The organism is Lachnoclostridium sp. An131 (assembly GCF_002160825.1).
GTDB lineage: Bacteria > Bacillota > Clostridia > Lachnospirales > Lachnospiraceae > Laedolimicola.
Genome location: NZ_NFLI01000011.1, coordinates 1 through 57,671, shown reverse-complemented (window position 1 = coordinate 57,671; position 57,671 = coordinate 1). Strand labels below are relative to the sequence as shown.

50 protein-coding genes are annotated in these 57,671 nt (G+C 46.2%); 45 read left to right on the top strand and 5 right to left on the bottom strand.

The window, feature by feature from the left end; translation table 11 throughout:
* Positions 1 to 7 precede the first annotated feature (7 nt).
* The 11 genes from B5E77_RS10310 to B5E77_RS10260 all read left to right on the top strand — a co-directional run bounded on the left by B5E77_RS10310 (position 8) and on the right by B5E77_RS10260 (position 8,948).
* A complete protein-coding gene (locus B5E77_RS10310; protein ID WP_087165300.1) occupies positions 8 to 1,669 on the top strand; it encodes a putative polysaccharide biosynthesis protein in 1,662 nt (553 codons plus the stop codon).
* A 55-nt stretch (positions 1,670 to 1,724) separates the two neighbouring features.
* Positions 1,725 to 2,804: a DUF6531 domain-containing protein gene (locus B5E77_RS10305; protein ID WP_087165299.1), complete on the top strand. Its 1,080-nt coding sequence runs from the start codon at positions 1,725 to 1,727 to the stop codon at positions 2,802 to 2,804.
* A gap of 93 nt (positions 2,805 to 2,897) precedes the next feature.
* Complete coding sequence (locus B5E77_RS10300) at positions 2,898 to 3,332, top strand: hypothetical protein (protein WP_143468615.1); 435 nt, start codon at positions 2,898 to 2,900, stop codon at positions 3,330 to 3,332.
* A 76-nt stretch (positions 3,333 to 3,408) separates the two neighbouring features.
* Positions 3,409 to 4,278 carry a glutamate 5-kinase gene (proB, locus tag B5E77_RS10295; RefSeq protein ID WP_087165298.1) on the top strand — a complete coding sequence of 290 codons (870 nt, stop codon included), beginning with the start codon at positions 3,409 to 3,411 and terminating at the stop codon, positions 4,276 to 4,278.
* The gene (locus B5E77_RS10290; RefSeq protein ID WP_087165297.1) at positions 4,271 to 5,146 is read left to right on the top strand and encodes a patatin-like phospholipase family protein; all 876 of its coding nucleotides are present in this window, start codon (positions 4,271 to 4,273) and stop codon (positions 5,144 to 5,146) included. The genes proB and B5E77_RS10290 overlap by 8 nt, the downstream gene beginning before the upstream one ends.
* Positions 5,147 to 5,148: 2 nt before the next feature.
* The gene (locus B5E77_RS10285) at positions 5,149 to 5,379 is read left to right on the top strand and encodes a DUF896 domain-containing protein (protein WP_087165368.1); all 231 of its coding nucleotides are present in this window, start codon (positions 5,149 to 5,151) and stop codon (positions 5,377 to 5,379) included.
* Positions 5,348 to 5,965 (top strand): 5-formyltetrahydrofolate cyclo-ligase, encoded by a 618-nt coding sequence (locus B5E77_RS10280; RefSeq protein ID WP_242963695.1) that lies wholly within the window; start codon positions 5,348 to 5,350, stop codon positions 5,963 to 5,965. Before B5E77_RS10285 ends, B5E77_RS10280 begins: the two co-directional genes overlap by 32 nt.
* Before the next feature lie 24 nt (positions 5,966 to 5,989).
* On the top strand, positions 5,990 to 7,258 hold the full coding sequence (locus B5E77_RS10275; protein WP_275532760.1) for a glutamate-5-semialdehyde dehydrogenase: 1,269 nt from the start codon (positions 5,990 to 5,992) through the stop codon (positions 7,256 to 7,258).
* A 3-nt stretch (positions 7,259 to 7,261) separates the two neighbouring features.
* On the top strand, positions 7,262 to 7,828 hold the full coding sequence (rsmD, locus tag B5E77_RS10270) for a 16S rRNA (guanine(966)-N(2))-methyltransferase RsmD (protein WP_087165295.1): 567 nt from the start codon (positions 7,262 to 7,264) through the stop codon (positions 7,826 to 7,828).
* Positions 7,821 to 8,312 carry a pantetheine-phosphate adenylyltransferase gene (gene coaD / locus B5E77_RS10265; protein ID WP_087165294.1) on the top strand — a complete coding sequence of 164 codons (492 nt, stop codon included), beginning with the start codon at positions 7,821 to 7,823 and terminating at the stop codon, positions 8,310 to 8,312. The genes rsmD and coaD overlap by 8 nt, the downstream gene beginning before the upstream one ends.
* Positions 8,313 to 8,372: 60 nt before the next feature.
* Complete coding sequence (locus tag B5E77_RS10260; RefSeq protein WP_087165293.1) at positions 8,373 to 8,948, top strand: ATPase; 576 nt, start codon at positions 8,373 to 8,375, stop codon at positions 8,946 to 8,948.
* A gap of 25 nt (positions 8,949 to 8,973) precedes the next feature.
* On the opposite strand, the gene B5E77_RS10255 is transcribed toward B5E77_RS10260, so the two are convergent.
* Positions 8,974 to 9,897: a transporter gene (locus B5E77_RS10255; RefSeq protein WP_143468614.1), complete on the bottom strand. Its 924-nt coding sequence runs from the start codon at positions 9,895 to 9,897 to the stop codon at positions 8,974 to 8,976.
* A gap of 53 nt (positions 9,898 to 9,950) precedes the next feature.
* Between B5E77_RS10255 and B5E77_RS10250 the strand changes: the two genes are divergently transcribed.
* From B5E77_RS10250 to B5E77_RS10170, 17 genes are all read left to right on the top strand, one after another.
* On the top strand, positions 9,951 to 11,405 hold the full coding sequence (locus B5E77_RS10250) for an aminoacyl-histidine dipeptidase (protein WP_087165291.1): 1,455 nt from the start codon (positions 9,951 to 9,953) through the stop codon (positions 11,403 to 11,405).
* Between the two features lie 69 nt (positions 11,406 to 11,474).
* A complete protein-coding gene (locus B5E77_RS10245; protein ID WP_087165367.1) occupies positions 11,475 to 12,137 on the top strand; it encodes a M23 family metallopeptidase in 663 nt (220 codons plus the stop codon).
* Positions 12,138 to 12,178: 41 nt separating this feature from the next.
* Entirely contained in the window at positions 12,179 to 12,991 is an 813-nt protein-coding gene (locus B5E77_RS10240) for a GTP pyrophosphokinase (RefSeq protein ID WP_087165290.1), read from the top strand.
* Positions 12,991 to 14,595 carry an RsmF rRNA methyltransferase first C-terminal domain-containing protein gene (locus B5E77_RS10235; protein WP_087165289.1) on the top strand — a complete coding sequence of 535 codons (1,605 nt, stop codon included), beginning with the start codon at positions 12,991 to 12,993 and terminating at the stop codon, positions 14,593 to 14,595. Before B5E77_RS10240 ends, B5E77_RS10235 begins: the two co-directional genes overlap by 1 nt.
* Before the next feature lies 1 nt (position 14,596).
* Positions 14,597 to 15,352 carry a pseudouridine synthase gene (locus B5E77_RS10230; protein ID WP_087165288.1) on the top strand — a complete coding sequence of 252 codons (756 nt, stop codon included), beginning with the start codon at positions 14,597 to 14,599 and terminating at the stop codon, positions 15,350 to 15,352.
* Positions 15,346 to 16,014 (top strand): HAD family hydrolase, encoded by a 669-nt coding sequence (locus B5E77_RS10225; RefSeq protein ID WP_087165287.1) that lies wholly within the window; start codon positions 15,346 to 15,348, stop codon positions 16,012 to 16,014. Before B5E77_RS10230 ends, B5E77_RS10225 begins: the two co-directional genes overlap by 7 nt.
* Positions 16,015 to 16,032: 18 nt before the next feature.
* Positions 16,033 to 17,928, top strand: a complete 1,896-nt coding sequence (locus B5E77_RS10220; protein WP_087165286.1) for a YgiQ family radical SAM protein — start codon at positions 16,033 to 16,035, stop codon at positions 17,926 to 17,928.
* Between the two features lie 19 nt (positions 17,929 to 17,947).
* A complete protein-coding gene (locus B5E77_RS10215) occupies positions 17,948 to 18,772 on the top strand; it encodes a Cof-type HAD-IIB family hydrolase (RefSeq protein ID WP_087165366.1) in 825 nt (274 codons plus the stop codon).
* Positions 18,773 to 18,812: 40 nt separating this feature from the next.
* A complete protein-coding gene (locus tag B5E77_RS10210) occupies positions 18,813 to 19,601 on the top strand; it encodes an SDR family NAD(P)-dependent oxidoreductase (RefSeq protein WP_087165285.1) in 789 nt (262 codons plus the stop codon).
* Between the two features lie 156 nt (positions 19,602 to 19,757).
* The gene (locus B5E77_RS10205) at positions 19,758 to 20,297 is read left to right on the top strand and encodes a putative ABC transporter permease (protein ID WP_162609679.1); all 540 of its coding nucleotides are present in this window, start codon (positions 19,758 to 19,760) and stop codon (positions 20,295 to 20,297) included.
* Positions 20,298 to 20,446: 149 nt separating this feature from the next.
* Complete coding sequence (locus B5E77_RS10200; RefSeq protein ID WP_087165365.1) at positions 20,447 to 20,956, top strand: NUDIX hydrolase; 510 nt, start codon at positions 20,447 to 20,449, stop codon at positions 20,954 to 20,956.
* A gap of 176 nt (positions 20,957 to 21,132) precedes the next feature.
* Positions 21,133 to 21,825 carry a SatD family protein gene (locus B5E77_RS10195; protein ID WP_087165283.1) on the top strand — a complete coding sequence of 231 codons (693 nt, stop codon included), beginning with the start codon at positions 21,133 to 21,135 and terminating at the stop codon, positions 21,823 to 21,825.
* A 106-nt stretch (positions 21,826 to 21,931) separates the two neighbouring features.
* A complete protein-coding gene (locus B5E77_RS10190) occupies positions 21,932 to 22,552 on the top strand; it encodes a GNAT family N-acetyltransferase (protein WP_087165282.1) in 621 nt (206 codons plus the stop codon).
* Complete coding sequence (locus tag B5E77_RS10185) at positions 22,521 to 23,597, top strand: toll/interleukin-1 receptor domain-containing protein (protein ID WP_087165281.1); 1,077 nt, start codon at positions 22,521 to 22,523, stop codon at positions 23,595 to 23,597. Before B5E77_RS10190 ends, B5E77_RS10185 begins: the two co-directional genes overlap by 32 nt.
* Before the next feature lie 59 nt (positions 23,598 to 23,656).
* Positions 23,657 to 24,367, top strand: a complete 711-nt coding sequence (locus B5E77_RS10180) for a LytR/AlgR family response regulator transcription factor (protein WP_087165280.1) — start codon at positions 23,657 to 23,659, stop codon at positions 24,365 to 24,367.
* Between the two features lie 9 nt (positions 24,368 to 24,376).
* Positions 24,377 to 25,219, top strand: coding sequence for a hypothetical protein (locus tag B5E77_RS10175; RefSeq protein ID WP_087165279.1), 843 nt, complete (start codon positions 24,377 to 24,379; stop codon positions 25,217 to 25,219).
* On the top strand, positions 25,216 to 26,034 hold the full coding sequence (locus B5E77_RS10170) for an ATP-binding protein (RefSeq protein WP_087165278.1): 819 nt from the start codon (positions 25,216 to 25,218) through the stop codon (positions 26,032 to 26,034). The genes B5E77_RS10175 and B5E77_RS10170 overlap by 4 nt, the downstream gene beginning before the upstream one ends.
* Here B5E77_RS10170 and B5E77_RS10165 read toward each other — a convergent pair.
* From B5E77_RS10165 to B5E77_RS10155, 3 genes are read right to left on the bottom strand one after another with little or no spacing between them, the layout of a single operon-like run.
* Positions 26,012 to 27,115, bottom strand: coding sequence for a prenyltransferase/squalene oxidase repeat-containing protein (locus tag B5E77_RS10165; RefSeq protein WP_087165277.1), 1,104 nt, complete (start codon positions 27,113 to 27,115; stop codon positions 26,012 to 26,014). The two genes, B5E77_RS10170 and B5E77_RS10165, sit on opposite strands and share 23 nt — an antisense overlap.
* A gap of 13 nt (positions 27,116 to 27,128) precedes the next feature.
* Complete coding sequence (locus B5E77_RS10160) at positions 27,129 to 28,262, bottom strand: toll/interleukin-1 receptor domain-containing protein (protein ID WP_087165276.1); 1,134 nt, start codon at positions 28,260 to 28,262, stop codon at positions 27,129 to 27,131.
* 5 nt (positions 28,263 to 28,267) lie between these two features.
* On the bottom strand, positions 28,268 to 29,020 hold the full coding sequence (locus tag B5E77_RS10155) for a class I SAM-dependent methyltransferase (protein ID WP_087165275.1): 753 nt from the start codon (positions 29,018 to 29,020) through the stop codon (positions 28,268 to 28,270).
* 268 nt (positions 29,021 to 29,288) lie between these two features.
* Between B5E77_RS10155 and B5E77_RS10150 the strand changes: the two genes are divergently transcribed.
* From B5E77_RS10150 to B5E77_RS10075, 17 genes are all read left to right on the top strand, one after another.
* The gene (locus B5E77_RS10150) at positions 29,289 to 31,418 is read left to right on the top strand and encodes a hypothetical protein (protein ID WP_087165274.1); all 2,130 of its coding nucleotides are present in this window, start codon (positions 29,289 to 29,291) and stop codon (positions 31,416 to 31,418) included.
* A gap of 43 nt (positions 31,419 to 31,461) precedes the next feature.
* Positions 31,462 to 34,917, top strand: coding sequence for a tubulin-like doman-containing protein (locus tag B5E77_RS10145; RefSeq protein ID WP_087165273.1), 3,456 nt, complete (start codon positions 31,462 to 31,464; stop codon positions 34,915 to 34,917).
* 378 nt (positions 34,918 to 35,295) lie between these two features.
* Positions 35,296 to 36,897, top strand: a complete 1,602-nt coding sequence (locus B5E77_RS10140) for a hypothetical protein (protein ID WP_143468613.1) — start codon at positions 35,296 to 35,298, stop codon at positions 36,895 to 36,897.
* On the top strand, positions 36,881 to 41,170 hold the full coding sequence (locus B5E77_RS10135) for a hypothetical protein (protein WP_087165271.1): 4,290 nt from the start codon (positions 36,881 to 36,883) through the stop codon (positions 41,168 to 41,170). The genes B5E77_RS10140 and B5E77_RS10135 overlap by 17 nt, the downstream gene beginning before the upstream one ends.
* A 19-nt stretch (positions 41,171 to 41,189) precedes the next feature.
* Positions 41,190 to 44,708: an FtsK/SpoIIIE domain-containing protein gene (locus tag B5E77_RS10130; RefSeq protein WP_087165270.1), complete on the top strand. Its 3,519-nt coding sequence runs from the start codon at positions 41,190 to 41,192 to the stop codon at positions 44,706 to 44,708.
* Between the two features lie 28 nt (positions 44,709 to 44,736).
* Positions 44,737 to 45,018 (top strand): hypothetical protein, encoded by a 282-nt coding sequence (locus tag B5E77_RS10125; RefSeq protein WP_087165269.1) that lies wholly within the window; start codon positions 44,737 to 44,739, stop codon positions 45,016 to 45,018.
* A gap of 14 nt (positions 45,019 to 45,032) precedes the next feature.
* Positions 45,033 to 45,332, top strand: coding sequence for a type VII secretion target (locus tag B5E77_RS10120; RefSeq protein WP_087165268.1), 300 nt, complete (start codon positions 45,033 to 45,035; stop codon positions 45,330 to 45,332).
* A gap of 104 nt (positions 45,333 to 45,436) precedes the next feature.
* Complete coding sequence (locus B5E77_RS10115) at positions 45,437 to 46,072, top strand: hypothetical protein (protein WP_143468612.1); 636 nt, start codon at positions 45,437 to 45,439, stop codon at positions 46,070 to 46,072.
* 5 nt (positions 46,073 to 46,077) lie between these two features.
* The gene (locus tag B5E77_RS17010; protein ID WP_162609678.1) at positions 46,078 to 46,239 is read left to right on the top strand and encodes a hypothetical protein; all 162 of its coding nucleotides are present in this window, start codon (positions 46,078 to 46,080) and stop codon (positions 46,237 to 46,239) included.
* A gap of 38 nt (positions 46,240 to 46,277) precedes the next feature.
* The gene (locus tag B5E77_RS10110) at positions 46,278 to 47,180 is read left to right on the top strand and encodes a hypothetical protein (protein WP_143468611.1); all 903 of its coding nucleotides are present in this window, start codon (positions 46,278 to 46,280) and stop codon (positions 47,178 to 47,180) included.
* An 81-nt stretch (positions 47,181 to 47,261) separates the two neighbouring features.
* Positions 47,262 to 48,353, top strand: a complete 1,092-nt coding sequence (locus tag B5E77_RS10105; RefSeq protein WP_087165265.1) for a toll/interleukin-1 receptor domain-containing protein — start codon at positions 47,262 to 47,264, stop codon at positions 48,351 to 48,353.
* Positions 48,354 to 48,475: 122 nt separating this feature from the next.
* Positions 48,476 to 49,207 (top strand): glycerophosphodiester phosphodiesterase family protein, encoded by a 732-nt coding sequence (locus B5E77_RS10100; protein WP_087165264.1) that lies wholly within the window; start codon positions 48,476 to 48,478, stop codon positions 49,205 to 49,207.
* 62 nt (positions 49,208 to 49,269) lie between these two features.
* Positions 49,270 to 52,212, top strand: a complete 2,943-nt coding sequence (locus tag B5E77_RS10095) for a TIR domain-containing protein (RefSeq protein ID WP_087165263.1) — start codon at positions 49,270 to 49,272, stop codon at positions 52,210 to 52,212.
* Between the two features lie 14 nt (positions 52,213 to 52,226).
* Positions 52,227 to 54,281 carry a hypothetical protein gene (locus tag B5E77_RS10090; protein ID WP_087165262.1) on the top strand — a complete coding sequence of 685 codons (2,055 nt, stop codon included), beginning with the start codon at positions 52,227 to 52,229 and terminating at the stop codon, positions 54,279 to 54,281.
* Between the two features lie 36 nt (positions 54,282 to 54,317).
* Positions 54,318 to 55,604, top strand: a complete 1,287-nt coding sequence (locus tag B5E77_RS10085; protein WP_087165261.1) for a toll/interleukin-1 receptor domain-containing protein — start codon at positions 54,318 to 54,320, stop codon at positions 55,602 to 55,604.
* Positions 55,591 to 56,406: a hypothetical protein gene (locus B5E77_RS10080; protein ID WP_087165260.1), complete on the top strand. Its 816-nt coding sequence runs from the start codon at positions 55,591 to 55,593 to the stop codon at positions 56,404 to 56,406. Before B5E77_RS10085 ends, B5E77_RS10080 begins: the two co-directional genes overlap by 14 nt.
* 137 nt (positions 56,407 to 56,543) lie before the next feature.
* Positions 56,544 to 57,407 (top strand): DUF134 domain-containing protein, encoded by an 864-nt coding sequence (locus tag B5E77_RS10075; RefSeq protein ID WP_087165259.1) that lies wholly within the window; start codon positions 56,544 to 56,546, stop codon positions 57,405 to 57,407.
* A 27-nt stretch (positions 57,408 to 57,434) separates the two neighbouring features.
* Here B5E77_RS10075 and B5E77_RS17095 read toward each other — a convergent pair.
* Positions 57,435 to 57,671 (bottom strand): hypothetical protein (locus B5E77_RS17095; RefSeq protein ID WP_204248044.1); only part of this gene is annotated, 237 nt, incomplete at its 5' end.

The following is a 57,671-nucleotide window of genomic DNA, read 5'->3' as shown; positions in this document are numbered from 1 at the left end:
AAAAAGAATGGGAAATAAAAAAGGTTCAAAGGGCTCTAATTTTATCATGCAGGGAGGCATTCTGGCTGCGGCGTCTATCATCAGCCGTATTATCGGAATGCTCTACCGGCTTCCGGTCACGAATATCATCGGGGATCAGGGCAACAACTATTATTCTGCGGCCTACGAGGTTTACAATATTATTCTGTTGATTTCCTCCTACAGCCTTCCCCTGGCCGTGTCAAAGGTGGTATCGGCAAAGGCAGCCATGGGAGAACACAGGGACGCCTGGCGTTCGTTCAAGGCTGCTTTATGCATGTCCCTGGTAGTAGGGCTTCTGGCCTCTGCGTTTACCTTTTTCGGTGCGGGCTTCCTGACAGGGACTGTGCTGAACACGCCGGAGAGCGAGCTCTGCCTGAAGGTGCTGGCCCTGGCGATCTTTGTGATGGCGGTTATGGGTGTGCTCCGGGGATTTTTCCAGGGAATGGGAACGATGATGCCGACGGCTGTTTCCCAGGTCATAGAGCAGCTTGTAAATGCGGTAGTCAGCATTGCGGCAGCCAGCATGCTGTTTTCCTATGGGACCTCCCTTGACCAGGCAAAGGGAATCACAGACGGCACGGGCGGCGCAGTCTACGGAGCCGCGGGAAGCACCCTTGGCACGAGCCTTGGCGCTGTGGCCGGCCTTCTTTTCCTTGTGATTGTCATGCTGATGTACAACCGGGTTCTGCAGAAGAATCTCCGGAAGGATCATGCAAGCGAAAATCAGAGCTACGCCAGCATCATCCGGATTCTGGTGCTGACGATCGTGCCTGTGATTCTGAGCACTGCCGTCTACAATATCAGCGGCTTTGTCGATCAGGGCGTCTTTAAATTCCTGATGCTTGACGTCCAGAATATGGACAGAGAAACGGTGGAGGTCTACTGGGGCATTTATGTAGGAAAGTACAAGCTTCTGACGAATGTGCCTATCGCGGTAGCCTCTGCCCTGTCTGCTTCTGTGATTCCGGCGCTCACGAGAGCCCGCATGGCAGGAGACCGGGGGGCGATGCGCCGGAAGACAGAGGGAGCTATCCGTATGGTGATGCTGATCTGTATCCCAAGTGCATTCGGACTGACTGCTCTGGGCGGACCGATTCTCGATCTCCTGAACTGGAATACAGACCCTTCGGCTCCCATGATGTTTCTGATTGGTTCTGCGGCTGTGATTTTCTACGGACTGTCCACTCTGACGAACGGAATCCTGCAGGGAATCGATCATATGCAGATTCCGGTGCGCAATGCGGTGATTGCGCTGGTGTCTCATCTGGCTCTGCTGATTGTGCTTGTTCAGTTTGCGGGGATTCATATTTATGGCGTGGTGATTGCCTATATGTTCTTTGCCCTCCTGATGTGCATCCTGAATGGAATGGCGATCCGGAAATATCTGCATTACCGGCAGGAGATCCGGCGGACCTTTCTGATTCCGGGCGTATCGTCGCTGATTATGGCTCTTTCAGTCTGGCTTCTCCATACGCCTCTTGAGAATCTGATGGGAAATAAACCCTCGACCGTGCTCTGCCTGGTGCTGGCAGTGCTGATCTATGGATTCTTCGTCCTGTTTCTGCGGGGAATTACAGAGGAAGAGCTGCGGGCGTTCCCCAAAGGGGGAATGCTGGTGCGTGTATTAAAGAAAATCAGGCTGATGTAGGACGGAGGAAAAGCAGAGCCGTTTTGGCAGGGTCAGATTTTGGGGAGGTGTGGCCGTGAAGCCCAAAAACAGGATACGGAAAAAAAGAGCTTTTATGGTGTGCCTTTTGTCGGCTGTCTTATGCCTATCCTCCGGGCTCCCTTCCCGGGCGGAGGCAGAAAGACAGCAGAAGGATGAAATCAGCGAGTATGGCACCTACAGGGTCGGAGAGAGGGAGACCGGGCAGGTGGATCTGCTGACGGGACGGCTCTGCCTGGAGCAGACAGATCTTCCGGGCGGGAAGGAAAGCCCGGTGGAGTTTGTGCGCTATTATGTTTCGGGAAGTACATACAGTGAGGACGAGGACAATCCTGCCGGAGCAGGGATGTATTGGACCCATAATTATTGTTATTCTGCGTCTGTATATGAGGGGGATATTGTCATTCAGCTTCCGGGAGAGCTTAGCCAGAACTGGCAGAAGGTGTATGCAGAAGGGTGGATTTCGACAAATGCTCCTTCCTATACCCTGGAGGAGCAGGGGGATGGCTACCTTCTGACGGGGCCGGACGGGGAAACGGTCTTTTTTCACAGGAGCGGGCTGGCGACTGAGCTTACCGGGGCGGATGGAGAGACGGTAAAGCTTTCCTATGAGGACGGAAAGCTCTCAAGAGCCGACCTGGAGGACGGATATCTGGAGTTTGAGTTCTCCGGCGACGCTCTTACTGCTGTGACAGACAGCGCCGGGAACCGAATTCTTTACTCTCATAATGAGGATGAGAACCTCATTTCGGCATTTGTGGAGGATGGCTGGTCCCTTCAATATTTTTACGATGACAGTGTCACGGATGGGGAAAGACTGGTATCGGTAACCAATGAAGAGGGCAGGGAGATTTTGAGCGCAGAATATGAACTGATTTCAGACATGTCTGTGTCCTATGGCCAGTCTGTGGTTTATCTGGAGACAGAGACGCAGCCGGCCTGTACCTTCTCCTATGAGCATTACAATGGAATTCATACCTGTACCTATGCAGACGGGAGCACGCTGGCTGTCACCTTTGATCAGAATACGACTCAGCCTGAATATTATCTGTGGAGCTGGTACGACTCTCAGGGAGCAGTGATGCGCCGGATGCAGACCTCTGCACAGAAATATTGAGCCCAGGCTGGAGTGGCCCTGATTCCCCGGGCCGAGCCTGATTATAAACTCCTCCTTTTTTGTCCATACTAGACATAAAAAGGAGGGTTTTTTATGGCGAAGAAAATTCTGGCCGGCTGTCTGGCCGCAGTGATTCTGATCGGCCTTGCCTGGTATGCCGGTTTTCTTCACTCTGATAAGCAGGCAAAAAGGGAACAGTCCGAGCTCTGGCAGGAGCTTCGCAGTCTGGCCGGACGCATTGAGGCGCAGGAGGAGCAGCAGGCAGAGGCCAGGCAGCTTCAGGAGGAAAGGACGGAGGCCTCTGTGGATCCTGACGGGGTCGTGAATGAGCAGGACAGCCATGAATATTATCTGGTGGAGGAGGACGGGCGTGTCACGATCTACCGGATTGACAGGGAAACGCTCTTTGAATACACAGGAATTACGACGGAGTCGCTCCCGGAGCAGCTTCAGGAGGAGATTTCCCACGGAAAACGGATCAGCGGAGAGAAGGAATTGTATGATTTCTTGGAGAATTACTCCAGTTAAACTTGCTATTCTTTGAAGAATAGTGTAAAGTTAGGAAAGAAATGCAAAAAAGACTAAAGGACAGGGACAAAAGAGTATGGAAGACAAGATACTGGACGCGCAGTACAGAGCGGAGCTTAAAAATAAAAGGCGGATTGTAGTAAAAATAGGCACCTCATCTCTGATCCACCCGGAGACAGGCGGGCTGGACCTGATTAAGGTGGAGCATCTGGTCCGGGAATTGACAGATCTGAGAAATAAGGGAAAGGATGTCATTCTCGTGACGTCCGGCGCCATCGGAGTAGGAAGCAAGGCGGCCGGTTTCCAGGAAAAGCCGGAACGTATTTCTCTGAAGCAGGCATGCGCAGCCATTGGCCAGGCACGCCTGATGATGATTTATCAAAAGTTTTTTGCTGAGTATAACCAGGTGGCGGCCCAGGTTCTGATGACCCGGAACACCATGCTGAATGCCAATAACCGCAAAAACGCTCAAAACACCTTTGAAGAGCTGCTGGCGCTGGGAGCAGTTCCCATTGTGAATTCCAATGACAGCATCTCTACCTTTGAGATTCTGCACGGGGATAACGATACGCTGTCGGCAGTCGTGGTTTCTCTGGTGGGAGCGGATCTTCTGATTCTGCTTTCAGACATCAACGGACTTTATACGGACAATCCGAGCACGAATCCCGATGCAAAATTTGTTCCCTTTGTGGATACGGTGGACGACGAGCTGATGGGAATGGGAAAAGGCTCAGTGAGCGGCGTGGGAACGGGAGGTATGGCGACCAAGCTGATCGCGGCAGAGCTGGCTACTTCCGCAGGCGCAGATATGGTAATTGCAAATGGAAGAGACATGAATGTAATTCATAAGATTATAGACGGTCAGCCCTATGGAACCTTTTTCTGTTCCAATGAGGACGAGGCATTTGAACTTAAGCGGTTTCTGAAGGAGCATTTTTATGAGTAAAGCCGGAATGATTCTGGAAGGCGGCGGCACCAGGGGCGTGTTTACAGCCGGAGTACTGGATTACTTTATGGAGCAGGGATTGTATCTGCCCTACGTCATCGGGGTGTCGGCAGGAGCCTGCAACGCGGTAGACTATGTGTCCCGGCAGCCGGGCCGGATGAAGGTCTGCACCATCGATTTTCTGGAGGCAGGCAGCTATATCGGGCTGAAATCCCTGATCCGGACCCACAGCCTGTTTAATATGGATCTGATTTTTGACGTGTTTCCGAATAAGCTGATTCCTTTTGATTACGATACCTATTTTTCATCGGGAACCACCTGCATCCTGACGGCGACCAACTGTCTGACAGGAAAGGCAGCATATCTGACGGAGAATTCTGACCGGCAGAGGCTGATGGCAATCTGCAGGGCTTCCTCCAGCCTTCCCATTGTGTCCCGGATGGTGGACGTAGATGGGGTTCCGATGCTGGACGGGGGACTGGCGGATTCTGTCCCGATTCGGAAGGCGCTTCATGACGGCGTGAAGAAAAATATAGTAATTCTGACCAGACAGGAGGGGTACCGAAAGGCTCCTGCAAAGAAAACCCTGAAAATGGCCCGGATTATGTATTCCAAGTACCCGAACCTGATCAAGGCCATTAAGTACAGGGCCTATTTCTATAATAAAACCATGGAGCTTCTGGAGGATCTGGAGAGCAGAGGACATGTGTTTGTGATCCGGCCGCAGATTCCGGTGATTAAAAATACCGAAGACCGGGTGGAGGTGCTGACGAACTTCTATAACCATGGATATGAGTACGCGAAGGATATCTTCGAGCAGGCGGCAGCCTACCTGCACTGGGATGGAAAGGACAAGGAGAGAGCATGAGCATAGATGAAAAAAAGATTGCCCGTATCAACGATCTTTACCGCCGTTCCAAGGCGGAGGGGCTGACGGACGCTGAGAAGCAGGAGCAGAAGCTTCTGCGCCTGGAGTATATACAGGCGATCCGCGCCAACCTGAAAAGCCAGCTGAATAACATTGACATTCAGGAGAAGGACGGCAGCGTTTACAATCTGGGAGAGAAATATGACATTGATAAGAAATACAGCGGGAACTGAAGCATATTCCGCGGACGATGAGATGAAGCAGAAAAAAAAGGCGCTCCGCAGAGAGATTCGCGCGCTCCGGGCGGCCCATTCCGACGAAGAGATTCACGCGATGAGCCTGAAGGTGCTGGAGCAGGTGAAGGCCCTTCCGGAATACCAGGAGGCGGAGACGCTCTTTGTCTATGTGGACTGCAAGCATGAGACGGAGACCTCGGATTTGATCCGGCAGGCCTGGGCGGACGGGAAAAAGACAGCCGTGCCGAAGGTCATTGGCGAAACTATGAAATTTTTCTATATTACTTCCCTGGAGAACGATCTGGAGGAAGGCTATTTCGGCATCCGGGAGCCCTATGAAAAAAATCCGGCAGATGAAGCGGCAGACAGGGAAGGAAGCCTGATGCTCATGCCGGGCGTGGCGTTCGACGAAGCGCGCCACCGGATCGGGTATGGAGGAGGCTTCTATGACCGGTATCTGGAGGCTCATCCGGGACTGCGCACGGCGGCTCTGGCCTTTGAATTTCAGGTGAAGGCAGAGGTTCCCTTTGAAAAATTCGACATTCTTCCGGGAAGGATCGTGACGGAGAAGCGGGTAATATAAAAATACAGCGCGCAGCTTTTCATTTTGCGCGGGAACAGGAGGACACAGATGACGCTGGAACAGATAGGCCAAAGGGCAAAAGAGGCGGAGCCATCACTCCGTGTGATGAACCAAGAGCAGAAGGATCAGGTGCTGCTGCGCTGCGCAGAGTATCTGGTACGGGATACAGATTTTATTCTCAATGCCAATGAAGCCGATATGGAAAATGGGAAAAAACGCGGCATGAAGGAAGGACTTCTGGACCGGCTGAAGCTGACACCGGAGCGGATAGAGGGCATGGCTGAGGGACTGCGCCAGATTGCAGAGCTTCCGGATCCGATTGGTGAGGTGATCTCAGAATGGACCCCGGAAAACGGCCTGGACATCCGAAGGGTACGTGTGCCTCTTGGCGTAATCGGAATCATCTACGAGGCCAGGCCCAATGTGACGGCGGACGCCTTTGGCCTCTGCTTCAAGACAGGCAATCCTGTGGTGCTGCGCGGAGGCAGCGATGCAGTCCATTCCAACAAGGCCATTGTAGAGGTGATTCAAAAGGCCCTGGCAGACTGCGGTTCCCTGCCCTTTGCAATTCAGCTTCTGGAGGATACCAGCAGAGAGACGGCTGCGGCTTTTATGAAGCTGAACCGGTACATAGACGTGCTGATCCCGAGAGGAAGCGCAGGGCTGATCGCCACGGTAGTCAACAACAGCACGATTCCTGTCATTGAGACGGGCTCCGGGAACTGCCATGTCTATGTGGATGATGCTGCCGACCTTCAGATGGCGGCAGATATTGTATACAATGCGAAGACCCAGCGGATCGGCGTCTGCAACGCCTGTGAATCCCTGGTAGTGCACCGGAAGATCAAGGATGCCTTTCTGCCTATGCTGGCGGAAAAGCTTTCTGCAAAGCAGGTGGAGCTTCGGGGAGACGAGGCGGCCAGGGAGGCGGTTCCTTCCATGATCGAGGCCACGGCGGAAGACTGGGGCACAGAGTACCTGGACTATATCCTCTCTGTAAAGACTGTGGACAGCGTGGAGGAGGCTATCGCCCATATCAACCGGTACAATACAGGCCATTCCGAGGCTATTATCACGGAAAATAAGGAGCATGCGGAAAGGTTCTTAAGAGAGGTGGACGCTGCGGCGGTCTATGTCAACGCTTCCACCAGATTTACAGATGGCTTTGAGTTTGGCTTTGGCGCGGAGATCGGCATCAGCACCCAGAAGCTTCACGCCAGAGGGCCCATGGGGCTGGAGGCCCTTACCTCCTACAAATATGAGATATATGGCCACGGCCAGGTAAGGGGGTAGCGCATGAGAGTCATAGCAGGAACAGCCCGCAGCATGCCGCTTCGATGCATTGAGGGCCTGGACACCCGCCCGACGACGGATCGGATCAAGGAGACGCTATTCAATATGCTGCAGCGGGAGATCCCGGGCTGCCGGTTTCTCGACCTGTTCGGCGGCAGCGGAGCCATCGGGATTGAGGCCTTAAGCCGGGGCGCAGATTTTGCCGCCTTTGCCGAGAACAATAAGAAGGCCTATGAGTGTATTCTCGACAATCTGGCCTTTACAAGGCTTGCAGACCGCTCCAGGGTATTTTTCATGGATGCGCTTGGAGCCCTGCGGGTGATGGAGGGAGACGGGCCCTTTGACCTGATCTTTCTGGATCCGCCCTATGGCAGAGGGATGGAGCGGGAGGTGCTGGCCTATCTGGAGCATTCCGGTCTGGCAGACGAGGATACGACGATTATCCTTGAGACAGATCTGAAGGAGGATACCAGCTGGATATCCGGCTTTGGATTTACGATAAGCAAAGAGAAACGATATAAGACAAACAGGCATCTTTTTATAGAGCGTATGAGGGGAACGAATGATTAGAGCGATATATGCGGGAAGCTTCGATCCGGTCACCAACGGACACCTGGATGTGATCATCCGTGCGTCCAGAATTGTGGATGAGCTGGTGGTTGGGGTTTTGCACAATCGGGCAAAATCTCCGTTGTTTTCTGTGGAAGAACGTGTTAATATGTTAGAGGAAGTGACGAAGGAATATCCAAATATTAAAATCCATTCCTTCACGGGACTTCTTGTAGAATTTGCAAAAGAGTGCGAGGCTCATATTATTGTGAGAGGCCTCCGGGCGATCACAGATTTCGACTACGAGCTTCAGATGGCGCAGACCAACCGGATCATGAGTCCGGATCTGGACACGCTGTTTCTGACGACGAGTCTGGAATACGCATACCTGAGCTCCACGACCGTCAAGGAAGTGGCAGCCTTCGGCGGCGATATCTCCGCCTTCGTGCCGCCGTACGTGGAAGAAAAAATCCGGGAAAGGATGCATGAGCTTTACGGAGTATAGAGCCCGGGAACGGAAACGTTTCACCGGAGAACGGGCATGAGCAGGGAAAGGAGAACGGGCATGAGCAGCAAAATTGAACAGATCATCGAGGAGATCGAGGAGTATATCGACGGCTGCAAGCCGCAGGCATTATCAAAGACAAACATTATCGTAAATAAAGAGGAGATCGAAGAGTTGCTTCGGGAGCTTCGGATGAAGACGCCCGAGGAGATCAAGAGGTACCAGAAGGTGCTTGCGAACCGCGACGCGATTCTTGCGGACGCGCAGGCAAAGGCAGATGCGATTATCAAGGAGGCCAATATACATACGACCGAATTGATAAACGAGCATGAGATCATGCAGCAGGCCTATGTGCAGGCAAACGAAATCATGGCTGCGGCTGAGGCTGAGGCGCAGAAGCGCCTGGACGCGGCGACCCTGGAGGCAAACAATTTCCGGGCGGAGGCCATGAAATATACAGACGATATGCTGGGAAATCTCCAGAACCTGATCCGTCAGACCATGGAAGGACATGCCGCCCGCTATGAGTCCATGATGAGCTCCCTGAATAATTTCAGCGATATTCTTGCGAGCAACCGGGCAGAGCTGGAGCCGGCGCTCCGTGAGGGCGGTTCCGGGGAGGAGCCGGAGGAGTAAGGAGTGACAGGACGCCGTAATTGCCCTACAGGATAAAACGGGCCGTAAAAAAGGCGGACGCCGTGACGAGGACAGCTGTCAGAGACTTTGCCCTGAGATAGGAGGCAGAGGACAGGCCGCTGTTCTGGATCATGCTCTGCGTCTGAGCCAGCCCGGAGAGGCCGCCAAAGGCTGCGATCCCTAAGGTCAGGCTGAAGGAAAGCCGGGCGGGAAGCGCGGAGGCGGCGGTCAGGGAGATTCCATTCGTGATCTCCAGAATTCCTACAAGAGCACAGGTCAGGGCGGGATAAGGACAGGGAACGCCCCGAAGAAGCCTCGCCAGCATGGAAAAGAGGATCATATAGCAGCCGAGCTTCAGAATACTTTCCAGTCCGTTCATGATACAGGCATCTGCGATTTTGAAGCTGATTTGAGATCCGGATGTCTTTTTTTCTGCAGCCATGGAGGGAAAAGAGCGCCCGCGTCGTGTCAGAAGCCCTGTCAGAATGGGAGCCCCAAAGGATAAAAGAAGGGCCGGGAGCGTCAGATCCGGGCGTCCAAGGCTTTTTGTCATGCAGAAGCCGATCAGAAAGGCCGGGCTTACGTTGTTGCAGAAGCCCAGGAGATAATTTCCTTCCTCGACTGTGATATGCCGGGCTCTCACCAGCTCGCCTGCGATTCTGGCCCCAGTGGGAAAACCGCACAGGAAGCCTGCGGCAAGGCAGAAGCAGCCGTCCCGGGAGCAGCCGAAGATTCTGTGGAGGACCGGATAGAGAAAGCGCATAAGGTAAGCGACCCCGTCCAGAGCGATCAGCAGAGAGGACAGGATAAAAAAGGGCAGCAGAACGGGAACCAGGGTGTTCCACCAGAGCAGAAGCCCGTCTGCCGAGGCCTCAGAAGCTTGGACAGGATCGGTCAGGAGGAAGAACAGCAGCAGCGCGGTCACAAGGATGGCCAGTATTTTTTTCACGATAATTTTTTTGTCCGTCATACAGATACTATATGAGAAAGAGGAGACAGATTATGAGAAAACTGGAGGGACTGAAGCCGGAAAAGGTGTTCCGGTATTTTGAGGATATCAGCGCGATTCCCAGAGGCTCCGGCAATGAGGAGGCCGTCAGCCAGTATTGCCTGGATTTTGCCAGGGATCATGGCCTTGCGGCATACAGGGACGAAAACAACAATGTGGTAATTACAAAGGAAGCAGCGAAGGGGTATGAAAATGTGCCGGGCATGATTCTTCAGGGCCATCTGGATATGGTCTGCGAGAAGGATGAGGACTGCACGATAGATTTTACCCGGGACGGGATCGATCTGGTGGTGGATGGCGATCTGATTCGCGCGAATGGCACGACGCTGGGAGGCGACGACGGAGTGGCTGTGGCAATCATGCTGGCGATTCTGGACGACGATACGATAGAGCATCCCCATCTGGAATGTGTGTTTACGACAGAAGAGGAAACAGGACTTTACGGAGCGGAGGCTCTTGACTGCTCGCGCCTGAAGGGAAGACGGATGATCAATATTGATTCCCGGAGGGAAGGCGTCTTTACGGTGAGCTGCGCCGGAGGCGTAGGCTGCGGCTGTATCCTTCCGCTTGAGTGGGAGGAGACGGAAGGAAGCTGCTATACGGTCTGGGTGGATGGCCTGAAGGGCGGTCATTCGGGCTCTGATATCGACAAGGAGCTGGGAAATTCCAACATTCTGATGGGACGCCTCCTGTGCGTGCTGGACGAGACCGTGGAGCTCCAGCTGGGAGAGACAGAAGGCGGCATGGCAGACAATGCGATTCCCCACAGCACCCATGCGGTGCTTTATGTGCCGGAGGGAGAGGAAGAGAGGCTTGAGGAAGAGCTTCGAAGGATGGACGCTGTCTATAAGAAGGAGTTTGCGGCAAGCGATCCGGGTGTCACAGTTCACTGCGAAAAGCATGGAAGACAGGCAGGAAAGGTGCTGACTCCGAGAAGCAAGGCGCTGTTTTTGTTCCTGCTTCATCATGTGCCGAACGGAGTGATCCGAAACAGCATGGATATCCGGGGGTTGGTTCAGACCTCCCTGAATCTTGGAATCCTGAAAATGGATGAGAAGGAGGCTGTGCTGGTATTTGGCGTCCGCAGCTCTCTGGAGTCGGAAAAGGAAGAGCTGGGAAAAAGGCTCCGTCATCTGACGGAATTTCTGGGTGGAACCTGCGTCCTGGAGGGAGATTATCCCGGCTGGGAGTATCTGCAGGAATCTCCGCTTCGGGAATCCATGGTGTCCATATACGAGAGGATGTACGGGCAGAAGCCCCAGGTGCTTGCGATACATGCAGGACTGGAATGCGGCTTTTTCTGCGGAAAGATAGAGGGACTGGACTGTGTTTCCATCGGTCCGAATCAGTATGATCTGCATACGCCGAGAGAATGCCTGAGCATTTCTTCCACAAAAAGAGTGTACGATTTTATTCTGGAGGTTCTAAAAGAGCAGAAGGAAGCATAGAATTACAGTCAGAGAACAGTGTCGGCTTTCCGGGATTTCCGGAAAGCGCAGACGTCGGCAGAGGTGTCCATGCGGCTTTCGATTGCTTCTTACGGGTTACTGCTGATATGCGCCGGCCTTTTCATCCACCTGGAGCTGTCCTGGCTTTCTGACCACAGCGTGGAACAGACAGAGGGAAATCCGGCTTCGGAGCAGGCGCGGGAGTACTATGAGCTGTACGAGAATATCTGGAAGGATCTGGAGTACTTTCCGGTGCCGGAATCGACGGAGGATGAGAAAGCGGCTGTCTCCTTTGAAAACAGCTGGATGTTTGAGCGTACCTATGGGGGCTCTTACGGACACGAGGGTACGGATCTGATGCCTTCTGTGGATAAGAGCGGCTACTATCCTGTCGTCAGTATGACAGACGGCGTCATAGAGAATATCGGCTGGCTGGAAAAGGGAGGCTGGAGAATCGGAATCCGGAGCGTCCATGATGTGTATTTTTATTATGCGCATTTGTCCTCCTATGCGGAGGAGTTTGAAAGGGGAGACGTCGTCGAGGCGGGACAGCTTCTGGGCTGGATGGGCGATACCGGATACGGGAAGGAAGAGGGTACCACAGGGCAGTTTCCTGTACACCTGCATGTGGGAATCTATGTGAGAAACGAAGAGATTCCGGAGCTGGCGGTCAATCCCTACTGGTTCTTGAAATACCTGGAGCAGTATAAGCTGAAATATTCGTTTTCCTGAAGAAGGGTTCGGCTTTTGCGAAGGCAAAAAGGAGAGGTTTTATGGAGATACAATTGTGGCGGGAGATTTTGAATCCTTATGAGCTTGCCGTCAAAGAGATCATGACAAAGTTCAATCACCTGATCAAGGAGCACCGGGACCGGGGGCTTTATTCTCCCATCGAGCAGGTGGAGGGGCGCGTCAAGACGATTTCCAGTATTCTGGAAAAATGCCAGAAGAAGAAAATCGATCTGGAGGACATCGAAGAGCGGATCTATGATCTGGCGGGAGTCCGGATTATCTGCCAGTTTGTGGAGGATATCGACAAGGTCGTGGAGATCATCCGGAACCGGAAGGATATGGAGATCAGGCAGGAGAGAGACTATATCCGTCAGATGAAGACCAGCGGCTACCGGAGCTATCACATGATTATCTATTATACGGTGGACACGCTGGACGGACCGAAGAGGCTTCAGGTGGAGATTCAGATCCGGACTATGGCCATGAATTTCTGGGCCACTGTAGAGCATTCCCTTCAGTACAAATACAAACGGAATATTCCGGATCATATCAGGGAGAGGCTTTTGAACGCAGCCGACGCGATCATTGTCCTGGACAATGAGATGTCCAGTGTGCGCAGTGAGATTATGGACGCGCAGATTTCCTTCCAGATACAGGCCAATATTGTCGCGGATATTCTGAACAATATACAGAACCTTTACAAGGTGGCAAATAAGCGCGAGATTCTGAAGATTCAGGACGAGTTCTACCGGATCTACGCGATGAATGACATTGACCAGCTGGAGCGCTTTGACAAGCAGCTCGACATGATAGCTGAGGGCTACCGGGCGCAGACGCTGGCTACGGAGGAATAATGGAGTTACCCGGGAAATTTACAGAAGAAATGAAGGAGCTTCTGGGCGGAGAATTTTCCGCCTGGCTGAAAAGCTTTGAGAGGGAGGAAGGCAGCAGCCCGTCTTCCGGGCAGGCTGCGGCGTCAGGCTCGAGAGAGAGCCTGCGCGGGCTTCGGGTAAATACCCTGAAGACAGAGCCGGAAGCGTTCCGGAAGCGCTTTTCTTCCCTTTTGCGTCCCGTTCCGTGGACAAAAAACGGCTTTTACATAGAAGGGGACCAAAAGGCTTCGAAGCATCCCTATTATGCAGCAGGCCTCTATTATCTGCAGGAGCCCAGCGCCATGACGCCTGCGGCCGCCCTTCCCATCGAGGAGGGAGACCGGGTGCTCGATCTCTGTGCGGCTCCCGGCGGCAAATCCACAGAGCTGGCAGCCAGGCTTTTGGGAACCGGCCTTCTCGTGGCGAATGATATCAGCAATTCCAGGGCAAAGGCTCTTCTTAAGAATCTGGAGCTTTTTGGCGCGGAAAATATTCTGGTGACCAGCGAAAGCCCGGACAGGCTCTGTTCGTATTTTGAGGGCTTCTTCGATAAGATTTTGATAGACGCTCCCTGCTCCGGCGAAGGTATGTTCCGGAAGGAGCCTTCGATGGTACGGGACTGGAAGGAGAAGGGGCCGGATTATTACGCGCAGCTTCAGAAGGAAATCGTATCACAGGCGGCCAGGCTTCTGCGCCCGGGCGGCCTTCTTTTGTATTCCACCTGCACCTTTTCCGTAAAGGAAAACGAGGAGACGGTTCTGACGCTTCTGCGGTCGGAGCCAGGCTTCCGGGTTCTGCCGCTGGCGCTGCCTCGTCCGGCGGAAGAGTACGGCTTTGCGCCCGGGCGGCCGGATCTGGTCTCTGGCGGGAGCCCGCCCTCGGCAGAGGAAGCAGCTCAGCTGCGCCTGGCGGCCCGGCTGTATCCCCATCGGATTGACGGCGAGGGGCATTTTGCAGCTCTGCTTCAGAAGCAGGGCGCGGCAGCCAGAGGCAGGAACACAGAGTGCAGGGCGGCGGAGTGCGGAACCGCAGGGCGCAAGGCAGCAGAGTACAGAGCGGAAGAACGCGGGGAAAGCGGGCTTCCAGAGGAATGGAGGGAATTCTCCAGGCTTCTGCGCCGTCCCTTCGACGAGCGCAGGATCCGTCTTTATGACGGACGGCTCTATCTGCTTCCGGAGGAGCTTCTTGCACGAAATATCCGGGGGCTTCGGTTTCTGCGGACAGGCCTTTTGCTCGGCGAGATGAAGGGAAAGCATTTCGAGCCAAGCCAGGCGCTGGCGATGTCGCTTCGCAGGGAGGAGTTCGCGGCGCCGCTTGATTTTTCCCTGGAGGACGAGAGAGTGCTCCGCTATCTGAAGGGGGAAACCCTGGATGTGGAGGAGAAAGAGGCTTCGGAACGGGCGGAGGACGCATCGGAAGAGCTCTCTGACAGCCAGATAAAAAAGAAAAAATCCGGGCAGAAAAAGAAGGAAAAGGACAAGGCCGGAAGCTGGCGCCTGGTCTGTGTGGACGGTTTTCCGCTGGGCTGGGGAAAGCTGTCGAATGGCATGCTGAAAAACAAGTATTACCCTGGCTGGAGGTGGTGACATGCGGCTTGATAAATATTTGTGCGAGGCCGGACTGGGGACGCGGTCCCAGGTGAAGAAGCTTCTGAAAAGCGGCGCGGTCACAGTAAACGGCCAGACGGCTGTAAGGCCGGAACAGAAGATAAAAGAGAATGACAGGGTGGCGGTGTCAGGCCGTGAGCTTTCCGTTTCGAAAATGGAATACTGGATGCTCAATAAGCCGGCCGGCTGTGTGTCAGCCACAGAGGACAGCCGGTTTCAGACGGTGCTTGATTTTCTTCCGGAGGGAGCAAGGCGGGATCTGTTTCCGGCAGGGCGGCTTGACCGGGATACAGAAGGCCTGCTTCTTTTGACCAACGACGGAAAGCTGGCCCATTTTCTGCTTTCTCCGAAGCGTCATGTAGATAAAGTATATTACGCGAGGATCCGGGGCAGGGTGACGGAGGAGCATGTGCGGCTTTTCGAGGAAGGCCTTGATATTGGAGATGAGAAAAGGACGCTGCCGGCCAGGCTTGTGATTCTGAAGAGCACGGCGACGGATGCTTCCAGGGAGGACGCGGAAGAAGCGGAGGACAGGACGAGCGAGATCCAGGTTACGCTCCGGGAGGGCCGTTATCATCAGGTAAAGCGGATGTTTGAGGCGGTCGGCTGCGAGGTGGCGTATCTGAAACGCCTGTCTATGGGAAGCCTGAAGCTGGATGAGAGTTTAAGCCCCGGCGAATGCAGGCTGCTGACAGAGGAGGAGCTTGCGCGTCTGAAGGAGGAGACGGGATGCTGAAGAATGTAAAGGCTGTACTTTTTGATTTGGATGGGACTCTGGTGGATTCCATGTGGATGTGGACGGATATTGATGTGGAATATCTGGGAAAATACGGGTACGAGCTTCCTCCTGAGCTTCAGAAGGAGATCGAGGGCATGAGCTTTTCGGAAACGGCGGTCTATTTCAAAAAGCGGTTTAGTCTGCCTCAGAGCCTGGATGAGATCAAGGCAGAATGGATCGAGATGGCAAAATATAAATATGCCCATGAGGTTCCCATGAAGCCGGGAGCCCTTTCCTTTCTCCGTTACTTAAAGGAACAGGGGATTCGTGCCGGTATCGCGACCAGCAACAGCCGGGAGCTTTTGGACGCAGTCATGGGCTCTCTTGGACTTGACCAGTATATCGACTGCAATATGACCTCCTGCGAAGCCGGCGCCGGGAAGCCGGCGCCGGATATTTACCTGAAGGTGGCAGAGCGGCTTGGCGTGTTTCCAGAGGAATGCCTGGTCTTTGAGGATACGCCTGCAGGCATCCAGGCAGGACATAATGCAGGAATCCGTGTCTGCGCCATGGAGGACAGCCATGTGGCGGATCAGAAATCGGAGGTCTGCCGTATGGCGGATTACTATATTCATGATTTCGGGCAGGTATTGGATGGAAGCTTTGTGACGCTGAAATAGGCCAAAAGGAGAAACGAGATGCCGAATACAGGATTTTTGCCCGCCACCCGGGAGGAGCTGCGGGAGAGAGGAATCACAGAGCCGGATTTTGTCTACGTGATTGGAGACGCCTACGTAGATCACCCTTCCTTTGGCCCGGCTGTCATCGGGCGGGTGCTGGAGAGCCACGGCTATACAGTGGCGATGCTTTCCCAGCCGGACTGGAGAAGGCCGGAAAGCATTCAGGTATATGGAGAGCCACGGCTTGCCTTTCTGGTTTCATCCGGAAATATGGATTCCATGGTAAACCATTATTCTGTCTCCAAAAAGCGCAGGAGGACAGACGCTTACACGCCGGGCGGCGTAATGGGAAAGCGCCCGGACAGGGCAGACATTGTGTACAGCAATCTGATTCGCAGTGTTTACAGGCATACGCCTATCATACTTGGAGGCATTGAGGCCAGCCTCAGGAGGCTGGCCCATTATGATTACTGGTCCGACAGCTTTAAGCGCTCCCTGCTTCTGGACAGCGGAGCCGATCTGATATCCTATGGGATGGGAGAGCGCTCCATCGTGGAGATCGCGGACGCCCTGGCGTCCGGGATTGCCGTGCAGGATCTGACCTTTGTAGATGGAACCGTGTACAAAAGCTCACGGAAGGAGGATATTTATGACGCCATCTTTCTGCCGGATTATGAGAGCATGCGCGCGGAGAAGCGTCTTTACGCGGAGAGCTTTGCCATACAGCAGAAAAACGCAGATCCGATCCGGGGAAAACGGCTGGCGGAGGCCTATTCCGATCATACCTTCATTGTTCAGAATCCTCCTGCAAAGCCTCTGACGCAGGAGGAGATGGATGAGGTCTATGACCTGCCCTATAAAAGGGCCGTGCACCCGGCCTGCCTGGCCCGGGGTGAGGTTCCTGCCTTTTCCGAGATCATATTCAGCCTCACCAGCTGCCGGGGCTGCTTTGGAGCCTGCTCCTTCTGTGCCCTGACCTTCCATCAGGGGCGGATTATCCAGGCCCGCAGCCAGGAATCGCTCATCCGGGAGGCAGAAGCAATGGTTCAGGATCCGGATTTCAAGGGGTATATCCATGATGTGGGCGGTCCGACTGCAGATTTCCGCCATCCGGCCTGTGAGAAGCAGGAAAAGCACGGCGCCTGTCCGGAGCGGCAGTGCCTGTTTCCAAAGCCCTGTCCGAATCTGAAGGCAGATCACGGGGAATATATCAGTCTTCTTCGAAAGCTGCGCGCCCTTCCGGGAGTGAAAAAGGTCTTTATCCGTTCCGGAATCCGTTTTGATTATGTGCTGGCGGATCCGAAGGCTGACGTGTTTTTAAGGGAGCTGTGCGAGCATCATGTGAGCGGCCAGCTGAAGGTCGCGCCGGAGCATGTGTCAGACAGGGTGCTTTCCCATATGGGAAAACCTTCCCGGGGCGTGTACGAGGCCTTCTGCCGGAAATATAAAAAAATGAATGAGAGGCTTGGGAAAAAGCAGTACCTGGTTCCGTATCTGATGTCCTCCCATCCGGGCTCTACCCTGAAGGAGGCGGTAGAGCTGGCGGAATACTGCCGGGATCTGGGATATATGCCGGAGCAGGTGCAGGACTTCTACCCGACGCCATCCACCCTTTCTACCTGCATGTATTACACCGGCCTTGATCCACGTACTATGCAGCCGGTCTATGTGCCGAAGAACCCTCATGAAAAGGCTATGCAGCGTGCCCTGATTCAGTACCGGGATCCGAAAAACCGGGATCTGGTACGGGAAGCGCTGGAGAAAAGCGGACGGACCGATCTGATAGGCTTTGGGCCGAAATGCCTGATACGCCCGGAGAGAGGACAGGAAGGTCCAAAGAGCCAGAAGAGTTTTTCCGGGGCATCAGGAAGAAAGAAGAAAACGATTCGGAATGTTCATAAGAAAAAATCGTAAAACGGAGGACAGTGACATCATGAGCCAGTATGAACTGATTGCCCTTGATATGGACGGCACGCTTCTGAATTCCAGGAAGGAAATCACGCCGGTTACGCTGGAGGCGTTAAAAAGGGCTGTGAGGGCCGGAAAAAGCATCGCCCTTTCCACCGGGCGCTGCCGCCCGGAGCTGACTGCCTACACCAGCCAGGTGCCGGGCATCCGTTACCTGATCTGCACCAGCGGAGCGCTCGTCTATGATATATGGGAGCAGAAGGAGATTTATATGAGGACGCTGGAACCTTCTCTGGTGAAAGAGCTTCTGGAGCTTTCCAAAAAGGAAGGGGCCATGATGCATCTGCTGGACAGGGAATCGATTGTCCAGACAGACCAGTTTGAGCATATGGAGCGCTACGGTATGGGCGTCTATAAGCCTATGTATGAGCGTGTGGTGACAGCCTGGGATGACTTGTATGAAGCCTACTGCGCCGCGCCGTTTCCGGTGGAAAAGGTAAATTTCTACCACACGGATCTGGAATCCCGGGAGCGAACCAAGGAGCGGATTCGAAGGGCAGGCCTTCCGGTGGTCATGGTAAATGCGGAGAGCTCCTCTCTGGAGATTTCGGCGTCAGGCGTGGACAAGGGCGAGGGACTGCGCAAGCTCTGCGAATACCTGAAGCTTCCGCTTGAACGGACGATTGCCGTAGGCGACGCAGACAATGATATCACGATCCTGAAGACGGCAGGGCTGTCCGCTGCCATGGGAAACGCACTGCCGGGCATCAAAGCGCTGGCGGATGTGGTGGCTGCGGACTGCGAGCATGATGGATGCGCTGAAATTATCGAGAACTATCTGCTGGCGTAAGGAATACCGCCGGTGAGAGAGAAGCGGGAGGCGGGATTTGATGAAAAAGTACAGAAAACAGATTGCGCTGGTGACGGGAGCCTCTTCCGGTATGGGGCGCTGCTTTGTGCAGCAGATTGCGGAACAGTATCCATATCTCCACGAGATATGGGTGATCGCGAGGCGGAGGGAGGCTCTGGAAAGGCTTTGGGAGGAGCTGCCTGAGACGGAAATACAGATCCTGGCGCTTGATCTTTCTGACAAGAGCTCTTTTTCTGTTCTTTCTGAAAGACTGAAGCGGGAACGTCCCTGCGTCCGGCTTCTGGTAAACGCTGCAGGGCTGGGCCATAACGGCCCGGTAGATAGCCAGGCTCTGGACGGGATCTGCGATACGATTGACGTCAACTGCCGGGCTCTGATGGCTGTGACCCGTCTTTGCCTGCCTTATCTGAAGCCGGGAAGCAGGGTGATTCAGCTGGCCTCCGGCTCTGCCTTTCTTCCGCAGCCGGGATTTGCAGTATACGCGGCGTCCAAGGCCTGCGTCCTCTCCTTTTGCCGTTCCCTGCAGGAGGAATTGCGGCCGAAAGGCATTGCCGTCACAGCGGTTTGCCCGGGCCCGGTGAGGACAGAATTTTTTCAGGCCGGCGGCATTTCGCTAAGCCCCCTTAAAAGGCTTTTCCTGGCAGAACCGGAACGGGTAGTTCGGAAGGCTCTTGCGGATGCTGCAAAGGGAAAAGCAGTGTCTGTCTACGGCTTTTCCATAAAGCTGGTGCGGATTGCGGCGAAGCTGCTTCCGCAGGGGGCGCTGGTACGGCTGAGCTCCCGGGTGCTGGCTGCACGCCATGATTAAGGCTTAGGATAATATTATAAAAAAGGTACCCTTGGAAAGGAAGGGAAATGTTAAAAAAATAACATTTTTCTGTTGACAGACGCTCCTTTCTATCATACACTGAACGAAACGCATTTAACATACAGAGGTTCATTACAACATATGAGAGGGGAACAAATGAAAAGGGTACAGGATTATTTTTTATATTTTGTGTTTTATTCGATCATTGGCTGGATTTATGAGGTGTTTCTGGAGGTGGTCGTGTACCGCTGGGGCTTTTCCAACCGGGGCGCGCTGTTTGGGCCATACTGTATTGTCTATGGATTCGGGGCTGTGATTCTGCTTCTTACGCTGTCAGGGCTTATGAAAAAGAAAATCAAGCTGGGGCCTGTAAATATCACGCCGCTTCTGGTCTTTGTGGGAATCATTGTGATCACAACAGTGATCGAGCTTATCGCCAGCTACATCATGGAATTCACCCTGGGCGGATGGCAGTGGGACTACACCCGCTTTTCCTTCAATTTCCAGGGAAGAATTGCCTTAAATCCCAGTGTCCGTTTTGGAATAGGCGGCATGGTGATTTTGTATCTGCTGCACCCGCTGGTGCGAAGGTTTACGGAAAGAACCAGCGAAAGAATGCAGAGGGTGACTGCGCTTGTCTGCCTTGCCGTGCTGGCGGCAGACTGTGTCCATTTTGTTTTGAAAAACTGGCTCTGACAGTTGTCGGAGCTTTTTTCTATATGCTATATAGCCTTTCATGGGACATTAGGAGAAGTAAAAAAGTGAAAAAAGGGATCCGGAAGGAGCCTGCAAGGGCAGGCTGTGTTCGATTCCGGGAGGATATCATTCTAAGGAGGAAGCTGCAGATGGAACATGATATTGGAACCTTGACGACGCTCTGTTATCTGGAGCAGGATGACAGGCTGCTTATGCTTCACAGAATAAAAAAGAAAAATGACGTCAATCAGGACAAGTGGATCGGTGTAGGAGGACACGCTCTTTCCTATGAGAGCCCGGAGGACTGTCTCCTGCGCGAGGTGTATGAAGAGACAGGACTGACCCTGACGGATTACCGCTTCCGTGGAATCGTGACCTTTGCCCTGAAGGGCGTGGAGACCCAGTATATGTGCCTGTATACAGCCACGGGCTGGGAGGGAGAGATTGACTACAACTGCCCGGAGGGCGTGCTGGAGTGGGTGCCGAAGGAGAGAATAGGCAGCCTGGAGCTGTGGCCGGGGGACAGGGTGTTTTTTAAGCTGCTCGCGCAGGAGCATCCGTTTTTTTCGCTGAAGCTGTCCTATGATGGGAATGTGCTGGAGGAGTGTGTGCTGGATGGGAAGAGGATGGAGTGGAAGGAGTTTTTGAGGGAAGCGTAGTGTCAGTACAGTAAGGATGCATGGTCTTTTGCACATCGACGCTCAACGGCTATCAGTGAAAAATATTGATCTCATAAAAATCAAATAAATTTCGTTGATTTTATAAAAATCAAATAAATTTCGTTGATTTTTATATTTGGAAGAGTTAGAATATCCTCAGAAGGAGGAGGAAAGCTGTGTATTTTGCGGTGATAGGAGATATGATTGGTTCCAGAACACTTTCTGACCGCCAAAGCGCCCAGAACTCTCTGCAGGAGGCTCTGGAGGAAGTGAACCGGTTTTATACCGACAGCTTGGCATCTTTGTTTACTATAACGTTAGGAGACGAGTTCCAGGGGCTTCTGAATGATGCGGATGAACTGATGGAGATAGTGGACAGGATCCGCTTTAGCGTATACCCGTTGAAGCTGCGCTTTGGAATCGGAGTCGGCAGTATGAGTACGGAAATTCTTCATGACGTAAGTATAGGGAGCGATGGACCGGCATACTGGGCTGCCCGGGAGGCAACAAAATATATTCAAGAAAACAATGATTATGGTTATTCTGAAATATGTGTCAGGCTTTATTTAGAACATAAAAATGAGCTTGAAGAACAGATGACAGAGACTGTCAATAGTGTATTGCGTTTATGCGGGCGTATGGAAAAATCCTGGACAAAGTCCCAGTATGCCTTTGTTCGAGAGGTTATGCTGAAGTATAACTACGGAACAGCCGGAGAGTATTACCAGAAAAAAATCGCGGAAGAACTGGGAATTTCTCCGCAGATGGTCAGCAGTCGGATGAAAAATACAGGTTTGACGACCTATATTTCCGCACGTCAGAATATAGAAAAAATGATGCAGGCGCGATGGGGAGATCAAAATGAATAGGATGGCGCCATATGTATTTTGATTTTTACATCTGCTAAAGGTGATGAATGTTATTTTTAGATAGTTTTTGCGAATTTCATAATGGATTGTATAGGGGAATATTGCGATGGAGGATGTGCAGATTATAACCGGAAGCGAAATAACACCGTCTTATATTAAACAGGCTTTGGAATTAGATCGAATTTCATATGGAGAGGATTATTATCTGGATTTTGACAAATGCCTTTCTTATTATCAAAAAAATAATGAAATATACATCATGGCCGTTGACAGTGTTAAGCAAAAGGTGCTGGGGTATATAAATTTCAGTCCTGTAACAGAAAAGATGTTCAGGCTGATAAAAACAGGCAGCGTAATTGATACTGTTATTTCGGATGAGGATATTGTCAGGTATATAGAGGGAAATAATTGCTGGGCATATATGTCTTCGATTGTAGTGCATCCGAATTACAGGCATAAAGGGCTTGCACGAAGGATGCTTGGTAAACTGGAAAATTTTATTTTTTCTCTGGCTTCAGAGCGCAGCATTTATTTTTATGGTATTATTGCTGACGCAGTGTCCGCAGGCGGACAGAAGCTCTTGAGCAATATTGGATTTAAAGCTGTAAAAAGGTCAGAGCACGACACTGTAATTATGGAGATGAATTTTGATGAGGCTCCAGAAACTCAATATAACCGGGAAATATTGAAAATATATGCAGGAGGGAGGAAACATAGTGGTGTTTAAATATGATCTTTTTATATCGTATGCAAGTGAAAACAAAGGGATAGCCGACTATATTGTTGAAAAATTGGAAAAAAGGGGACATAAATGCTTTATTGCGCCCAGAGATATTCGTATTGGGGCGGAATATGCAGTAGAGATAGTAACTGGAATCAGTAATTCCACAGCGGTTTTGCTGGTATTTTCCAGCAAATCGGATAAATCTCATTATGTCCTGAGAGAGATAAATTCTGCTGTTTCAAGAAATAAGCCTATTATTCCCTTGCGTATAGAAGATTTTTTGCCTTCTGAAGCAATGGAATTTTATCTCGGGCCGACACACTGGCTGGACGCCTTTCCAGAGATTCTTGACGTCCATCTTGACAAGGTAATATCTATTTTGCATGGAATGAACGGTAAGATGCCGGAAGTAAAGGAAGCTGCAATAAAGGGACCGGAGCTCTTAAAAATTGAAGATATATCCAGAATTGAAATGGATTATTCAGACTTGACAATGAAAGAGATAGAAATAGACTATCTCTGCATCCCGGCAGAACAGTATGAAATGAATGAGGATATCGAAGGAACGTATGATGACTGGAAAAATACCGCGAAGGAGTATGAAAACGACACCTCTATTTTGCTGGTAAAAAATGATGATATTATTGGTTACTGCGATATGTATCCGGTCACGAAAGAAGCTTATGAAAAATTGATATCGGGTGAAGTTATCATTCGGGAAGCCATGATTGACCTGTTTTGCATAGGAGGAACATTTGACGCTTATATTTCGATGATAGGAATTATTCCCCAGGAAGAGCGGCAGACAAACTATCTTATGATTTTTGACTGGATTTTTCAACATTTGAAAGAATGGAAGGAAGAGGAAATTTACATAGAGAAAATTGGTATTTCCGTGTATTCCAATATGCTTGAGAAGTTTGTTGTCCGTTTTGGTTTTCAATACAGGGGGCTTAATCCTGCAAAGGGGAAAATCTACGAAACGTCGGTAAGCGAGCTTAAGGAAAACGCTTTTGTTAAAAAGAGATATCCAGAGCTTGCGCTGTAGCTGCGTTCAAAAATTGTTTTGTGTAAAAGCAGGGATATAATAAAAGGGAGTAAGCAGTTATGAAAGTCGCAGTCTGTGACGACCAGCCGCAAACGCTGGAGGATTTGAAAGAGCAGCTATTACAGATTTCATTCGTGAAAAAGGTACATACCTATTCAGATATGACCACTTTCTGGGCTGCACAGGAGTCAGGGGAGCATTACGATATAGTTTTTATGGATATCGACTGGAAGCAGTCGGCTCAGACAGGAATAGACTTTGCAGAGCAGCTGTCTGAGACTACTCCTTATACGAAAATAATTTATATTACCGCCTACACGCTGGACTATGTGGAGGATATTTTCCTGAAACAGGCAAATTTATGCGGTTTTCTGAAAAAACCAGTTGGAAAAGACCAGTTATTGCGTATTCTGAAGAGGATACAGAAGGAACAGGAGCTGACACAGGGAAAGCTGTTGATTTACTGCCGGGGAAGCCATATCGCAATTCCATTCAGAGACATTCTGTATCTGGAAAGCAGACTTCACAAAACCTGTATTGTGTTGAAAAAAGGAGAATATCTTTGTGGCGAAAAGCTGGAGCTTCTGAAGGAGAAGCTGGACAGCCGTTTTTTAAATTGTCACAAGAGCTATATAGTTAATATGGATTATATACAGGAGTTCCATGGAAGAGAAATTGTCTTGGAGGGAGGGTATGCCATTCCTGTAAGCAAGGCGAAGGGAAAAGGGGCAAAGGAACATTTTTTTGCCCATGTTTCCAGACAGATGTAGGAGACATATATGTTTGTACTGATTTTAAATGTTCTAATCTATGGCCATGACGCTTTGATGCTTCTGCTTTACTATTCCAGAACATTGGAAAGAAGGTATTCTTTGGGGGCTGCAGCGCTGGGAACGGCAGGATGGTGGGCGATTCAGTGTGCCTGCAAGCTGCCGGCTATGTATCTTAAGGATGATTACAGTATGACTTGGATTATGATTGGACAGTGCCTGAATATGATACTTTATCTTCAGATTTTTTATCAGTCCTCTCTGGCTAAAAAGCTCCTGGCCTTTGTGCTGGTGACGGTAACTCTTGGAGCGGCAGAATTTACCTCTATACTGATTGCCGCAGTTTTTACTGACTTTGGGGCAAAGCCTCTTCAACTGGATTCGGAATTTACTGTTATGTGTCTGTTGATCATGCGTCCGCTGGCAACACTGGCATATTTTTTCGCCTTACAGATCTGGAATGCTTTGCAGCGCTCCAGCTGGCTGAGGGGCGGACGGCAATGGCTGTGCGTACTCCTACCTTTCAGCCAACTGTTTCTTCTGTGGTATCTCACGGAAGTCTATACAGATGCAGCGGAAGGACTGCCGGTTCCGGTTCTGCTCGGAGTTTTTCTGGCAGTGGCTGCAGACGTATATATGCTTATTGTGTTTGACCAGGCGCAGAAAAGGGAGCAGATCGAAAAGGAGCTACGCTTGAAAAGGCATTTGCAGGAGCTGGAACAGTTTCGGTATGACAGATTGCGGAGCGTTCAGGAAGAGACAGCCCGGCTCCGGCATGATTTTCAAAATTATCTGCTGACGCTGCGGGCTATGTCGGAAAAAGAAATAAAGAGCGGGGAAGAAAGTGGATGAAGAAGGAAAGACTGCTGTTTCTTATTGTTCCGCTCAGTCAACTTCTGATGCTTTTGGGCGTTCTGAGCGGCGAGCGTTCTCTGGACCTTTGGGGGTACGGAGGAATTGCTTTGAGCGCTGCCGCAGATATTCTGCTTTTTTATGTGCTGGCATGGGGCTCAGGTAAAGACAGGCTGCAGCGGGAGCTTCAGGAGAGCGATGAGATCGGGAAAGCCTGGCATATACAGAACGAGAGGCTGGACGCAGAACAGAAGGAGATTCTGATGATGCGCGCCGGCTTTGAAAAACAGCTGGAGCAGATACAGCAAAGGCTGGAAAAGGGAGAGAAGACAGAGGCCCGGCAACAGATGGGAATGCTGCAGGAGCGGCTCGACGATCTCCAGCCGCTTGATTATTGCCAGAATCCGGTGGTAAATGCGGTTATAAGCGAAAAAATGAAGGAGTTTCAGAGTCTTGGAGTGAAAACAAATATCAGTCTTGTTCTTCCAAAGGGCTTGCAGATAGAAGCCATTTCTCTGTGCAGCCTCTTTTCCAACCTGCTCGACAATGCGCTGGAGGCTCTGAGCGAACTGCCGCAGAAAGACAGGAAATTTGAGCTGAACGCGGAAATCAGAGGAGGATATCTGTTTGTAAAAGCGCAGAATCCGGCGTCGAAGGAGCATGTGGCAAGAGGTAGCAGGAAAGGCAGAGGCTACGGTACGCAGATTCTTCAGAGCCTGGCAAAAAGATATGAGGGAAAGTATCAGGCTGAATACGAGAAGGGCTGGTATACAGTATTGGTGATACTGAATATCATGAGGAAGGAGTGCTGTTAAAATTCTCTTTTTGGGAACGGCTTAAAAAATATTGAGCAATAATATCGGTATAGTCAAGACCATTCATATCATTTATAGCATTGATAGCCAGTCTCAAGAACATCAAGGCATTGCAGTTGGACCAAGTATATACTTCTGATGAGTCATTGCATTTAAATCCTCCGTTAGTTCGATCCTGAAGAGAGAGGAAATGCTTAATTAAACGTATAATTTCATCTGAGTAAAATTTTGACTTTCCAGAATTTAACAGACCGATTCCCATCCATGCGGCGCCGAAATGTCTGAAAGTAAAGAGAGCTCCTCTTCGTATTCCGACTTCAAAAAATATTTCATATCCGGAAGATAGATTCAGATTTTTTAAATACTCAGCTGCCTGATCTATTTCTCTGCCGTACATATATTTGTTCCGACAGGATAATGCCCAAAGCGCGTAACCCGTCGCTGAGAGTGATGATAAATATTGTCCCTCGACGATTTCCTGTTCAACGCCTGCATAGTAAGCAAGTATATTTTGCGTCAGGTTTGAGCGCAGGACATTTCCGAAGCCGCCATCTTCATTTTGCAGCTGTAATAACCATTTCACAGCATGGTCAAGCGCTTTTTCAATTGCGTCGTTCCTGAGCTGGTTCTGATTTTCCAAAAAAATAATGGAAATTGCCGTTCGGAAGGTTGTTGACATATCATGCTTGTAATCTCCCCACCCTCCATCCGCGTTTTGAAGAGACAGCATGGAATTTATGCAGGTCTCGATATCTTTACAGACAAATTCTTTACTAAAATCGGGAGAATACTGTTCATAATGTTCTGCATATTCGGATAAGGCTAAACCGACCCAGGCCCAGTCAATTGTAAGAACCGCATGCTTAGAGGGAATCAACAGCCATTTACGGACGGCTTCATTTATGAGCAGCTTCTGATTGTCATTTAAAATATCGCAGAACAAAGAAACTGCATATACAACCTCAGCAGTATTTTGCTCATTAGGTGAAATATTTTGGACCCAGCTCCAGCCGAAGTTTTCCTTGTTCTGTGTTTTAAACAGCCACGAAATGGCTTTGTCTATTTCTTTTTTATATATCATATACGGCCTCCGGTTAACTTAAAAGAATTCTGCATACTCTGGTAATATCCATATTATGATTTTCAAATATGCTGCAGTTTTTGATGTCATAGGTTAAAGCGCCTTCTCCAAAAGAATTTAAACCGATCAATATGTTATCTTTGTATTGCTGCAGCTTTTCGACAAAAGATTCTGGTATATCCAGGCAAACATCAGACCAGAAGAGAACTATTTTGCGCCTTAACTGCAGGTTAACAGCTTCCAGCATACCAGGGGACAAAACTTTTATATCGGTTTTTACATCATAAGCATCCAGTACATCATGAATGACGTCACACATATAAAATGCGCCGTCATATTCCGGAGTATCTGTTAGAATCCACAGTCCGACTTCACTGTCAGGAGAAGAATTCCGTATTTTGAATTTGAAGCTTTCAAAAGCTGCTTTTGAAAGCTTTCTGGAATATGCGAGATCCAGATAATTAACGTTTCGGTAGTGTCTGCTGAGAAGATAGGAGGCAAGCGGGTTCTTTTCATTTTCAATAATCTGTTTTAGACCATTTATGTAAGCCTGAGTGTTTCCTCCGTTGATGTAAGCGCTTTTTAAACAGTATACCGGATAATTATAAAAATTTTCACTCATAGGCCTGTTGATATAATCATAAATGTCTGTATTTTCAAAAAGCCCCCAATAGGCATTAAGAAACTCCCGTTTGGCGATACCAGGTTCCGCGGCTGCAGTCTGATTACGCATGCCGTTAGTTAAGTGTGTGATTGCAGAATGATAATCTTCAAAACATTCATAGGGACGCAAAAAGGGAGGCAGGTTGGCAGTGTCTTTGTTTAATGAGAATATATAAATGCTTCTGTTTGGATCTTTCATTAAAAGATTGAGAAACGTCATCCATTCCTGCGCAACCCAGCCTTTTGAGATATAGTCAATATGTGAATAAATGACGAGAAGCGCTTTTGACATCTCAAGAGCACTCTGAATTTCCAGCATATAATTTGCTATTCCTTTGTCAGCCAAAACAGTGTTGGAGAAAAAAACCTTGAAATTATTTCGTGTCAGAGTATTGAAGATCCTTCTGGCAGCTTCTCGATCCTCAGTCAGCCCTGCTTCAGTAGAATTTTTAAATGAAATAAACAAATCATACTGATAATTCATACAAATCAGCCTTTCCTGGATTTTACTATTAAATAGGCGGGTCGGTGTAATTCATGAATTGTTTTGGGAACTTTCTTCATTAAATCCGCACTGGGAGATGGCTCAATCACTTTTTCAAGAATAAAACCTGCTTCAATCAGCGCATTGAATATAGTGTCTATCTTGTGGTGATATTTTTTCACTTGTTTTCCCAGCCAAGAAATATTGCGGAGACCTTCATCTCCATAGTGATCGGTGACAAAGCCAGTGACAGTATTATCACTGGGCTCAGTAACCCACTGCTGGGGAAATTTACTTGCTGTATACATAGGATGTTCCATCGAAAAGATAAAGTTTCCATTCTGTTCCAATAAATTGTAAATATCTGAAAAAAGCTTTTGAAAATCTTCAACATAGTGAATGGCAAGACAACTAACTATAAGATCAAATTTTTCGTGAATTGAGGAAGCTATTTGCTCTGCAGGAAGAACTTTATAGGTAATATTTTCGTGGGAATTTTCAAGCATTCCCTTTTGAATCATTTTTTTCGATGAATCGATTCCAAGAACATATTTTGCCCCGCTGTTGGCGATTTTGATTGTCATAGCCCCATATCCACAGCCGATATCCATAACAGCTTTATCTTTGACATTGCCGATTAATTCGAATACAATAGGCTGTTCAATCAAATCATTATAATTGCTTTCGGCATTTCTGAGATTTATATAATTATTAAAAAAGGCATCGTCATCATAAATGGCTGATTTCTCTGAACTCATATTTATTCATTCTCCTTTTCATGAATCAATATTTTTCTAAACAGACTAGTCGTAAATATATAAAAATCATACACAAAGTTTTGGAGCTGGTCAATTCTTTGAAGATATAGTATAATGTCTAATTTTGTATAAAAACTATCCAATTATGAAAAAAATAGGAAAATATCATACAAATTTAGTAAAGTAATAAATAAAGATAAATAAGGACAGGACAATATAAATCAGTAAAATCAGTAAACCGGGAATCGGTATTACGGAGGGGATGGAAATGAAATACAATATATGGAAATTCAACAAGGCTCTGTTTCTTGTTATGGCAGGTGTGATGCTGTTATGCCTGTTTCTTCCGGCGGAGAATGCCAGAGCGTCTGATGTTCATTCGAGAGTTATCCACGTAGTCTATGATGATTCGGGAAGTATGTTTAACATAGACAATATTGCAGTAGACACATGGTGCCAGGCTAAATATTCTATGGAAGTTTTTGCCGCTATGCTTGGCGAGGCTGACAAAATGAATGTCTACTATATGAGCGATTATGAGAACGGAACTGCTTCAGATCCCAGAATACAGCTTGACGGGCAAAGCGGAGCGGAGACGAATGTGGCAAAGATACATAATCAAAGGACGGTGGCCGGCAATACTCCTTTTGATTCGGTAAGAAAAGCGTATGCAGATCTTCAAGATGCATCAGCAGATGAAAAGTGGCTTGTGATCCTTACAGACGGAGAATTTCAGGGTGTGGAAGGAACGGAGGGGATTGACGCTTTTCTGTCTCAAAAGGATGCGGATATCAATGTGATGTTTCTCGGAATGGGCGAGAATGCGGACGGTATTACCGAAAAACAGGAGGAGAGCATTTATTATGTTGAGGCGGCTACCAGCAGCGACATACTGAATAAAATTACGGAAATCTGCACCCGCATTTTTAATTCAAACAAGCTGGAGGTCGATGTAAGCCAGAAGTCGTTTTCTTTTGACATTCCGATGGGTGAACTGACTGTATTTGCTCAGGGAGCCAATGTGTCCATTAACGGAATTGAGAAGGATGGAACTATAATCCCGAGCTCCAGAACTCCGGTAGAAGTAAAATACAGTGAATGCGACGCAGAAAATTATGATAATGAGCCCGTGACAAATCTGCTTGGAAAAATTGCAATCTTCAAGGATGATTTTCCGGCTGGCAGCTATACGATAGATGTGTCAGGCGCGGAGACGATAGAGATTTATTATAAGCCCAATATCGAGGTGGCGGCTTATCTTACAGACAGCGCCGGGAATACTGTGGAGAATCTCTCGAATCTGCCTGCAGGAGATTACACGATTTCCTTCGGATTTGTAAAGGCGGGAACTTCCGAAAAGGTGGCGCAGTCCAGTCTTTTGGGAGACGTGTCTTATGAGGCGGCTGTGACAAACAATGGAGTTACGCATGACAGCCTGTATTCGGATGGAGATATTATTACTTTGGAGGAAGGACCTCTTCAGATTGATGTCACCGCGAATTATCTGGAATACAACACTGTGGCAACCAGCCTGTCCTATGATATCTATCAGGATAAGGAGATTACCTTCAGCTTAAAAAATGATCCGGTTTATACCGTGACTTCTGAAGGGCTTACGGGCAATGGAAATATTGAGGTAACGGCACTGATCGACGGACAGGAAATGACCGCGGAGCAATGGGAGGCTATGGAAGCTCCGGAGGTTCGGCTGGCAGATGAAGAGCGGGATTTTAAGCTGGAAGCACCGGTGATGGAAAAGACAGAAGAAACAGGCGTTTTCAGGATTCTGATCAGTCTACCGGAAGGCAGACCTTCTACAGGAACCTATAAAAACTGCGGATATCAGGTTGTCTATGATCAGCAATTTGGAAGCGAGCACTGGCAGGGAAGCATGGAAGGAACGCTCCAGCTGGAGGATACCCGTTCCTGGTGGGAGCGTAACTGGGATCTGGTAGTTAAGCTGGCAGCCTGGCTTGTGGTTCTGCTGATACTGGCAGGCTATCTTCCCTTCATAAAAAATTATCTGCCTAAGACACTGAAAAAAAGGCCTTACATTAAGTGTATTCCGAGCATGTTGGGAGAAAAGAGAAAGGACAGAAACGGAACAGTGGAAAAAAATCTGCTGTCTACAATCGTGCCTTATGTTTCTCAGAAAGGTCGGATTATGTATGTCCCAAAAGGCGTAACCGGCTGTCCGGCGCTGGCCGTCCGGGCTGTCAGAAGAAGACGCATGCTGGTAACAAATATCAAAGCCTTTGCAGAAAAGGACTATATTACCTTTGATGGGGAAACGATTAAAAAGGACGTTAAAAAATATGAAATCAGTTCCGGCGTCAATATAAGGGCAAAGCGAGGAGAATGGACTTATATCTGCACTCCGAGCCAGACGAATAAATGATGGAAGTGATAATAAATTTTATACATACTTAGGAGGGAGTAAAATGAATGCACCTACACTGTTGATTGGCCTGGGAGGAACCGGTTGTAAAATCATCGAGAGGGTATCAAAATTGGTGACAGACGAACAGCGCAGCAATATTGCCTTTGCCGTTTTTGATACAGATATCAATGATCTGCGGGGAATACAGGAAAGGAACCCATTTATTAAGACGATCCAGACGTCTACAAAGCAGACAGTTGGCGAGTATTTGAATAAAGATACCCACGCCAGGGACACATGGTTTCCTGTAAATGCGATTTTAAATGGAAAAACCTTGACAGAAGGGGCCGGTCAGGTCCGTTCTATTTCAAGACTGGCGCTGGAGACCGTGATTCGTGCCGGAAAGATGGAACCGCTTCATGAGGCCATTCAGAGTCTGTACAAAGTGGAAGAGGATAAGGTGGAGCAGGCTTTGCGTGTAATTATTGTCAGCTCTCTGGCCGGAGGAACCGGATCGGGTCTGATTCTGCCCGTGGCGCTTTATACAAAAAATTATCTGGCGACTCATTTTCGTCTGAGCGCAAATATTACCAGAGGATTTTTCATCCTTCCGGAGGTTTTTTACGAGGTAATCACAGGTCAGACTGAGAGAAACAATCTGAAGGCCAATGCCTATGCTACGTTAAGGGAACTGGATGCGTTTTTGATGAAAGGAGATGCGACTCTTCCCGAAAAGTATGAAAGGTCTGTAAAAATGCAGTTTCCGAAGGCTTCTTCCAACGGCTATGAGGAGTATAATATCAGACCTTATGACTTCTGTTTTCTGTTTGACGCTCAGAATGCGGAAGGCGGCAAGCTGAACTCCTTTGATCAGTACCTGGATCATGCTGCTAACTGTATTTATGCCCAGTCTATTGGGCCGATGAATAAACGGAGCAATTCTTCCGAGGATAATACGATCCGCAAGCTGGCCAAAGAACACGGACGCAACCGTTATGCGGGAGCAGGAGCTTCCATGCTGATTTATCCGTTTGAGGATATCCGCAAGCTGATTGCGCTGAAATGGACCAAGCAGTGCGTTTCAATGCAGTGGATGGAGTATGACAATCTGTATAACGAGCTGTGCAAAGAAAATAATCAGAAAAGAGAAGAGGGGCTGGCAGTAAAAGAGCAGACGCTTACTTCTTTTTATGTAAATCAGATTGAATCGGCTGCCAAACACGACGATGCGTTTGCAAATGCCATTATTCGTTCCACAGGAAGATATGTCAATGGCGTCAGGAGAATTTCCAACAGATGGGAAGAGTATGTAACAGCTGTGCTGGAGAAAACAGCTGTAGATTTGGAAGATAATTCTTCTGAGATAAGCTCCAAGAGGGAAGATGCCAGAGAGCAGATCATGAATCTGGGAAATGACTGGGAGGAGTATATCGGTGCGTATACAGCGGCGGATGAATACCGACTTATGTCAAACGCCTATATGGAGGAAGTGGCTCAGACAATAGCGTATTCTATGTTTAAGGGCTCGGGTTCAGATACTGCTTCCGGAAAAGAGTTTAAACTGGAAACGTATCTGGTGAATAACGACGGAGCTTTTCTTCACCCTAACGCGATTCGATATATGCTGATCAAAATTCTGGATTTGATGAAACGGCATAAGGAGGCAATTGACCGCGACAAAAAGGATAACAAGGATTACTTTGACGCTTTTGAAAAGAACACTTTTGACGACCCGGATTCGCCGGATGTAGAAGAGGGCGTAGATGATCTGACAGAGAGAAAGATTTCTGTTTTGAATAAGCTTACAAAACGTCCCACCGGCGAACAGGAGGAAATTAAGAGAAAGCTTCGGCAGTATTTTGATAATATTGAAGAATATCAGGTTCAGTGCGCCCAGTCATATGTGCTGGGAAGAGGAATAGAATATATTCAGTCGATTGTAGAGGCTTTTGAAAGCTTTTATAATTCTTTTGAAAGTAAGGTGGACGAGCTTGACAAAAATATTGCTGAGATCTGCAAAAAATATAGCAGCAGCAAGGGAACAACGGTGCGTTATGTATGCGCGAGTCCGGAATGCCTAAAAAAGATTTATGAGAAGAAGCCCTATAAAGGCAGCGCGATTGCTATAGATTCGAAGCTTGCAAAAAATATTTATCAGAGCGTTCTTGCTTATGCGATGGATACAGATAAGCCGAATAATAACAGATATTTTAATAAGCTCTTCGACGAGGGAATTATAGGATATTTTGAAAATGCTGTAATGAAGGATTATGGCGGCGAACTGGATATTGACGTCATTTCGGCTATTGAAAAAGAAGCGGATTATGAGGGCAGATATGAAGAAGAAAATAATGCATACGACTTAATCCAGCAATATACCCGGAAAGTAATCAGCGATACCCGCAATCTTTCCTGCCCGTTTATTGAGAGCCCCCTGGGAGAAGCAAGAGAGCCCATCAATGCCTGCACCTTCCACACGTCTCTGATGCCGGAAAAGGGCGATGAGTCGCCCAGGGCGCAGCTGATACGCAAGGAGCTGATGAATTTTGGAGGGGAACCGGATGAGGATATCTCCAAAAATACCATTATGTTTTATCAGTCCTTCTATGGCCTGCGCGCGAATGATCTGAGCAAATTTGCTCCGCCTGAGAAATCTCTGACCTACGACAGAAGCAGCGGAGAATATTTTAAAGCGTATTATGAGCTGATTGATGGAATTCACCCGGAATCACATCGAAGCAGAGAGATCAGCCCCCACATTGACAGATGGTGGCATATTATCACAAAGATGCCGGATTTGGACGAGGAAAATCAGAAGAGGCAGGAGTACGATATCTACGCGGCGTTTTTCTGGGCGGTTGTCAACCGGTATGTATATCTGACCGAAGAAGGAAGCGACGCAAAGGTATATAAGCTCAGAAATATCCTCTTAAGAATGGAGGACGATACGCTGGTAGTCTCCAATGGCACAGAATGTGATAAGCTGTATGAGGTTTTGGATGCTATTGCGATTTATCCCGAATTGATACGCCAGATCCTGACAAAGGTTAAAGAGCTCACACAGGATGATCTGAATACCAACAGTTCTCTGGAGAATGGAATGCTCTTTTCCGCATTGCGCACTTTTTACATCGAGGAACCAGGAATAGGACCGGATAATGTGTCCTCTGAAAATATTTTCGATATCCCGATGCTTATGAAAAAGTCTGCGACGCCTGATATCTATTACGAGGCTAATGTGATAGAGATGCTTCGAGTAGAAATAGAAGAGATAAAAAAATATCTTTCTAATTTCTGCAGCCAGAAGGAACTGCCGGAGATTATGGGAAAGATTATCCTGGCTCAGTTTGAAAAGCATTTGGAGTCAGTAGCTTTGGAAAGCAAGAGTCATCCGATGATTTACAGAGAGTCTCTTTTTGATAAGACCTGCGACACTATTACAAACGCCCTTTATGAGCTGGGGCTGAAAAAAGAAGCCCAGTATGTTCAGGAGAAAGCATCCGGACTTCGGAGATAAAGCTACGGTTTACATCAGGGGGTGGTGGTTTACATGTATTCTGTAATTATACAAGGTCAAAAAACACAGGAATCTTTTCTGCGGTACAGAACAATTTTCGCGGAACCTATTCGGAACAGGCAGATAGGGATCTGTAAATGGATAGAATCCGGAACCACTATTGATACGGCGCTTCCTGAGCTTAAAAGTCTTACAGATGACAAAGAGGAGTGGCGCGCAGTCATCGTCCGTTATGAGGACGATGACTGCATGGCTGCTTATGAAGCTGATTCTGCCAACCCATACGATTTTGCCATAAATCAGGACTCCTCTGATACAGTAGGGGAAAATCCGGTTCCTCTTGTCCGGTTGACACAGATGTTGGGAGGCGTGCCTCCTTTGGAAGTAAAATTCCGTTCCGAGGTTATAAAGGAAGCACACCGGGCTCCGAGGACGGTTTATGTTCCGATTATTGACAGAGAAAAAGAAGAGGCACACAGAGAGCTTGCCAGAAAATATGCGTATAACGGGAAAAAACCCTCGGAGCTTCTTATCATTACACTCAGAAACAGAAGCTTTTTTGACGGGGACAGCATCGGGCAGGCATGGCTGAATCATAAGGAATCAGAGAGTTCAGAATTCTGGAAGCGAAATCATTTTCCGAGTATATGCCGGTTTATGGTGTACGATGTGGAAGCGAAGGGATCTGTTCAAAAGGAAGCCGACGACTTCAGCTTTTGGTATGCGGTGATGCTTATGGCCAGCAATAGCTGGGATCCTAGTACCATGCAGGCATATCGTCTGTATAAGCTGAATGTGCTGCTGGACAAACCGGCTTTGGAAGAGGCGTTTCAGATTCTTGCGGATCGCCTTCGTGATGCGAAAAGAACTATTGAGCGGAGTATAAAGAGTGAAAGAGAAAAGGCTGTTTCCGAGGCAGAAAAGCTTCCGGATTATCGGATGAATATTTCAGTTCCTTTTAAGCTGCCCAAATCAGAGGAGAGACTGGTAGAAAAAAAGCTGTTTCACATTTTTTCTGACGGTCCGGCTTCTGATATAGCGCTCTGGTCTGAACAGAAAAAGGATACAGAGGAAAGGGTTGCTAAGCATGTCAGGGAGGCTGAACGGGCCCTGAATGCAACTGCAGAAAGGATGAGGGGAAACTGTACCTTCACTGAGGATGAGGTGTCGCTTCTGGGAAAATACCAGGAAGAAGATTTGAGAAAGGAAATAGACGGTATTTATCATCATATTATGCATATTCAGAGCGTCCTGCCGGAAGAAAGGCTGTCATCCGACGAGGGTGCGCAGAAAGCCTCGGCTGATGTGAAAAGATATCTGGGAGGACGGGTTGGAAAAGGTCCGGTTGCAGCTGTTGTATTGATGGCAGCCATGCTTCTTATACTTGCTTCTCTTCCTGTCATATTCCATATTCTCAGTGGTGAATCGGACTCTGCCGCAGCGCTGGCCTTCACGCTTTTGGGAGGAATTCTGCTTATTATTCTGTTTGCTGCAGGGATGCTGCTGAGACAGAAGGCCCGGCTGGATTCCTTGATTGAAAATTACAATCATTATATTCGCAGAGATTTCAGTCAGCTTGTCGGAGAGGTGGGAACCTATTCCTCATATATGAGTGAAATAGCCAGCCATATCCGGGGAGCTTCCTACCTGGCGCTGGCTATGCGTAAAAAGCAGGACCAGGGGACAGAGAGGTCGGGCAGATACCAGCATTTGAAAGCAATCCAGATTTTTCTTGGAAAACTGCAAAGCTGGAGTAGGGCCTACCATCTTAATGTTGATTTTGCTTCCCGCCGTCCAAACGTCAAAGTGAATTTTGATATGTCCGTTCCACCGCAGGAAAATAAACTTTATATTTTTGAGACGGGGGAAAGCTATCCGGTTGCTGTAAACAATTCCGGAATGACAATGGAATCTCCATACAGGTTCGGAAGAAAAATTGAAATTGTGAGAGAGGAAATTTACGATGATAAATGCGGCTAAGATATTTTTGTCGATTGCTGCAGCAGCGCTTTTATGCCTGATTCAACTGAAACTCAGTGCAAAGAAAACGCGCCGGATCCGACAGCTTCCGATGATTCCGCTTTCGGTCATTTTAATGACTGCGGGAGTCTATGCGTGGAGTGTCGATATGGGAGCCGCGGAGCAGCTATGCGGTATATCAAGCTTTCTGACAAATGCAGAATTGCTGGCAGCAAATATAATTCTTATGCTGGGCTTTGTACTCTTTAAGGGTATCTTCAGGCCACTTGTTGTTTCTTTATGCAAAAAAGAACGTATTTTAGAGCTTTTTTCCCTGGGATTTTATCAATATGACTATGATTATGATGAGTGGTTCCTGAAGAAAAGGTGGTCGAATTTTCGCAGAGTGTTTCAGATGGTCGTCTGGGGGCTTGTTCTGTTTTCCGGATTATTTCTTGCGGTCACATGGATTCTTGGAAAAAATTCAGCTGCCTGGCTTTTGTTTTTCCCAAGCGCGTCGGCGGTAGTTTTAATAGAAATCTACAGCTTTGTCAATGGACAGACAAAGGAAGAGTTTGAGCATACGGTTTTGGGTGATGAGGCGGATTCCAGAAAGATAGGAGGATTCTATAAACTCAGGGAAATCCTTGAACAGCTTTTTCCGGACGCTCTTCTGGCTGCGCATACGGGAAGCGAATTTACAGGAATGGAGAGCTCTGCGGCGCTTCTTAAAAGGATGAAGGAGTCCGACGATGAACAGGAACAGCTGACAGCAGAATATTTTGAAACAGGGGGCAGATACAGGAATGCTGACGCAGATTGCGTCCAGGCAGTTTCCGCCTTGATGCACAGGAAAAATGTGGTTTTTCTGAACCCGTTTTATCGTGATTTGGGTATTTATGTTATGCTGCCTTTGGCGTCTGTGCTGCTTTCCGGAAAAAAGGCTGCAGTGCTTTGCGGGAGAAGAACTGCGGCGGAGGATGTAAAGAAATGGATATCCGAGGAGCTCAGAAAATACACGCATATGAAATCCCTGTGGCGCGTTGAAAATCTGACATTGAAGGAACCGGAATGTGAAGTAGGAATTCTGACCTTTACGCAGATTTATGATAAAAGGATCATGGACGCCAATCTGAACTTTTTCCATGAGACGGAGTTTGTGCTTATGATAGAGCCTTCTCTTATGCTCAATACAGGGCAGGTTGCATTGAGCATTCTTGCGGAGGAGATTCAGTCTGATCCGGAGAAGAGAGGAGCAGTGTACTGTATTTGTGACAGAAGCGCAGACGGCCTGATTGATACGCTGTCTCATCTTCTGCGTACTGAAATTACGGATGTGGTCGCGGCGCCTGTGCCCAGATGCAATTATACAGCGATGTTCTGGGATGCAGACGGCGATTTTTGCAGACAGCAGCTGTTTGATAAGCAGATCAGATATCTGGGCAACGGATTAGAGCTTGCGGCAACTGCAGTCAAAAATCAGACTCCCGAGGTTTCCTGGTATGGCGGCACGAAAGCCCCGGTGAAGGATATCAAATGGATTGCGGGACAGTATTATGCTAATATCTGCAGATATATGAATCTTCCGATCCAGCAGAAGGCATTTAATGAAAAAATCAATTTTGTCTCAGCTTTGTGGAGCACAAAGGTTGAAAAGGAACAGTTTATTATAGCAGAAGATGAATTCTGCAATATGTTCAGTATGATGAGCACATACTTATCGCGGGGAAGCGAACAGATATTTGTAAATGTTCTTTCAGAAAATTATCTTCTGCGTGATTATATGCGCTGCAATAAGCAGATGTTTCTTTCAAACCCAAACGCCGTGCCTTCACTGGTGCCGGATTATGCAAAAACAGAACGGAATACTCTTTTAAAGCTTATCGTGAAAATGTCTCTGCATGCTGTTTCAGAGCAGGAAATAGTAAGAGAGTTCCGGCTGATTGGCCTGGAGACAGATGATGTATTTGGAACCCTGACAGGATTGCTGGAAAAGTATACCTTTGCAGACCGTTCTGTGCTGACTGTGCAGAAAGCGCCGTTTCATACAAATAGAAGAGAACGCTATTCTTCCTTTGTTTACAGCATTGCTGAGGACACATTTGAAAAGTATTTCTCTGCGTCTTTGAAAAATGCTTATTATATTCTGGAGGACGAAAAGACAGAAGAGGGATATATTGACGCAAAGCTTTTCAGTCATGTAACACAGACTATTCTGCCAGGTCAGTATGTAACCTATAACGGAAAATATTATATTGCACGCTATGTATCTCCCCAGAGCGGCGTGGTGCTCCGCAGAGCGTCAGATTTGTATGACGGGCGGAAATATTACCGCCAGATCAGAATGTATTTTCTGGAAGAGGATTCTTCAGACGAAGTGATTACCAGCAAAATTGTGGATGATGTAGAGTTTACAAAACAGAGGATGAACTTCCATGTAAATACAACAGGCTATCTGGAACTCAAGGACAGTCATAATCTGCGGACAGCGCGCAAAATTGATTTATCGGGCGATCCGGCGGTCTCTGAGCTCGTCAGGAGGTATCGCAATAAATCTGTATTGTGTGTGAAGCTGCCTGATACCGATGACAGGCTGCGCTTTACTGTCTGCCTGCTTTTGTCAGAAATTTTCAAAACAGTATTTCCTGATGGCTGGCAGTATTTGGCTGCAGTGACAAAACAGCCGGATGATATTGAGGGAATGTTGAATTATATGGTTTATCCGGCGGCAGGAAAGCTGAAAGAGGATTACATTTATATTATTGAGGACAGCGATATTGATTTGGGCCTTCTGGAGGCGGTAGAAAGAAATTTTATGAAGCTTATGGAAATTGCCGCTGACTTTCTGGAATGGCATCTGGAGAAAATGAGGGAACCGGCAGAAAAGGATCCTGTGCCGGTCAAACGGCTGTCCAGGGAAATTGAAAAAGAGACAAAGAAAAGAAGTCTGCTGGTAAAAATGTTCGACAGAATCCGCAGACTGTTCGGAGGCAGAAAAGAGGAGAATATTTCAATCAAAGAGCCAGACAGCGAAAAGGAACAGCAGGATCCCATACCAGTCTCTTCAGATGCTGCTCCTGAGGAGGCTGCTCAGGAAGCTTCCGGATATGAACTGGGAGAAGATACAGAAAAATCAGAAAATACAGCAGAGACCATCCAAACCTCTTCTGACAGTGCAGAAAGTGCAGACAGTACAGACAGCACAGACTATTCTCTGGAACAGCCGGAGGAATCGTCATATCTGAAAGATATATTGGAAACAGGAGAAGAGGACAGCCCGGATCTTATTCATGTTGATGGAACAGACATTTTTGACACAGAGGGAATGCCTGAGGATAACGCGTTTCTGGAAGAAAGCTTTGAAGCGCTCGGACTGACGCCGATCGCCAAGTCAAGATACCAAAAGGAATGCTTTCTCAAATTTGGGTTTGATGAGATTGATGGACGCATACAGGTGGACGAGACATACCGATATCTCAGAGTAAGGGGCTGGGCGGAAAGCTCTCTGACTCTTGCCAGAAAGGGAGAGAAGCACAATGACAGTCTGCTGGATTTAAAAGTGGAAAATTACTGCGATTTCTGTGGACTTCCTCTCAGCGGAGTGAGTTATGAAAAACTGAACGATGGACGGATACGCTGCAATGATTGCTCAAGGAATGCTATAACAAGGCTGGATGATTTTCGGGAATTATTCTATAGAACACTGGGAATGATGGAAGATTTCTATGAAATTAAATTCCGTGCGCCGATCAGCGTGAAAATGACAGATGCACGTACAATAGCCAAGGGCGTGGGCATGATTTTCAAACCGAGCACACAGGTCGCCGCCCGGGTGCTTGGGTACGCGCAGAAAAAGAATGGCAGATACAGTCTGCTTGTGGAAAATGGAAGTCCCAGGCTTGCAGCCATTAATACGATGGTTCATGAACTGACGCATATCTGGCAGTATATAAACTGGAAGGATGAAGAGGTGCTTGGATATTACGGTATGAACCGTCAGGCATGTACGCTCACAGCCAGAGATATTGTATATGAAGGGATGGCGATGTGGGCTTCTGTTCAGTATCTTTACCAGATAGGAGAAGCGTATTATGCATCTCAGCAGGAACTGCTTGCTGAATCGCGGACGGATGTATACGGTATGGGATTCAAACTGTTCCGGGAGCAGTATCCTTTTATAAAAGATTCTTCATTGCTGAAATATTCACCATTCTCAGCTTTTCCGCCTTTAGAGCCGGAAATGGTCAGAGATGCGGTGAAATCACAGTGTACGGAGAAGGAGTGCGGATGTTAGAAGGGGGGAGCGGAACTCCATGGCAGCTTCATTAATGGAACATTATAAACAGATCTTTGCAAAAGCAGAAGAAAAAATATCCAGGATAAGAGAAATCGAAACGGAGATTTCAGGAATTGGAGAGACTGATACAGAGCTCTCCCGGCGTATCGAGAGGCTTTCCGGACAGATAGAAAAGATAGAAGAATACCTGCTGAAAATCAGAGGCTTTCAGGAGCTGGCAAAGAAGAATCTCAGCAGCCAGAATGTCCTCACAATCGAGGCCCCTGAGAATTATCGTGTAAATTTGAATAGGCTGAGAAACTGGGCCATGATGATTGACCCGGCCTCCGGCAACGATCCCTATGCTCAGAGAGTATTTGTGGTAGCCAAGTGCGATGAATGCTTCCTGATGAAGAAGAAAAAGGAATTTACTGAGAGGATCGAAAAGCTCAGGGAACAGCAGACCTCGGATGCGGGGATTCGGATGGGCAGTCTGGAGAAAGAGCTTTCAGAGCTTCAGAGCGAACTGGATGAATATGGTAAAAGCGAGGAGCTGAGAGAGTTTCTGGATGAGGTAAAAAACGCCAATCGACAATACTGGTATAAGGAATCGCCACAGGAATTCTTAGCGCAGAAAGAGACAAAGGATTTCATTTCCCCAGGCGCTTATCTGGCCAGATTCGATTTGCATACAGACTGTCAGGAGTTTTTTAAAGGCAGGCTGGAAGAATTTTATGATATTTCAGGAAAGCGTATCCTGCTTCCTGTCGAGATTCCGGCAGATGAGGAATTTGTAATGACAATCCAGTGCGCTCCGACCAGAGACCGCTATCTGGACAGAGGGCTGCAGAACCTGATGCTGAATCTGATCAACAGCAGCGCTGCCGGGAAGCAGAAAATATATGTACTGGATGCTGTGCGTTATAATGCCAGTTCTCTTGGTTCGCTGAAACAGCTTGAAAATTCTTTTGCTTTGGCGCAGATCCCGAGAAATCCGGAGCTGTTGACGCAGGCACTGGAAGATATTGTGTTTTCATTTGCAGATATTGATGAAAAGCTGGGGGAGTACGATTCTGTAAGAGAATATAACGATGCGGTTTCTTCCAGCCAGCCGGAGCATGCGCTTCCCCTGACGACCCTGATTGTTTATGGATGGCCAAGGGCCTATACCGGGAAAAACAGAGAGCTTCTTCTTCGAATTATGACAAATTATGAAAGATACGGAGTCTCATTTATTGTTGTTTCCTATCAGAAAAGAGGCGAAGAGGGAAAAAGCGAGCAGTATGAGCTTCCTGAGTATGCTACGCACAAAGCGATAGATATTCAGATATCGGCTTCCAGGACAGTTATCTGCTTTGCAGACAGCCAGCCTCTGCCCTTTACATGGTATGTCTTCAATGACGACCTGTCTTCCGGCTTTGTAGATTCCTACAGGAAGCATAAAATAGAAAAACAAGAGATAGGAAACGAATATACGAAGAGGTATTCGCTGACGGAGCTTCCGCCTTACACGCGGGAATACAAAAAAATAGAGCTTCCGTTTGGTATTGACAGTAAGGATAAAGCCCATTTTGTATCTTTTGAAAACGAAAATTTTGCAGCTTATCTGGTGGGCGCTTCCCGCTCCGGTAAATCGACGCTTCTGCACACCCTGATAGCAGGATTGATACGCAATTATCATCCGGATAATGTGGAGCTGTGGCTGGCAGATTTCAAGCAGCTGGAGTTTAAACGCTATATGACTCATCTGCCGCCTCATGTGAAATACATTCTGCTGGATGAGTCGACAGAGCTGGTCTATGACCTGATTGATAAGCTGACAGAAAAGATGATGGAGAGGCAGCAGCTTTTTTCCCGTCTGGGAAAGCAAAGACTGGATCAGATTGATCCAAAAACATTGGATAAGCCATTGCCTGTTATTTTTGTAATTTTAGATGAGTTTTCTATTATGTCTCAGTCGATTGCAGAGTCGCCGATTTATAAACTGAGATTGCAAAATATTCTGGCAAAAGGCGCAGCGCTTGGAATTAAATTTCTTTTTTCCAGCCAGACATTTACAACAGGCGTCGCAGGGCTTACTTCTACAGCACGCGCGCAGATTCAGCAGCGCATTGCTATGAAAGGAACCAAAGAAGAAATCAGCGAAACACTTGAGCTTTCAGCCAGTTTAAAAACGGAGCAGGTACGAAACTGGATAGATGCGCTGCCTCCACATTATGCGCTGGTAAAGTTTAGAAGTGGAGCAGATAAACCACCGCAGGTAAAAAGATTTCTGGTTATGTATTTTGAAGATTATGCTCCAAGAGACGAGATGATCCAGCGCATTAGTCAGTCTATGCATGCAGTCGCCGGATATGACCCGTCCGACATAAACAGTTATACTGACAAGCATCCCGTGCTTGTCGATGGAAATTCTTATAATGCATTTTACAGCGCAGAATTTTTGTCTGATGTAAAATCAGAGAAGAAAATGGGCGGAAATGATCTGGATGGCGACGAGGTTTTCGTTTCCTTTGGTACACCAAGATTAATGGTGAAAAATAAATTTGCAGTGCTTTCCAGCGAAACAAGGGAAAATCTTCTGCTTATTGCGAGAACGGCAGAGCAGCAGTGCGCGGCCTCTGTGCTGCTTTCTTCCATAAAGTCTTTTTTGCTTCAAAAAGGCAGAGTACAGATATGGGCATATGGAAAAAACCGTCTTTACAAAGCCTATAAGAATGTTTTTGCAGAAAATGATATTCATATTTTTGAAGACATAGACGCAGTATGCGACGCAATCCGGGAACTGAAAAAAAATATTTCTGACAGAAAGCAGTCGAATGAACTCATTGTAATGATAGGAATGGAACGGATCTGTATAGATTTTGATTTTGCAGAAGGAAATAATACAGCTTTTGAGGGAAAAAAGAGCTTGTCAATTACTGAAGTAAGGAAGAGCTTTGAAGAGAAAGGAGCGGTAGTTTCTACGAAAGAAGAAGAGTTAAAGCAGCAATATGCTCAGGCGTGGGTAATGAAACGCATCAAACTAAAGCGTGAAGCAAAAGCCTCCGGCAAAACAGAGGAAGAGATAAAAATCTATCTGTCGGAAGCTGAAAAAAAATTCCGTGAAGAATACGGTATAGACAAAATTCTACAGGAAAGTATACATATTTCCGACAGCGCAGAGGAGCAGAAGGAAAGCAATAAGGAAAATGAATCTGGAAAAAGCAGTGTTTCCGGTGCTTATAATGCCCAAGAAGATTTTGTCTATGTTGTAAAGCAGGGAAGCAGATTGGGATATCACTTTATGATGAATTTGACAGATCTTTCTGATTTGAAGCAATGCGGACTAAAGGCGGATTATTTCAGATATAGAATGGCTTTTCAAATGTCTGCAGAGGATTCCCGTAATTTATTTGGAAATAAAATAGCAAGCTTGCTTCCCATTCATATCTGTCAGTTTGACGACACGATTGAAAAATTTTCTTTCCGTCCGTACCTTCATAAAGGAATTGGCTGGGATGGCTGGTATATTGATGAAAAAGGTATTGTGGTAAGTCCATACACAGAGAATTAAAATAAGAAATGTGCAGGAGGTATGTTTTATGGCATATGCAGATGAACAAAGTTATGAGGAAATGATTAATGCTTTGCAGAATTTTTTATCTGAAGCAGAGGAACAGTGTACAGTGATGGAAAAAGCAGGGCAGGATTGTGTGGATAACACAGACAATGATCCGGCGGCTCAGAAAAGTAATGCGGCGCTGCAATCCTGCATTCGCAGCATCAGAGATAATTTTGAGGCAATTAACCGTATTGCGCAGGCTCTGAGCGAACAGATGGAGGATATCAGGGAAGCTGCCGCAAAAGCAGATTCATTTGACTGAGGGGAGGGTAATATATGAAATACGCTGTTAATGAAGAGGGAGTACAGGCGATGAAAAAAATGTCTGACGAAATCAGGAATGCCATTGAAACAATGAATACACTGGTATCTTCTGTGAAGCAGACAGCAGACGGCAATCAGAATACATTAGGACCTCATAAAGCATCTCTTGACGACGCGCTTGCGGATATCGAAGAAAGCTTAAAAAAGGCGTCAGAACCTGCAGAAGGAGTAGCGGAAAAATTAGACGAGGTTGCAGAAGCCTACGCTGAAGTGATAGGAAATGATGTGTTTAAAGGGGCAGGGGGAAAATAACTGGCTCCGCTGCAGCCGGCGGCGCCGCTTCTGCGGGGAAAGCGGGCGGCGCAGCAGCCGGAGCTGAGAATAATGGTTCGGCAGCACCTGTGAGCTCTGGAAATTTGTCTGAAAAATTAAGCTCTGAGTTTATAACGGGATTGAAAAATATTTTGGGAAATTGTAAACATTCCGATGTGAAAGCCTTGTATGAGAAATATGAAGGTCATTTGGTGGTATACGAAGCAAATTATACTTCCGGAGGAGCCTTTTATGCTCATGGCCAGGGAGTTTCTTTTAATAGCGCTGAAGTTATGCGGGGAAGCATAATACATAAACCGTATCAGACAGCTTTTCACGAGTTTGGACATAATATAGATTATGTTATGGGGAATGGGAGGCCTGTTTCTGAAACATGGGGAAATAATGCTTTATACGATGCAATCAAGCAGGATTTTGATTCTTTAAAAGGCGATAAGACGGATATAGAATTGATTGAATTTATCAAAAAGGAAATGGACGATAATCAGTGGACAATCATGGATGTGGCAAGCGTATCTGATATACTGGAAAGTATGACAGGAATATCATATCCTTTAGGAGTAGGACATGGCCGATCATACTGGGATAACCGCCTGCCTAATAAAGAGTTTTTTGCAGAAACCTTAGACGGAGCCGCGTCAAATGAAAAAAGCTATCAGATTATCAAAAAAATGTTTCCCCGTGCCGTAGATATTGTGCATCGAATTATAGGAGGATGATATAAGTGACAAGAGAAAAGGCGATTGATGCTTATATAGAAAAGTTTGGTGGTTTCCCGTATTTTTTATTTTTAGGCGCTTCGGATGAAACGATTATTAATGCTGTGGTTTCAGCATTGGAAACAGGAGAGGAAATACAAGCGGGAGATATAAATACTGATTATTAACAGGTTTTTAAATTCAATGATAAGGCTGGTGGAGTATATTGAAATATTCTGTGAATGAAGAGGGTATCCAATCCTTACGCGCTATGGCCTGCTCATCTTTGAAAGCAATCGATAAGATATTGGAATTGGTATCAGAGATAAAGCTGATATCTGACAATTATGAGGAATTATTGGGACCACATAAAACTTCATTAAATGCTGAGCTTTTTGACATCACACACCAATTGCGTCATAGTACAGGAACGGTTAGTGAAATGTCAAAAACATTGAACGAAGTAGCGGAAGGATATGAAGAGATTTTAGAAAATGACAAAATTCAAAAAGCTTTCGTCTGCCAGCCGTCTTTTGAAGAGAAAACTGCTTCAAAGAGCAAAGGATTGTTTTCAAAAATATTTTCAAATGATACGAACAATAAAGACAATGAAAAAACAATTTCCTTTGGTGAAGGGCTGATTGCTGTGAAGGACAGCCTGAATACGGATCGATATTTTATATGCGGTAACCAGCATGATAAATTCAAGGATTATTGGGAGAATATGTCCGAAAAATATACGGAAGAATACTGTGAAGAGCCGCAAACTGAATTTATTTGTGCAAAAGATATCGAGGGAATTCCTCTTGGAGAAGGCGATATCAAGAATCCTGAAAGATTCTGGGGAAGATGGGAAGGCGGGACACAGAAAACCTTTGAGAAAATTGCGAGGCAGATTCCAGAGGTAAAGATGCTGCTGGATGCTGGAAAGTCATGCGATGAAATAGCAGCTGATAGACCTGAACTGGAAAATTGTGTAGATATATATTTTCGAAATCCTCGTGAAGTCAGCAAAGCGGATGGTTTTTATGTTTTTAAAGACAATGGGCGACATCGTGAATTGGCTGCACAGGCAGTGAATGGAATGATTCCAGTTAAAGTAACAAGCGTTATTAAACGGAAACAGTAGCTTGATTTTAGCTGTGATGTTTTTTAACATATGATAGATAATAAGTTGTAGCAAAGAACAATTTAGGTATGGGAGGATACGATGTCTTATCAAATTTTTATAAGTTATAGAAGAGAAGGTGGAGAAGCTTTAGCCTATCTTATTAATGAACGTTTATCTGCAGCAGGATATAAAGTGTTTTATGATATGGAATCTTTGACTTCAGGGAAATTTAATACAAAGCTATTGGAGGTAATAGATGTTTGTGAGGATATCCTGGTGGTTCTACCGCCGAGGGCATTAGATAGATGTATTGACGAAAATGATTGGCTCAGACTGGAAATTATCTATGCATTAAAAAAAGGGAAGAATATTATTCCTGTTATGATGAAAGGATTTGATTGGCCAGATACAATGCCAGAAGAGATGCTGGAATTGAAGAATTATAACGGTGTAGCAGTCACATTTGATTTTTTTGATGGTGTAATGATGAAAATAGTAAAGTATCTAACTACTACATCAAAGCCGGTTCAAAATATAGATTCAGATATGTCGTTAAAACACATTTTATTTTGGGGGGATTTTGATAATGCTAATATAGAAAAAATCGTAGGAAAATTAGAATTGGGTGATAATTTTTATGTGGAAATTTTAGATGATCCATTAGAAATTTTAACTAAAAATTTAGGGGTGGTACATTCAATTATACTAATTATTACAGATTGTACTAAATTTTCGACAAATAGCATAGCGGTACAACGAATCAACATGGCTCTTACAGAATATGTAAGAAGGGGCGGAAAACTAATAAGTGCGCATGATGTCATATATCGACGAACAAAAAACGAACTTCTTCAAAACATGTATGGGTGTAAAATTGCTTATTTTAAGCAAATAGACACTGTTCATTACAAAAAAACTTCAGAATGTTTAGAAGAAGGGGCATTTTCATCTCTTCCAGAAGAGTTTGATCTTCATGATGCTGAGATATGTTGGGGAGATTTGGCGGAAGATGTAGAGATATATTTTGAGACTGAAGACGGTATTCCACTAGTTTTTTCACGAGAATATGGGAGAGGGGTGTGTATATATTTGAATTCAGGAGATTTTAAAGAAAGACCTCCTAGATCGATTTTAAAACCTGAAAAAGATTTTGTGAAATTAATTCGAGAATCTATTCTAATGAAACATTAATATCAAAGAGATTAATAGAGAAAGGGATTGATTACGCCGTGATTATAGCTGTAATAGGTTTGATTATAATTTCAGGATTATTTCTTTTTAGCATTGCTCCCAATAAGAATAGAAGAGAACAGATGAAAATATTCGAACAACAATATATTGCTCATCGAGGTTTGTTTGATAATCAAAATGGGATACCTGAGAATTCAATTCCAGCCTTTCAGAAGGCTGTTGATATGGGATATGGTATCGAGTTGGATGTTCAATTGACTACAGATAATAAACTAGTGGTTTTTCATGATGAATCTTTGAAAAGGATGTGCGGAGTTGATAAAAAGCTAATGCACTGTTCTTATAAAGAATTAATGCAATATAAATTAATTAATTCGGAAGAGAACATACCTTTGTTTGAAACAGTATTACAGATAATAGGGGGGAAAGTGCCATTAATTGTTGAAATTAAGTCGGAAGGTGATTGGAAGAGTACGACAAAACTGATGGCTGAACTAATGGATTCGTATTCGGGAGTTTATTGCATGGAATCTTTCCATCCATTTGCTGTAGAGTGGTTTAAAAAAAACAGACCTGAAATACTAAGAGGCCAATTATCTACAGATTATTTTAAAGATAAAATAAAAAGAAAATGGTATGAAAAAATAGTTCTTACAAATTTGATGCTCAATTTTAAGTCGCGTCCAGATTTTATTGCCTATAATCATCAATGGTGTAATCAATTTTCATATAAAATATGTCGAAAGATTTTTCCTGTAGAGAATGTTGGATGGACAATCAAAAATCAAACAGAATTGGTAAATGCCAAAAAAGTGTTCCAAGTTATTATATTTGATAGTTTTATACCAAACTAGAAGTTTCTGAAAGTATAGTAGTGTTCTTTGACATATATAAAAAGAACAAAGAGGATAAAATAGTGAGCCACGTATTTATCAGCTATTCATCTCATGAGATGGAAACTGCCACAAGAGTTTATACTTACCTGGAGAGCAAAGGCATTCCATGTTGGATTGCTCCCAGAAACGTAGAGGCAGGTTCCAATTATGCCACACAAATTGTAAAAGCAATAAAATCCTGCGATGCGTTGGTGCTGTTGGCATCAGAATATACCAATGCTTCAGGACATGTCAGCAACGAAGTCAGCCTGGCATTTGACTGTAAAAAAGTTATTATTCCTTTCAAAATCCAGAATATCCAGTTTACAGACGAGTATGTGTATTTCCTGGGGAGAAAGCATTGGATTGAAGCCCATGAGGATATGAATCAAGGACTTCAGCAGCTCTACCATACCCTGCTCGGTTTTGTAAAAGAGCAGCCGCTCGGCAGTATGCCCGACGTGCCAGGCATAGAGAAGATAATACAGCCGGAAGCCGATGAAATTATGGTTGCCCAGGATTATACACGGGAAGAAATTGCAGAGCTTTTGATGGAGCACACGGAGAAATATTCTTATTGCCTGAGGACACGTCTGACAGATCGTGAGGGGTATCTGCGTTTTAAAGCAAATGCTCTGGGGCTTTTTCAGGAAACAGTACAGACCTTTTATTATAATAAGCGTCTTTCTGCTGATACGGATATTATACAGATTCTTTCTGAAGAACTTACAAAAGGCAGCAATATAAACGTTAGGGTTCAGGGTCTTCCTGGCAGCGCAAAGAATATGATACTTCAATTGATTTTCTATGAGCTGCTTTATAGATTTAGAAAGGGAGAAAGTAATTATCTGCCTATCTATATTTCGGCAAGTTATTATGAAAAGCTTCCATACAACCCGGAAAATCTGCACGGGCAGATGAAGGAGTTTTTGGAGAAAGAATGCGCGGATTACCTGGGTTATCTGTCAATTTATAAGGAAATACAGCCTGTTATTATGGTAGAAGCGATACGCGAACACTATGTGGCAAAGGTCTCTCCAGAAACAGTTTTAGATGAAATTTTGAGGCCGCTGGGGAAATTTAACCGAATCACGGCTGTTGATACGGGTCTGATTAAAAACCGTATGCGTTTAAAGAAGGTGATACCACTGGTAGGTGAGCCCAGAGGATATCTGCTGCAGACTCATCCGGTTCCTATTGAGAGGAAAAGCTCTGTTTTACATATAATCCGCTGCATTATGGAAATGTATGATTATCCTTTTAAGACAGAGACGATTTATGAGATTCTGGGGCAGATGAAATATTCCCAAATAGATATTTTTCTGATCCGGCTTGTGGCAAAGGAACTACGTTCTGCATATGGCGTCACAGAAATTCATATGACGGATATGTACTATAAAATGGCTTTGAATGAACTGTATGCCGATGAAGAAAAGCTGAGAAAGGCATCCGAGGAACTGTTTCGATATGTTGTAGATGATACTCTGGATGTAAAATCGCTGGTTTATGATGGAGATTTGTGGCTTCTGCCTCATAAGCATGGCTCTTATCTGGAATTCATGATGGCGTATTATTTTTCGTACAGAATTGATAATCAGGAACTATTTAAAGATTATTCCTTCTTTCGCACAATGCTGACATCAAACGCAAATCACTTTATGTCATCTATGTTGAGCGACAGCTATGGTTTGCAGGAAAAGATGCTGGGATTTGTTATAGAAAATTATGAGAACTTTGATATTCACCAAAAAAGTAATGGAGCCTACTGGATAGGACGGCTGACTTATAAAAATCTGACAAATCAGGCGGTGGAATTCCTGATGAAGGAATTTGTGCGTTTGAAGCCTGTAGTGAAGCCGGACAGCCGGGAATATCAGGAGAATTATGACAATCATTTTCTTTTCCGAGCGGTCTGCACAGGACTTTTTATGCAGGGACAGGTTCAGATCCTGGACGAATATCTGGGAATTCTGATCGGAAATAAGGTTGCCAATGCGATTAATCGTGGTGCCACCATAGAATATTTCGGAGACAATTACCAGATGGTAGCTCATGATGCTTATTATTTGGATACAGATTTAAGTACAGGAGTACAGGCGCTGGAGGAGTTGAACAAACGGATTGTGATTGCGTTTCGCAATGGTAAAACGCAATATCCGGAATATAATCTGGTTACGATGCTGATGCTGCTTCAGGCACGTATGCAGAGCTTTAGTACTTTGACGAATTTCAATTTGACTTACTATATCAAAAAAGCGCTGGAGAACCTGAAAATTTATCAGTCCAGGCCCCAGAACGTAATTTCTGGGAAAATAATGAATTATTTTGCAAGCGTTCAGGATGATTTTGAAAGATACGTTGCGACAGAAGGCTTTGATATTGGTTCTAACATTTATAACAAGTGCAGGAGTCTGAGAGATGTGAAGCGCAAACAATGGGAAGCTTACGGTGTGGAAGACCCGGAAAGCGTTTCAGAGCATACTTTCAGTGCATGGATACTTGCAGCTCTATTTTTGCCTGCACATATGGAGACAGAGGGGTATATTAAAAGTGAAGTCCTGGATATGATTTTGATACATGATATGGCAAGATATGAAACTGAGGGTCATGAAACAGATAGAGGAGAGACAAAAGAAACGCTGTATGAAAAGGATTTTGTGTCACGAAAGCTTTTTCTGAAAGGAACATATCCGAATGTGGCAAGCCTTACTTATTATTATAATATATGGACAGGTTATCGTAATGGCATTAATATCAATTCAAGACTTGCCCGGGATATTGTACTGCTCCAGACGGTCTATACTTTCTGTGAATACTGTACCAGATATCCGGAAAAATTTACGAAAAAAGATATTGACAGCTGGATTTCTGAAAAAGCAAATCTTATCACAGAAACGGGATATGAATTATTTGAAAGACTGATTGAGAAAAATCCGGATTATATAAAGCTTATAGAAGTGCATCAAAACGAATCTCAGATGTAATGGAGGAAATAAGAATGCTTTGGGCAGTTTCATTTTCAGCCGCATTGTTTTTTGTCTGCTTTGGACTACTGTTTTCCATTTTGAAAAAGCGCTTTGGGTTTGGAAAATCATGGAATACAACTGCTGTTTTGGGAGCGGGAGTGTTCCTTGCCTGCATGTCCTTAACCTTCCCGGTTTTTCTTTCGGGAGAAACAGCTGGATATGCATTGCTGAAAGCAGCTTCTCACAGTATCCGGATGTTTGTAGTGGATACGGCTGTAAGTGACATAACAGATGAATTGTATGCTATACAGAGCCCTGCTTTTTATGGAGTTTACAAGACCTTTGTGTGTCTTATGTATCTTGCTGCCCCTGCATTTACTCTTGGCATTGTTGCAGAGTATTTTGGAGAGATTCGGGAAGTTATGCATATCCGGATTTTCTATAGAAGAAAAAAATATATTTTTTCCCAGTTGAATGAACGTTCCTGCATACTGGCAGAAAGCATCGCTGCAAAAAATCGAAATGCCGGTATCCATGCGCTTTATATCTTTTGCAATGTGGATGAGGAAAAAGCGGATGATTTTGATACGCTGAAAAGGAGAGCAGCGTCTGTCGGGGCTGTTCTTATCGGAAGAAATGAGATGGAGCTCCCATTTTGGAGGTATGGAAGAGCCGGAAAAGAAGACTTCTATTTTGAAATATGTACAGACGAGGATCGTAATCTGCAAAATGCTATCCATCTGATTGAAAAAGCGGAAAAACGTCTTTCTCCTTCTGAACAGAAGAGGGTAAATATTTATGTTTTCTCAAACAAAAAGGAAGCGGAGATTGTTTTGGATACTGTCGAAAAGGGCGAATTGAGAGTGCGTCTTCTTGACCCGGAAGAATCTGCAATTTATCAGCTACTGTTTCAGTATCCGCTATACCGGAATCTGCCTGAAAATGCCTCGGCAATAAAGGTTTTAATTTTGGGATGCGGCCGGACAGGAACGGAGGCGCTAAAAGCAGTACTCTGGTGTGGGCAAATGCATTCCCTGGGATTTGAAGCCTGTGTTGTAGACAAAAACGCAGAGCGGGCTGAACAGAAGATTCGTCACGATTGCCCGGAGCTCATGGAAAATGGCTATCACATAGAATTTATAAGCTGTGATGTATTCAGCGGTACATTTGACGAATTGCTGAAAACGAAAATGCAGGATATGACATATTGTATTCTGGCATTGGGAGGAGACGAAGAAAATATTTGTATGGCAATCGATCTGCGCAGGGCATACCGATATCTCCATATGGAGTATAATCCGACCATTGCACTGCGTGTCAGAGGGAAAAAGACAACTCATGCCGTTCGCTCTCTCGGTGAAAGATCGAATGTAAGGCCGGATTTGCTTTTGAGCTATGAACTGATTCCGTTTGGCTGTGAAGCGGAATTCTATAATTCTGATTTGCTTGGGACGACAGGATATGAAGCGCTTGCTTTAAATATCCATCTGCAGTATTGCTCGGATAAAAATGGAGTATTATATGGGGAGAATCAGGAGAAAGCAAAGAGCGATGCAATTCGATCTTATTACAGCCGGCAGAGTAACATCCGCTCAAGCCGTGCCAATGCCCTGCATATTCGATATAAGCTGTGGGAGCTTGGTTATGACATGGAGGAAGAAAATGAGAATGGAGAAAAATGTGAAGAGAAGGATTTTTCCGATTTTATGAGATTGGCGGAAATCCAGGAGAACATGGAGTGGCTGGCAGATATGGAGCACCGGCGGTGGGCGGTATTTTACTATACAGAAGGCTGGCGCCGTGCGGATATGTTCAGATATAGAAGTTACTGTACTGTATTCAAGGGCTATGACCCTCTTGGAAGATGTCATCCGTGTCTGGTTTCTACAGAAGAGTTGGAAGAGCTGGATTTAGAGGTTCAAAGAATTTATCGGGAAGAAACAGGACGTGTATACCATCCGGATTATGTGGAGAGCGACAAAAAGTTTATCCGGTTTATCCCCAGGATTCTTCAGGATTACTGGAAGGTAACAGGCCAGAGGTATCGGATTTTCAAGCGGGCAGATACGTCTGTAGTGTCCGAATGAATGTATAACAGGACGGATTAAAAGGAAAGGACTGAGATGTTTGCGATTTGGCAAACATCCTGTGTGCAGCATATGAAAGAGAAGATTAGAAATGCGGAACAATACTTTTCCAAATTACCTTCAGAAAAGACAAGAGAATATGAAAAGAAAATTGCCAGTTATGCGGAACAGATGACGACGAAAGATGGAATAGACGCCTTGAAGCAGATGATTGAAGGTTCGTCAGAGTACGCATTTGAAGCATTTTTCTGCTTGAGTATCATATACCGGCGCAGCAAGGATTTTGAACTGATGCGTGATTTAATTTATAAGTATCCACAGTTTAAAAAGAGAATTTCCTTTAATCATATCGTGATACAATATTTGGTACATAGCGAAACATTTTACGATTATGATGAATTGTTGTCAATGGCCTACCGAGATGCACAAATGTTTGACAAAAATGCGGGTTATCTACAATCCTTTTGTAACGCATTTATTACTATTTGTGAACAATGTGATGAAGAGAGTAAAAAAAGAATTACCAGAGAGTGGTATGATTCCGCTTTGGAAAGTATAAACCAAGCAATTCAGCTGGATCCGGACTATGCTAAATTTTATGATACAAAAGCAAGAATCATTGGCCTTAAAGAAAAATATTCAGAAGCAGAATGGCTGTTGAATCAGGCTATCAGCAAAGAAAATTCAACTCGTCCTGACTATGCCATTACCCTGCAAACTTATCAATCTCATAAAATGAACCTTGCTTTGCAGAAATTAAAAAATCAGTATGAAAGCAGGCTTATCAGTTTGGAGCATCAAATAGAAAGTTTGAAAAAAAGTATGAATATGTTGCCTGGTAGCGCTGCCTTTATTATGGAGCAGAAAACGAATGGTGAAGAAAGTGTATATTATCCGGAGGCATATAAAGGGAATGGCCCATATGCTTTTATAAGCTATGCACATCGAGATAAGGATGAAGTATATGAAATTATTAGAATGCTTCAGTATTTTGGCGTGAATACATGGTTTGATGAAGGAATACAGGCAGGCACAGAATGGCCGGAAGAAATAGGAAATCATTTGTTAGGAAGTAAAATGGTTGTAGTTATGCTGTCCACAAATTCTTTGCAGTCAGCGAATGTTAGAAGAGAAGTAAATCTTGCTTTATCTGAGAATAGAAGGGTAATTGTCGCGTTACTTGATGATGTGGCAATGTCTCCGGGAATGAAGCTTCAATTTGGACTATATCAGATGATCAGCAAGAAAAATTATGATATAAATGAATTTGTAAATAAGTTGGGAAGCGCGATACGAAAGGAGTTTCTCGGTGGAGAATGTTAGAATAATAGAAAAGTTTACTAAGTCGAAATCAACAGATACAGATGCGAATGAAGATGGTTATCTTATAACAGAGAACTACATAGCGGTGATTGACGGGGCAACCAGCAAGACAGAAATGATGACATCCGGAAAGACAGGCGGTCGGATACTGAAAGACATCATTATGGATGCAATTAAAGAATTAAAAGGCGGCGAAGAAAGTTCTTCCGCGATTTGTGCCATACAAAAAGTAATTTTGGAAAAAGCATCTGAAGAGAGAATCGGGCATGCATCAGCGTCAGCGATTATTTATTCTATAAAAAAGCATGAGATCTGGTCGATAGGAGATTGTCAGGCATATGTTGGGAAAAAGCATTATATCAATGCAAAGGAGATTGATATAATTCTTTCACAGGCACGCACAGTGGCGGTCAGAGCATATCTTGAAGAGGGAACGACAGTTCAAGAGCTTCTTGAACATGATAAATGTCGTGAATTGATTTTACCTTTTTTGAAACTTCAAGCAGCGTTTGAAAATAAGAAAGTATCATTGGGATATTGTGTTTTTAACAACATAACGAATGGAGAAGTTTTTCCGTATGAAATGGTAACAGTAATTCCTGTAACAGAACCTGCAGAAATTGTACTGGCAAGTGATGGATATCCTTTATTAAAGACTACTCTGGCTGAAAGCGAAGAGATGCTTCAAAGGGTTTTAAAAGAGGATCCCCTGTGTTATCAAATAGTACCTTCTACAAAAGGAGTACAAAAAGGAAATTGTAGTTTTGATGACAGAACGTATATTAGATTTCAAATAAATTAAGGGATGTATGAAAAATATAGGATTTGTTTTGAGGGAGCCGGTATATTTATGATTAGGATAGTACCTCTTGCATTTTCTCTCCCCGTATGCTATACTTATTTTCGACATATGACGGAAACCAACCGGAGGTGATATGCTTGGCACGTCCCAGCCGCTGCAGAAGAATCTGCTCAGAACCAGCTTATGACAGTTTTATCCCGGAGGGAATTCCCTGCGGCAGTCAGGTTACTCTGACGCTGGATGAATATGAAGTCATCCGGCTCATAGATCTGGAAAAGCTCACCCATGAGCAGTGCGCCAGGCAGATGGATATTTCCAGGACGACTGTGACAGAGATCTATGAATCGGCCCGTGAAAAGATAGCGGACTGTATCGTAAACGGAAAACCGCTTCTTATCGCAGGCGGGAATTACCGCTTCTGTGACGGTTCAGCCATTCGTTTCTGCCAGAAGGTTTGCCGCAGAAAAAGTGCAGAAGCCGGAGAGAACAGCGGAGACGGAACCTATACGGAACCGGAAGGCTCTGCGTCCCGTTTATCTATGCTGAAGCAGCAGATTCCGGCGAAAGGAGAGAATGAGATGAGAGTAGCAGTAACCTATGAAAACGGAGAAGTATTCCAGCACTTCGGACATACGGAGCAGTTCAAGATCTATGATGTGGAAGAAGGGAAGATTACAAAGGAGCAGGTTGTAGATACAAATGGAAGCGGGCATGGCGCTCTGGCAGGCTTTCTTACGGATTTGCAGGTAGACACTCTGATCTGCGGCGGAATCGGAGCAGGAGCCCAGAATGCACTGGCAGAAGCCGGAATTCAGCTTTACGGCGGCGTCTCCGGAAGCGCAGATGATGCGGTAAAAGCTCTGGCAGCAGGAACTCTTTCCTACAATCCGGATGTACAGTGCAGTCATCACGGAAATCATGAGCATGGGGAAGGACACAGCTGCGGCCATGAGCACGGTCACGGAGATCATGAGTGCCGTCATGGCAACTGCGGGCGGTAAGGCGTAAGACTGCACAGAGCGGAAGCCTTAAAACCAACAAATAAAGATATAAAAACCCAAGACAGGGAAGGAATATGGACAAATGCAGAAATACGGTCCATATCCCTTCCCTGTTTGTAACCGCCAAATAATACCGCGGTAAAATTTAAAATTACCGTATACGGTAAACCATGAGTACCGACTCATTTTATGACCGCCGTTACCGGCGGACGGTTTACACAACATTTGTTGTTTTTGTTTTACTCCGGCAGATTTCCGGTAGCT

What these genes read in the sequence shown, in the direction of transcription:
- B5E77_RS10310 (WP_087165300.1), top strand. Translation starts at nt 8, where the DNA reads ATGGGAAATAAAAAAGGTTCAAAGGGCTCTAATTTTATCATGCAGGGA.
- B5E77_RS10300 (WP_143468615.1), top strand. Translation starts at nt 2,898, where the DNA reads ATGGCGAAGAAAATTCTGGCCGGCTGTCTGGCCGCAGTGATTCTGATC.
- proB (WP_087165298.1), top strand. Translation starts at nt 3,409, where the DNA reads ATGGAAGACAAGATACTGGACGCGCAGTACAGAGCGGAGCTTAAAAAT.
- B5E77_RS10290 (WP_087165297.1), top strand. Translation starts at nt 4,271, where the DNA reads ATGAGTAAAGCCGGAATGATTCTGGAAGGCGGCGGCACCAGGGGCGTG.
- B5E77_RS10280 (WP_242963695.1), top strand. Translation starts at nt 5,348, where the DNA reads ATGACATTGATAAGAAATACAGCGGGAACTGAAGCATATTCCGCGGAC.
- rsmD (WP_087165295.1), top strand. Translation starts at nt 7,262, where the DNA reads ATGAGAGTCATAGCAGGAACAGCCCGCAGCATGCCGCTTCGATGCATT.
- coaD (WP_087165294.1), top strand. Translation starts at nt 7,821, where the DNA reads ATGATTAGAGCGATATATGCGGGAAGCTTCGATCCGGTCACCAACGGA.
- B5E77_RS10260 (WP_087165293.1), top strand. Translation starts at nt 8,373, where the DNA reads ATGAGCAGCAAAATTGAACAGATCATCGAGGAGATCGAGGAGTATATC.
- B5E77_RS10250 (WP_087165291.1), top strand. Translation starts at nt 9,951, where the DNA reads ATGAGAAAACTGGAGGGACTGAAGCCGGAAAAGGTGTTCCGGTATTTT.
- B5E77_RS10245 (WP_087165367.1), top strand. Translation starts at nt 11,475, where the DNA reads ATGCGGCTTTCGATTGCTTCTTACGGGTTACTGCTGATATGCGCCGGC.
- B5E77_RS10240 (WP_087165290.1), top strand. Translation starts at nt 12,179, where the DNA reads ATGGAGATACAATTGTGGCGGGAGATTTTGAATCCTTATGAGCTTGCC.
- B5E77_RS10235 (WP_087165289.1), top strand. Translation starts at nt 12,991, where the DNA reads ATGGAGTTACCCGGGAAATTTACAGAAGAAATGAAGGAGCTTCTGGGC.
- B5E77_RS10230 (WP_087165288.1), top strand. Translation starts at nt 14,597, where the DNA reads ATGCGGCTTGATAAATATTTGTGCGAGGCCGGACTGGGGACGCGGTCC.
- B5E77_RS10225 (WP_087165287.1), top strand. Translation starts at nt 15,346, where the DNA reads ATGCTGAAGAATGTAAAGGCTGTACTTTTTGATTTGGATGGGACTCTG.
- B5E77_RS10220 (WP_087165286.1), top strand. Translation starts at nt 16,033, where the DNA reads ATGCCGAATACAGGATTTTTGCCCGCCACCCGGGAGGAGCTGCGGGAG.
- B5E77_RS10215 (WP_087165366.1), top strand. Translation starts at nt 17,948, where the DNA reads ATGAGCCAGTATGAACTGATTGCCCTTGATATGGACGGCACGCTTCTG.
- B5E77_RS10210 (WP_087165285.1), top strand. Translation starts at nt 18,813, where the DNA reads ATGAAAAAGTACAGAAAACAGATTGCGCTGGTGACGGGAGCCTCTTCC.
- B5E77_RS10205 (WP_162609679.1), top strand. Translation starts at nt 19,758, where the DNA reads ATGAAAAGGGTACAGGATTATTTTTTATATTTTGTGTTTTATTCGATC.
- B5E77_RS10200 (WP_087165365.1), top strand. Translation starts at nt 20,447, where the DNA reads ATGGAACATGATATTGGAACCTTGACGACGCTCTGTTATCTGGAGCAG.
- B5E77_RS10190 (WP_087165282.1), top strand. Translation starts at nt 21,932, where the DNA reads ATGGAGGATGTGCAGATTATAACCGGAAGCGAAATAACACCGTCTTAT.
- B5E77_RS10185 (WP_087165281.1), top strand. Translation starts at nt 22,521, where the DNA reads ATGCAGGAGGGAGGAAACATAGTGGTGTTTAAATATGATCTTTTTATA.
- B5E77_RS10180 (WP_087165280.1), top strand. Translation starts at nt 23,657, where the DNA reads ATGAAAGTCGCAGTCTGTGACGACCAGCCGCAAACGCTGGAGGATTTG.
- B5E77_RS10175 (WP_087165279.1), top strand. Translation starts at nt 24,377, where the DNA reads ATGTTTGTACTGATTTTAAATGTTCTAATCTATGGCCATGACGCTTTG.
- B5E77_RS10170 (WP_087165278.1), top strand. Translation starts at nt 25,216, where the DNA reads ATGAAGAAGGAAAGACTGCTGTTTCTTATTGTTCCGCTCAGTCAACTT.
- B5E77_RS10165 (WP_087165277.1), bottom strand. Translation starts at nt 27,115, where the DNA reads ATGATATATAAAAAAGAAATAGACAAAGCCATTTCGTGGCTGTTTAAA.
- B5E77_RS10160 (WP_087165276.1), bottom strand. Translation starts at nt 28,262, where the DNA reads ATGAATTATCAGTATGATTTGTTTATTTCATTTAAAAATTCTACTGAA.
- B5E77_RS10155 (WP_087165275.1), bottom strand. Translation starts at nt 29,020, where the DNA reads ATGAGTTCAGAGAAATCAGCCATTTATGATGACGATGCCTTTTTTAAT.
- B5E77_RS10150 (WP_087165274.1), top strand. Translation starts at nt 29,289, where the DNA reads ATGAAATACAATATATGGAAATTCAACAAGGCTCTGTTTCTTGTTATG.
- B5E77_RS10145 (WP_087165273.1), top strand. Translation starts at nt 31,462, where the DNA reads ATGAATGCACCTACACTGTTGATTGGCCTGGGAGGAACCGGTTGTAAA.
- B5E77_RS10135 (WP_087165271.1), top strand. Translation starts at nt 36,881, where the DNA reads ATGATAAATGCGGCTAAGATATTTTTGTCGATTGCTGCAGCAGCGCTT.
- B5E77_RS10130 (WP_087165270.1), top strand. Translation starts at nt 41,190, where the DNA reads ATGGCAGCTTCATTAATGGAACATTATAAACAGATCTTTGCAAAAGCA.
- B5E77_RS10125 (WP_087165269.1), top strand. Translation starts at nt 44,737, where the DNA reads ATGGCATATGCAGATGAACAAAGTTATGAGGAAATGATTAATGCTTTG.
- B5E77_RS10120 (WP_087165268.1), top strand. Translation starts at nt 45,033, where the DNA reads ATGAAATACGCTGTTAATGAAGAGGGAGTACAGGCGATGAAAAAAATG.
- B5E77_RS10105 (WP_087165265.1), top strand. Translation starts at nt 47,262, where the DNA reads ATGTCTTATCAAATTTTTATAAGTTATAGAAGAGAAGGTGGAGAAGCT.
- B5E77_RS10100 (WP_087165264.1), top strand. Translation starts at nt 48,476, where the DNA reads ATGAAAATATTCGAACAACAATATATTGCTCATCGAGGTTTGTTTGAT.
- B5E77_RS10090 (WP_087165262.1), top strand. Translation starts at nt 52,227, where the DNA reads ATGCTTTGGGCAGTTTCATTTTCAGCCGCATTGTTTTTTGTCTGCTTT.
- B5E77_RS10085 (WP_087165261.1), top strand. Translation starts at nt 54,318, where the DNA reads ATGTTTGCGATTTGGCAAACATCCTGTGTGCAGCATATGAAAGAGAAG.